Source organism: Finegoldia sp. P3-F-LR (genome assembly GCF_052932165.1).
The window spans coordinates 1-50,897 of the sequence record NZ_JBRFJE010000015.1; the positions used below are offsets into that span (position 1 = coordinate 1).

Consider the following 50,897-nt stretch of genomic DNA (forward strand, 5'->3'; position numbering starts at 1 on the left):
ATTACACTAAAAAAACCGATTGATTACACTCGGTTTGTTTGCCATGCACTAATTTAATTACTCAAATAATCAAATAACCTGAAATTAATTTCAGGTTATGCTTGACTTTTGTTAGCAGGTTTTTGTGCCCATTTTGTGTGAGATGTGTAGTTAAACCCGTGTCTTGCAACTGTAATTCTCACGAAACCTTCAAGCAAACAATCGAGCTGTATATTGTGAAATAATGTAAACAGTCAAGCCTTTTTGCTAAGAATATCATACGGAAGAAATTTAATTGATTTCAAATCGAAAAAATCCGTCAGAAATCGCACCGCTTGAGCGTTAGCGAGCTTGCGATTTCAGGATTTTGAGGTTCGGGTCATTATTCTAGTTTTTTTGTTCACCTTAAGTTAACCATTTTTTCCTCTTTTAAAACCTAAAAGATATTTAAATGGCACTGAAACTTTACTTTTTGCAAAACTTTTTCTTTTTTTCCAAGTTATATTTTTTGAAATAGATCTAGATTCTTCTTGAGCATGTACATTTGTAAATGATGTAACGCAAAAAATTATTAAAAAAAATATATTGACATTTTAAATTCATTTATTGTACACTTAATAGGCAACAATATTTTTAAAGGAGGAAAATTCGTTGAATGCTTTGATTACAAGAAACGAAGGTTTACTTTTCATCATATTATTGATGGTTTCATTATCATTATGGGTTCAAAAATATAAAGTTTTTAAATCTTTAGGACCTGTTCTTACAGTTGTAGTAATGGGGATTATTTTATCAAATACCCATGTTGTTCCTATTTCTCATGATTTATATGGACAAATTTCTACTTATTTAGTACCAGTTGCAATTTCAGTTTGTATGCTTAGTATGAATTTTAAAGAGCTAAAAAAGCTTACTAAAGAGCCTCTATTGGCTTTGATTTCTGCTATCTTTTCTGTCTGTATAGTTGCTATAGGATTGGGGATTTTTTTCGCACCGAAAATAACTGAAGGTTGGAAATGCGCAGGTATGTTTGTAGGAACTTATACAGGAGGAACTCCTAACTTAACAGCTATAGCTACAGGGCTTGATTGTTCAAGAGAAACTCTTGCTGCGGCAAATGCAGCAGATTATGTTGTTTCAACACCACTTATGGTATTTTTATTTGCATCTCCTATGATTCTTAAAGCATCAAAAAGATGGAATAAATTTTGGCCATATCAACTTAGTGATGAAGAATTAGAAGATGGTGAACAAGAAACACTTATGTCCGATAAAAAATGGTCAATAAAAGATATAACTTGGTTACTTACTATAGGTTTTGCTGTAACATTTATAACTACAATTATTGCTCAAAAAATATTTCCTGCAGATTTTTGGAAATCAGGAAGATTATTGATGCTTACAACTGTTTCTATAATCATTTCTCAATTGAAACCTGTAAAAAAATTAAGAGGAAATTTAGATTTAGGATTGTTTTTATCTTTAATTTTCCTTTCAACAATCGGATTTGCAGTTGATTTAAAACAATTTATCGGTTCAGCATTTATTATGACTTTATATGTATTACTAATGTTGATATTCTGTATATTAGTACATTTGATAATATGTAGATTATTAAAAATTAAATATGAATATGTAATTTTATCAATGGTAGGATGCATTGTAGATGGACCAACATCTGCTCTTACAGCGGGAGGAGCTAATTGGAAATCTCTTATAAATGTAGGATTGATAATGGGTATAATAGCAGGTGCTTTAGGAAATTATGTCGGAATATTTGTAGCCTATACAGTTAAATTTATATGTGGTCTATAGGTTATTGATTATGTAATATTAAAAAATTTAGGAAGTGATAAAGTAAAATTCACTTCCTTTTTTAATACAAATATTTATTTAAACAAATAAATACTTTAATGTACATTTGTAAATGATGTGAGACCAAAAATTATAAAAAATATAACCTGTATGATAGAATTAGAAACATATTTAACATCAAGTCGCATTTTAACACCAATTTTAGTAGGAGTATGATAAGGTTTGGGAACATAGGGTTTGGAAGGTTGTTTAATATCTTTAAAAAAGCCAAGTTTTCTAAGAAATCTAAAGAGAGAGCAGGGGTGTCTAATTCTTTTAATTTCATCTGGAAATCTCATTATGCATCTCATTGCGTAAATGTTTCAATAATATAGCGTTACTATACCATGTAATCATAATTTTTTCTATCTCCCAAGGCTACATAGTAGTGCGGACTGCAACCATCCCTGTGTCTGTTAAAGCAAACAATCGAGCTGTATATTGTGAAATTATGTAAACAGATCAAGCCTTTTTGCTAAGAATATCATACGGAAAAAATTTCGTTGATTTCAAATCGAAAAAATCCGTCAGAAATCACACCGCTTGAGCGTTAGCGAGCTTGCGAATTCAGGATTTTGAGATTTAGAAATCACAAATTTTTGTAGTCTAGATATTCGCGCAAAATGCTTGATCTGTGTTGTTTTGCGAATAAGATTATTAAATTTTCACCTAGATTATAGACTTGATAAAAATTTTTTAGAAAGCATTAAGTTCTTATTAAATAATATAATTCAGAAATTGTATTGCCCTATGGCAACAAGTATGTTAAATTATATAATGTAAAAATACTTTCAGGAGGCAAAAATGAAAAAATTAAAATTACTTGCATTTTTAATGGCTTTTGCATTCATATTAACTGCATGTGGAAAGCCTGCAGACAACAAAGGAACCGATGCTCCTAACGCACCGGCTGTTGAAGGAACTGAAAAAGGTTCTTCTAAAAAAGGTGGACTTATGATCCTAGGTGTTGGATCTGATCCTACATCTGTTAACCCTCTATTTGCAAACGACAGAGTTTCATTAACTATTACAAATGTATTGTATGACAAGTTATACAATGTTAAGTCAGGGAAAGTTGTTTATGACGGCTTAGCAGAATCAATGACTCCATCTGAAGACCACTTAACTTATACTTTAAAGTTAAAAAATGGTATAAAGTGGCATGATGGTAAGGACATAACAGCAGATGATATTATCTTTACCTATGACAGCATATTAGATGATAAGCAAAATGCTAAGGGACAAAATGTTCTAAAGTCAGAAGCTGGTGTTGTTGAGTACAAAAAAGTTGATGACAAGACAATTGAATACAAATTACCTAAAGTAGATATGACTTTCTTAAATGGTATAGCTGGTATCTCCCCTATTCCGAAACATGTATTCGAAGGAGAAGCAGAAATTGCTAAGAGTCCAAAGAATGCAGAACCAATAGGAAGTGGTCCATTTAAATTCAAAGAACATAAGACTGGTGAACTATACCAAGTTGAAAGATTTGAAGACTACCATGGTGATGTTGCTAAACTTGATGGTATAGCTTACAAAGTTATTCCTGATGCAAACGCATCAATGGTTGCACTTGAAAATGGAGAAATTTCTGTTTCATATATTAAACCTAAAGACGTAGCTAAGTATAAAAAGAATGACAACTTTGAAATTGTTACATTCTCTGAAGGAATGGTTGACAACCTATTTTTCAGAGTAAACTCTGAAAAATTAAATGACGTAAAAGTTCGTCAAGCTATTTCATATGCAATTGACAAAACTAAACTAATTCAAGGAACTTATTTAAGTGAAGACTATGCAGACCCTGCATATTCAGCATTCTCAACAAACACAGGTTTCTTTAGTGATGACGTTGAAAAGTATGATCACAATGTAGAAAAGGCAAAAAAACTTTTAAAAGAAGCTGGTAAGGAAAACTTAGAACTTAAGTTAATGTACACTTCAGGAAGTCCTGCTCAAGAAAAAGAGAGTCTATTAATTCAAGAAATGCTTAAGGAAGTTGGAATAAATGTAGAACTTCTTCCAATGGAAAGAGCAACTTTCATTGAAAAATTATTAGACCCATCAAACCACGACTTTGACATGGCTATAAACGGATATGTAATGGGAGACAACCCTGACTCATATTCGTCAATCTTTAAGAGTAATTCATCAGAAAACTTCAGTAACTACAAAAACCCAAAAATAGATGAGCTATTCGAACAAGCTAAGACAGAAACTGACGAAGCTAAGCGTGGAGAAATATATAAAGAAATCCAACAAATACTTGCTGATGACGCAGTAGAATATCCTGTTGCAAATGTAAAATCAATTCTTGCAGTTCGTAAAGAGTTTAAAAACTTAGATGCAGCAAACCCTGCACCTATTCACATGTTTGATTACTTCAACAAGATTGAATCAAAATAATTAACTAATGAACAGTCCCTTTTTAGGGATTGTTCATTTATTTTAGGAGATATTATGACAAGACTTATACTTAGACGACTTTTACAAACGATACCTATGATAATAACTATTTCCATCGTTTCCTTTTTGCTTGTAAGAATCGCACCATCTGACCCAGTTAGGGCAATGATAACACCTGAGTCTACAGTGGAAGACATAGAAAGAGTCAGAGAGAACATGGGCCTTAATGACAGTTACTTTGTTCAGTATAAAAGATGGGCAGGAGATATTTTAAAAGGCGACTTTGGCTACTCATTTTCAAATCACAGACCTGTGCTGGATCAGGTTACCGAAAGACTACCGGCAACTTTAGGACTTATGGGAAGTGCGTTTTTAATTTCAATTATAGTCGGTACAATTATTGGTATTATTTCAGGAATGAACAAAGGAGGTATAGTAGATAAGATTTTTACACTGCTTTCCTACATAGGAATATCCATACCTTCATTCTGGTTTGCAATGATGCTTGTGCATCTTTTTTCATTAAAATTAGGGCTTCTTCCATCAATTGGAATGAGAACTCTTGGTGTTGAAACAACAGCAGACCTAATAAAGCACTCTATCCTACCAGTACTTACTTTAAGCATTGGTGATACAGCTGTAATTAGTAGATATGTAAGAGCAAGGGTGATGGATCAACTAAAAGAGGATTATGTAATGACAGAAATTGCCCAAGGTAGTTCAAAGAAAGAGCTTTTCTTTAAAAGTATTCTTAAAAACTCTCTCCTTCCACTTATCACGCTAGTTGGAATGAGCTTACCGAGACTTGTTTCAGGTGCCTTTATAACTGAAAGCATCTTTGGATGGCCAGGCCTTGGACAACTCGGTATGAATGCCATCTTTACAGCAGACTACCCTCTAATAATGGCAACTACTATGTTTGCATCTGTATTATTAATCCTTGGAAACTTAATCTCAGATATCCTTTACGGAATTGTAGACCCTAGAATAAAGGAGATGAACTAATGAAAAATCTTTTTAAAAAATTAAAACAGAGTCCCCTTAGGGTCAAACTTTCCGTAGTAGTGTTACTAATCTTTATTTTGTCGGCAATCCTTGCTGACTTGTATCCTAAAAATGGCATTGATACGGAAATAACCAATGCACTGGTTCCACCAAATAGCGAAAATCTTTTTGGAACTGACGACTTAGGTAGAGATTACTTTGCTAGGGCATTACATGGCGCAAGGGCCTCCCTTACAGTTGGTGTGCTATCGGTTGTTATTTCAACCATATTAGGATCATTCGTTGGAATCATTTCAGGATATTTCGGCGGTAAAGTAGATATGATAATTATGAGAATTGTTGACATACTAATGAGTATTCCATCATTCTTTTTAATACTAATCTTAAACGCTGCACTTAAACCAGGAATTCAAAATATTATTATTATCATAGGACTATTTAGCTGGATGGGCATTGCAAGACTAGTTCGTGCAGAAACTTTAACAGTTAAAGAAAGAGACTATGTAACATATTCAAAATTAATTGGAGTTAGCCACCAAAAGATAATGACAAAACACATTCTTAGAAACATAGTTCCTACTCTTACAGTTGCGGCTACAGTTAATGTAGCTTCTGCAATACTAACAGAGTCTTCCCTATCCTTCCTTGGACTTGGGGTAAGACAACCAAACTCCTCATGGGGTTCAATGTTAAAAGATGCCCAACAATATCTAGGAACTTCACCATACTTGGCGCTGTTCCCAGGGCTTTTAATCCTTTTAACAGTACTTTGCTTTAACGTAATCGGAGACTATTATAGACAGGAGATACAATGAAATTAGTAGAAATAAAGAACTTAAATGTAGAATTTCCAGGAAAGGAATACACAACCTATGCTGTTAACAATGTAAGTTTTGATATATATGAAAATGAAACCCTTGGAATTGTTGGAGAGTCGGGTTCAGGTAAATCTGTAACTGCAAAGTCCATATTAAATTTATTGAAGGACAAATCAAAATATAGCGGCGAAATAATTTATGATGGTGTAAACATGCTCGAGGCTGACGAAAAAACTCTAAGGCGCATAAGAGGCGACGAAATATCCATGGTGTTTCAAGATCCAATGACCTCTGTAAATCCACTTTTCACAATTGAAAAGCAAATGCATAGACTTATAAAGAGACATAGAAAAAACTTAAGCGCAAAGGAAATAAGAGATATTTCCATAAAATATTTAGACCTAGTTGGCATTCCCGACGCTAAAAATAGAATAAAATCATATCCCCATGAGTTTTCAGGCGGAATGAAACAAAGAGTTATGATAGCTATGAGCCTTTGCCTAGAACCAAAACTTATTATTGCAGACGAACCTACTACCGCCTTAGACGTTACAATTCAAGCACAAGTACTAACACTTTTAAACAATATAAACGAAAACTCTAAACAGTCAACTTTACTTATAACCCATGATCTAGGCGTTGTAGCAAATACATGTGATAGAGTTGTGGTGTTATATGGCGGAAAAATTATGGAAGAGGCAACAACAAAAGAACTATTTACAAAAGGACTTCACCCATATACGAAGGGACTTTTAGCATCGCTTCCAAGAATTGGCGAAAAAGAAAGACTGGTTCCAATACCAGGAAACCCACCTGTAATAACAGAAAAACCAAAGGGCTGTCCATTTTATGATAGATGTAGTTTAAGACAAGATATATGTAAAAATAAAGAGTTACCAAAAAAAGAGATATCCCCTACCCATAGGGTTTACTGTCATATGATTGAGGTGTAATATGGAAAAGATTTTTGAAATTAAAAACTTAAAAAAGTACTTTCCTGTAAAAAAAGAAAAGGTGTTTGAAGAACAAAAACATTTAAAGGCATTAGACGGAATAGACCTAGAAATATACAAAGGAGAGACCTTTGGCCTAGTTGGAGAATCTGGATCAGGTAAGTCAACATTAGGTAAGTGCATTACAGGTATTCACGATATAACCGAAGGCGATGTAAATTATAAAGGCAAAAACATAAAGGATAAAAGTACAAAAAAGATTATGCAAAATGAAATCCAGGCAATTTTTCAAGACCCATACTCTTCACTTAATCCAACCCTAACAGTTTATGAGATAATTGCAGAGCCAATAATGACAAGACTTCAACTAAGTAACGAAGAAACAAAAAATAAAGTTATAAAACTCTTAGAAAAAGTAGGACTATCAAAAGAGATTATGTATAAAAAGCCGGGACAATTTAGTGGTGGACAAAGACAGAGAATCGGAATAGCAAGAGCAATATCCACCGACCCGGAGTTTATACTATGCGATGAGCCAATATCGGCGCTGGACGTTTCAATTCAAGCGCAAATTGTAAACTTGCTAGAAGATTTACAAAAAGAACTAGGGCTAACATACCTTTTTATTGCCCACGACCTTGCAATGGTACAGCATATCTCCCATAGAATTGGAGTTTTGTATCTTGGTAATATGGTAGAAGTAGGAAGCGGAAAAGATATATATGAAAATCCTCTTCACCCATATACAAAAGAACTTTTAAATTCAGTTTTAATACCAGAAGTTACTGGAGAAAAAATATTAAGCCATGGCAATAGAGAAATTCCTAGTCCAATAAACCTTCCAGAAGGATGTGTATTCCAAGGACGATGCCCATATAAAACAGAAATCTGTTCAAAACAATGTCCTAAACTGGTTGAAATAAGCCCCGGCCATAAAGTGGCATGCCATAATATATAGTGAGAAGTTAAAAGTGAGATGCTAGAATTAGAATATGTAAAATAATTTACATGATGACCTTAACCCGTAAACACGGAATAATTTAATAATATCTTAAGCGGAATGTAATCTGTACATAACAGGGGACATTCCGTTTAATTTTGTTTTAAATTCTTTTGTGTGTTTTGGCATACAAAAACCCCTCCATCCGTATTCCGGATTTTGGGGTTCAGATCCCACGATACGCCTTTATTGTTGTCTATTATTTTTTGCTTTTTACTGCTTTTAATATTTCTCCTGCTGCGAATGGCAATAATGCGCATGGCAAGATTACTTTGTAGTGTTCAAGGTGAAGTGGTATTGTTTCGAATACATCATTTACTCCAGGAATGTAGATTACTGCTAGCATCAATAATAATGAAAGTGATGTTCCCATTACTAATGCTTTGTTAGTGAATAATCCGATTTGGAATACTGATTTGTGTTCACTTCTTACTGAATAACTTCTTAGTAATTCTGATAGAATCAATGTTGCAAATGCGACTGTTCTTGCAGATTCGATGTGGCCATCGAAGTGGTTCAATCCATAGTTATATGCAAACAATGTTGCCACTGTGATTGCCAATGATTGAACGATGATGCTTAGTCTCATGTTCTTGTCGATGATTGGTTCTTTTGGTGAACGAGGAGCTCTGTTCATGATGTCAGCTTCTCCTTTTTCAACTCCAAGCGCCATTGCTGGGAATGAGTCTGTCACTAAGTTTAACCATAATAATTGAATTGGGATAAATGGTGTGTCCCATTTGAACATTATCGCCAAGAATACGATAAGAATTTCTGCGATGTTACAGCTTAGTAGGAATGATACGAATTTTTTGATGTTGGAGTAAATTATTCTTCCTTCTTCTACTGCATGAACAATTGTCGCAAAGTTGTCGTCTGTAAGGATAACTTCTGATGTGTTCTTCGCAACGTCTGTTCCAGTGATTCCCATCGCAATTCCGATGTCTGCTTTTTTGATTGCAGGCGCATCGTTGACGCCGTCTCCAGTCATTGCTGCGATGTGTCCGTTTTCTTTTAATGCTTTAACGATTTGTACTTTGTTTTGTGGAGATACTCTCGCATAAACTCTCTTTTCTTTGACGATTTCACGGATTTGTTCGTCTGACATATTGTTAAGTTCAGCTCCCATGATTGCTTGTGAATCGTCCGTACAAATTCCCAAATCTTTTGCGATTGCAACAGCTGTTTCCAAGTAGTCTCCAGTAATCATAACTGGTGTGATTCCCGCAGTTTTACATTCTTTGATTGCATCTTTTACTTCTAGTCTTGGTGGATCTATCATTCCAGATAATCCTACAAATACCATGTTCTTTTCGATGTTTTCAGATGTAATTTCATTTGGTAATTCTTCGTGTTCACGAAGTGCATAAGCTAGTACACGAAGTGCTTGCTTAGCGTATTCGCTGTTTTTCTTCAATAATTTTTGTTTTAATTCTTCTGTTAGTGGTTTGATTTCGTTGTCGATTAAAATCTTGCTACATTTTTCGATAATTATATCTGGTGCACCTTTTGTGAAGGATACAACTTTGTCAGTTAAGAATTTGTCGTGGAATGTAGTCATCATTTTTCTTTCTGAATCGAATGGAATTTCTTCTATTCTAGGATAGTTTTGATTGGATTCATCTTTTGTGATGTCTTGTTTTCCAGCTGCTGTGTGAAGCGCTCCTTCTGTAGGGTCTCCCACGATTTTGTAAGTTCCGTCTTCTTCGATTAATTTTGAATCGTTAGTAAGACTCATTATGTGAAGCAAAGTGTTAAGAGATTTGATGTCATCTTCTTGCATTTTACGGTCTTGAATCAAATAATCGCCTTCAGGTTTGTAGCCTGTTCCTGTGACATCGACATCTGTTCCATCGACGTAGATTTTCTTCACAGTCATTTCGTTTTGAGTCAACGTACCAGTTTTGTCGGAGCAAATTACAGTAGTTGTTCCCAATGTTTCAACAGCCAAAAGTTTCTTAACGATGGCGTTTTTCTCTGCCATTCTTCCCATTCCTAAGCTAAGCACGATTGTAACTATAGCTGGAAGTCCTTCTGGAATCGCCGCAACTGCAAGTGATACCGCAGTCATAAGCATATTCAATGCATCAAAATCATACAAGAAATATCCAACTGCAAACACAATTGCGCATACAACAACAGTTACGATACCCAATTGCTTAGACAATTGTGCTAATTTTCTTTGAAGAGGAGTTTCTTCGTCCTCAACTTGTGCCAAGCTTGTAGCGATTTTACCGATTTCTGTGTTTTGTGCAGTTTCCACAACGACACCCTTCGCCCTACCGTAGCTTACGATAGAAGAGCTGTATGCCATGTTTGTTCTGTCGCCAATTCCTGCATCTGTCGTAATCTCATCCTTAGCGTTCTTTTCTACAGCAACCGATTCACCAGTCAACGATGATTCGTCGATTTTCAAGTTAGTAGATTCCAATAATTTCAAATCGGCAGGAATAATATCCCCTGTTTCCAATTCTACGATATCTCCTGGAACCAAATTTTGTGAATCCACTTCCATAATCTTGCCGTTTCTTATAACCTTGGCTTTAGGACTTGCCATTTTTTGCAAAGCTTCTATTGCTTGTTCTGCTTTACCTTCTTGATAAATCGAAAGCACCGCATTCACAATAACGATAGCGATGATAATAATACTATCTGTAATTTCTCCAATAGCCATGGATAAAATAGATGCCAATAGCAAAATAATTATCATCGGATCCAAAAATTGATCCTTTAATTTGGCTGCCATGGACTTTTTCTTCTTTTCTTTTAATACGTTCTTGCCGTATTTTTCTAACAAACTCGTTACCTTACTGTCGGATAGACCATTGTTTTCGTCCGTGTCCAAACTTTTGATAACACTCTCATTAGATTCCTTGTACCAATCCAATCTCTTACCTCCTGTTAATTTCATAATAAAAAAAACTTTCACCATTTCTGGCAAAAGTCTTGCTAACCAAAGTGGCTTTGTGCCGGGTTTCAACCGTAATGACGACACAATATTTTTAAGCTACTCCCTCTTGTATATTAATTTTACCAAAAATATTATATTAAATCAATTATTTTATTATAACTTGAAACGTATCGTGTTCCTTTTTCATATTCACAACCTTGCAGCCCTCATAATCGTGCGTGTCGATGAATGTGTCCACAATCGTTGGATCTTTTGTAAAATGCATTGGGAACAAAACTTTCGGATTGCATTTGTCGACAAATTCATTCACACCCAAATCGTATCTCTCCTTAAGTCTTGGATCCACCGGGAAAAATCCTATGTCAACATTCCCTATCTTGTCGATTTCCTTGGAGAAATCCTGTTGCATCTTTTCTTTTTCTTCTTCGGTGTCTTCTTCCCACACCCAATTGTTCAAATCTCCAGCGAAGAAAAATTTCAAATGATTTGCCTCAAAATACACGCTAATTCCCATATCAGTAGAACCAAGCGCTGTAAAATCTGCACCGTACACAGAAGTCGATTCACCAACTTCAAGTTTTATAACTTTTTTACCGAAATGCTTCTTCAAATCTTCGATATTATCTTCTCCCAAAAATACAACATTATCCTTCGTATCGTAATCAAAAACCTCTTCGTACACATCTTCTGAGACAATGTATGTAATGTCACTAGCATTTTCATAATCGAAAATACTCTCGTTATAGTGATCTGCGTGTGAATGAGTCACCACGAAAATCACCTTCTTATCGTTCACATTTTTTGGCAAAGTTCCTTGAAAATAATCGAAAATAATTATCTTGTCTTCAAACTCCAAAGAAAATGAACTGTGATATATATATCTAATGTTTAAACTTTGTTCCATTAAAATTCCTCCTCGTATATATTTACCCATAAACAGACATTTTACGCAAGTAAACGCATCAAATATTTTATAAATCCACATAATTTTTACTTGTAGTATAATATTAATAATGAAAGGATGTTTTTATGAAAAAAACTAACGCAATGAGAATGCTCGACAAAGAAAAAATTGGGTATAAATATATAGAATACTCTGTAGGAGACGATGTGAGCGGCGAAAATGTCGCAAACAAATTAAATGAAGACGAAGCGTACGTGTTCAAAACTCTTGTCACAGTTTCCAATACGAACGAAAATTTCGTGTTCGTTGTGGCTGTAAAAGATGAGCTTGATCTCAAAAAGTGTGCGAAAATAGCCGGAGTGAAAAAGCTTGAAATGATTCACGTAAAGGATTTGTTGAAAACTACGGGCTACATAAGAGGCGGTTGCTCTCCTATCGGAATGAAAACAAAATTTAAAACTTTTATCGACGAAAGTTGTGAAAATAAAGAATATATTTACGTGTCTGGAGGTAAAATCGGAGCACAAATCAAAATCGCTCCCGAAGATTTGATAAAAATTTGTGATATTACTGTAGCAGACATTAAAAAGGAGTAAAAATGGATTACGAAAAACAGCTTGAAGCTGTAATTAACTACATTAAAAACGGAGAAAAATTAAAGGAAGATTTCACTGTCGGAATGGAGATGGAACATTTCATAATCGACAAAGATACGTTGAAGACTGTGTCGTATTTCGGTGAAGACGGAGTCGGAGAAACTCTCAGAGAACTTCACGAAGGAGGATGTGTCGCTTACAAAGAAGGAGACTACATTCTTGGACTTGAAAATGATGATTTGGCAGTGTCGACAGAACCAGGAAGCCAATTCGAAGTTGCTTTGTCATCGAAGTGGAACATCGACGATTTGAAGGATATTTACATCAAAAATATGAGAAAACTTGTTGAAGTTTTCGATAAGAAAAACCAAGCGATGGTGACTTTGGGCTATCATCCTGTGACTAAAATCGACGAGATTAAAATCTTGCCTAAAAAAAGATACGATTTTATGTACAAATATTTCAACGAAAGAGGAGATATGGCTCACAATATGATGAAGGGCACTTGCTCTTTACAATGCAGCATCGACTACTCTTCTGAAGAAGATTTCGCTAAGAAATACAAAATTGCAAACTGTTTGTCTCCAGTATTCTACACATTATTCGACAACGCATACATTTTCGAAGGAGAGCCTGCAAAAAGTCGTAACATGAGAGAAATTATCTGGGAAAACACAGACACTGACAGATCCGGAATGTATCCTTTTAGTTTTGACGATGATTTGAGCTACAAGAAATATGCCGAAAATATTTTGAACACGCCGTTGATTTTCTCAATTGATGAAAACCACGAACAATACTATGTAGGCGGAAAAACTTTCAAGGAAGTATTTGAAGATGTTAGGGATACTGATTTGATTTTCCACGCATTATCCATAGTATTTCCCGATGTAAGAGCAAAACGATACATCGAAATCAGAATGATGGATGAAATCAAATATCCACTTAATTTCTCAGCAGTCGCTCTAATCAAAGGCTTGTTCTACGACGATACTAACTTGGACAAATTATCTGAGCTATTCAAAAATATGACATATGAATCTTGCATGAAAGCAAAACTAGATGCACGTGAAAAAGGACTGGATGCTACATTTATGAATGTAAACATGTTAGAGTTTTGCAAAATGCTTGTGGATATGGCAAAGGCAGGACTTCCTGCAAATGAAATCGGCTATCTTATTCCACTAGAAGAAATGTTGGAAAAAGGAATGAATCCTAGGGATGTATTTGAACAAATTTACAAAGAAAAAGGACTTCGTGAAGCTGTGATTGAAAATGAAATTAAATTGGAGGATTTAGATGTTTAATGACGAATATTCATTAGAATTATATAAAATAGTACGAGAAGACGAAGATATGTATTATAGGGATTTCGTGGATTTTATCGCCAAAACAAAAGTATCAAAGGCGATTTATCACGGAGAACCAATCCCTATGACCTACCAAGGTCTTTTCTACAACAAAAAGAACCGCTCAGATTTTGTATACATTTCAAATATTTTGATGAGCATGACTGACAAAATCACCAAAGAATTCGTAGAAAATCCTGAATATCGTAAAATATTCCAATTGGATCCAGCAATTGAAGAACTTGTACTTCACGATCCAGGCTACGATGTTCCCGTTCCAATCTGTCGCTACGACGTGTTCTACGACGGAGTAAACTACATGCTTTGCGAACTTAACACAGACGGATCATCTGCGATGAACGAAGACAACACACTAGGACAACTTCTTCTTCAAACAAAAGCTATGCAAAAATTCATGGAAAAACACGACGTTGAAAATGTCGATATGTTCACTCCATGGGTTTGGGAAACAGCTGATATGTACAAAAAATACGTATTCGATAAGAAACCAAATGTAGCAATCGTGGATAATTTGGAAGTGGGAACTCCAAACGAATTTGAAGAATTCAAAAGAGTATACGAAGAAAATGGATTCAACTGCGAAATCATCGACATCAGAGATTTGGAATACAAAAATGGCAAATTGTGCCACGGCGATTACCTAATAGATTTGGTTTATAGAAGAATAGTAACATTGGAATTATTGAAAATAAAAGACGAAATCAAACCTTTCTTGGATGCATACATGGACAATGCGTTCTTCATGGTAGGATCGTTCAGGTCACAATTGATGCACTCCAAGCTTATTTTCGAAATCTTCAGAGACGAACAAACACAAGCGTTGTTAAATACTGAAGAAAAAAAATTCATCGACGAACACGTTCCATTCACGAAAAAAATCGAAGAACGTGATGCCTACGAAATCATAATGAACAAAGACAAATACATCTTCAAACCAATTGACGGTTACGCTTCGCTTGGAATATACGTTGGCCGTGAAATGACAGAAGAAGAATTACAAGAAAAACTTCCGGAATTTATCAAAACAGGTTACGTCTTCCAAGAATATTACGACATGAATAAGTGCGAATTCTTGGAATTTGAAGAAAAACGACCAGTACTTAACAAATTCACACAAGTTGTGGGACTGTTCATCTACAACAAACACTTCGTCGCCCCTTATACACGAATTGGAAAAGATAACGTCGTAAGCGGCGCCAGAAAATATTATACAGCACCAAACTTGTTCATAAATGAGTAATTAAAAGCCACATTGTGTGGCTTTTTTTGTGTGGAAGAAAACTTCTTTAATTTTTAAAAATAAAAAAGTTATTTGTAGAATTAAAGCTCGTACTACAAATAACTTTTTTCAACATTTATATATATTTTTCCTATGATCGACTTCTACAACGCAGATTATTAATTTATCGTCATCAATCTCGCAAATAATTCTGTAGTTCGACACTCTGTATCGCCAAAATCCTCTCAAATTGGCTGACAACGCCTTACCTCTTGCACGTGGCTCTTCTAATTGACCTACTTTCTCCATATAATGAATAATCATTTTTTGAATAGGCTTATCGAGTTTTTTCAAGGATTTTAGTGATTTTTCTGAATAAATAACTCTCATATACCCAACTCTTTTTTTACCTCATCATTACTGTAAAATTTCATTTGGTCTTTGTTTAGAAGATACTCATTAATTATCTTTTCATCATACTCTTGTTCGATTTTTTCCAATAATGATTCTCTTGCCCAGTCGGATAAAGTTTTGTTTTTTTCTTTTGAAACATTTGTGAAAAGTTCCTTATCCGATTCGCTCAATCTAATCGTTATAGTAGCCATAAAATCTCTCCTTTTCTTGTGTTACATCGTAACACAATTGTAATATAAATTCTTTACTTAGTCAAGTCTACAGATTATGACACCATCATTTTGTTGTGGCTTTTTAGTGAAAGATTATAAATTATTCCGATTAATTTCATCCTCAAGTACACAATCATCTATTGTTGTATGTAATCCTTCTAATAGTTTTTCTTTTTCTTGTGAATTTGAATATATTCTTAAAGTTTCCATTATCCCGTTGTAATGGGACTCACTAAGCACGACAACATTTCCAGTTTCTGTGGTAACTTTTAGCTGCTCATTTAATTTTATTAATTCATCAATCATTTCGGATAAATTATCTCTGAAATTTTCTGCAGTTGTACTTTTCATTACCTCAACTCCTTCTATTTTTATTATATCCTATATTATTCTAATACAATGCTGGACTTTTATGCGCATTATGCGTATTATTAAATCATAAGGAGGTTAGACGATGTTAAAATCATATCCTGCTATTTTTCATAAAGAAGAAGATTCATATTGGGTGGAATTTCCAGAATTTGGTGGTGGAACTGAAGGAGATAATATCGAAGAAGCAATGGTGAATGCTCATCAAATGTTAGAAAGCGTGTTGGCTACTTTCATTGATGAAGATATTCCACTTCCTAAACCAAGTGATATTACGAAAATAAAAGTCGAAGACGGATTTACGTCTATGATTCAAGTTAATCCCACACCATTTATAAAAAACAACAAAACCATCAGAAAAAATGTTACAGTCCCTGAATGGCTGGTTAGACTTTGTGATCGCCAAAATATAAATTATTCCGAAGTTTTGACCACAGCTCTTGAAAAGAAAATCAACGCATAATTTTGTAAATATTTTTATTTCTCTAAGCCACATTGTGTGGCTTTTTTTGTGTGTATTTTTGTCGTTTTTCAGTTTTTCTTTTTTTGCTTTTATGATAATATTAAAGGTAAAGAAATTTTTTAATGATGATGAGAGGTCAATATGAGAAAATCTTGGAATGAATATTTTATGGATTTGGCATTGAATGTTGCGACACGAAGCACTTGTGACAGGGCGTTTGTTGGTTGTGTGTTGGTGAATTCTGACAACAGGATTGTATCGACTGGCTACAATGGTGCTATCAGTGGCAACCCTCACTGCGACGAGGTTGGTCACACTTTGCGTGATGGACATTGTATTGCTACGATTCACGCGGAGATGAATGCTTTGTTGTATTGTGCGAAAGAAGGAATTGCTGTGAAGGGTTGTATTTGTTATGTGACTCATTTTCCTTGTTTGAACTGCACGAAATCTTTGATTCAAGCTGGAATTAGCAAGATTTATTATCACGAGGCTTATCGTGTGGATGAGTATGCGATTGAATTGTTAGACCGAAATAATATTGAATATATCCAAATTTAAAGAGGTGTAATATGGATAAAATAAAAAAACTTCTTGTGGCAAACCGTGGCGAGATTGCTATAAGAATTTTCAGAGCTTGTAGTGAGCTTGGAATAAGAAGCGTTGCGATTTATAGCGAAGAGGACAAGACTTCCCTTTTCAGAACTAAGGCTGACGAATCGTATTTGATAAAGGATGCGGCATCTCCGTTGTCGAGTTATTTAGATATCGAAAAAATCATTGCGATTGCCAAATCCAAACACTGCGATGCGATTCATCCTGGTTATGGATTTTTGAGTGAAAATGCAGAATTTGCGAGACGTTGCAAGGAAAACGGAATAATTTTCGTGGGTCCTGACGAATCAGTTCTACATAGTTTAGGTGACAAGGTCCAATCGAAGTTAGTTGCCAAGAAAGCTGGCGTACAAACTATCGAGGGCGTGGAAACTCCTATCAGAAACAAAAACGAAGCGTTGGAAATCGCAAACCAAATCGGCTATCCAGTTATGGTAAAAGCTTGTGCTGGTGGCGGCGGACGTGGAATGAGAATTGTCGAAAAAGAATCTGATTTGTTGAGTTCTTTTGTCAGCGCACAAAACGAATCCAAGAAGGCTTTCGGCTCAGACGATATGTTTATCGAAAAATACATCCGCAACCCAAAACACATTGAGGTTCAAATCATTGCCGACAATCATGGAAATATTCTTCATTTATATGAGAGGGATTGTTCCATTCAAAGACGTCACCAAAAAGTTGTGGAATTTGCTCCTGCATTTTCAATTTCTGAAAAGACGAAGAACGAACTTCACAACGACGCCATCAAAATCTGCAAAGAAGTTGGCTACACAAACGCCGGTACTGTGGAGTTCTTGGTGGACGAAGACGAAAACCATTATTTTATCGAAGTAAACCCAAGAGTTCAAGTAGAACACACAGTTAGTGAACTTATCACAGGAATTGATATCGTTCAAACGCAAATTTTAATTGCAGACGGCAAGAGTTTTGACTCAGATGAGATAGGAATTTATTCACAAGATGATGTTCACTGCAATGGTTACGCGATCCAATGCCGTATCACGACAGAAGATCCTGCGAATAATTTCATGCCTGACACTGGTAAGATTGATTTGTATCGTACAAGTTCCGGATTCGGAGTGCGACTTGACGGTGGAAATGGATTCACAGGCTCAGTTATCACACCATATTACGATTCGCTTTTGGTTAAAATCACTGCGTTCTCCAGAACTTTCAACGACACAATCAACAAAGCAATCCGTGCTTTGAGAGAAACTAAAATCAGCGGCGTGAAGACAAACATCGGCTTCATCATCAACGTTTTGAATACTGAAGAATTCCACAAGGGAACTTGTGACACGGGATTCATCTCCAAAAATCCTGAACTTTTCGACATCAAACCATCGACTGATAAAGAGCTTAAAGTGTTGAATTTCATCAGCGAACGCTCTATCAGAGGTGAGAAAAAAGAATACAATACTCCACAAATTCCAGAATTTACCAAGACAAATTCTACAGGAACCAAAGATATTTTCGAAGAAAAAGGCGCCAAGGGACTTAGCGATTGGATTTTGAACCAAGATAAACTTCTAATCACAGACACAACCCTAAGAGATGCGCACCAATCATTGATGGCGACACGAATGAGAACAAGAGATATGCTTCCTATCGCAGAAGCTACCAATGAATTGATGAAGGACTTGTTCAGTTTGGAAATGTGGGGCGGCGCAACATTTGACGTAAGCTATAGATTTTTGAAGGAAGATCCTTGGATTAGACTACAAGAACTTCGCAAAAGAATTCCGAACATTTTATTCCAAATGTTACTTCGTGGAAACAACACCGTAGGATACAAAAATTATCCAGATAATGTCGTGGTAAAATTTGTACAAAAAGCTGCGCAAAATGGAATCGACGTGTTCAGAGTGTTCGATTCACTCAACTACATCGACGGAATGAGACTTGCGTGCGATAGCGTACTTGACGAAGGAAAAATCTTGGAAGCAACACTTTGCTACACAGGTGACATTTTGGACGAAACAAGAGACAAATACACACTAGAATATTACGTGAAAAAAGCAAAAGAACTAGAATCCATCGGCGCAAATATTATAGCCATCAAAGACATGAGCGCATTGTTAAAACCATACGCCGCAACGAAGCTAATTTCAGCATTGAAAAACGAAATTTCTGTTCCGATTCATTTGCACACACACGACACCACAGGAAACGGAGTCGCTACGATAATCAACGCTTGTGAATCTGGAGTTGACATAGTGGACACTTGCTTTAACTCAATGAGTTCACTCACAAGCCAACCTGCACTCAACTCAGTAGTAGCCGCTCTTGAAAACACTCCACGTCAAACTGGAATCAGCCTTTCAAACTGTGACAAAATCAGCAACTACTACAAAGACGTTCGCTCCTACTACTCACAATTTGAGAGCGATTTAAAAAGCGGTACAACAGAAATTTATCGCTACGAAATTCCTGGTGGACAATATTCCAACCTCAAACCACAAGTAGAATCGTTCGGACTTGGAGAAAAATTCGACGAAGTAAAATTAATGTACAAAAAAGTCAACGACATGCTTGGTGACATCATCAAAGTTACACCATCATCTAAAATGGTCGGAGACATGGCTATATTCATGGTGGCAAATGGACTCACTCCAGAAAACATCTACGAAAAAGGCAAAAACCTCGACTACCCAGACTCTGTAATATCATTCTTCAAAGGAATGATGGGACAACCTGAAGGTGGATTCAACGAAAAATTACAAAAAATCGTATTAAAAGATGAAAAGCCAATCACAAAAAGAGCTGGACTTTACATCGACCCATTTGATTTTGAAAAAGACAAAAAAGATTTAGAAGACAAATACAAAATGGAATTCGACGAAAAAGACATCGTATCACACGCACTTTATCCAAAAGTATTCGAAGAATACATCGACTACAGAAAAACAAAAGGCAACTTCACTTACATGGACACTCCGACATTCTTCGAAGGAATAAATGAGAAGGAAACAGTCGAAGTCCCAATAGAAGAAGGCAAAATCCTCATCATCAAACTTATCGAAAAAGGAAGATTGGAAAAAGACGGCTACAGAAACTTCACTTATGAAGTCAACGGAAACAGACGTGAAGTCAGAGTGTTCGATGAATCTGCAAAAATCACAGAACGTGAAGAAGACAACCTATCAGTAGCAGATCCTAACAACGACAAAGAAATCGGAGCATCAATTCCAGGAAGAGTCGTAAAAGTATTAGTCAAAGAAAACGACAAAGTATCAGTAAACGACCCATTGGTAGTAGTGGAAGCCATGAAAATGGAAACAAACATACTATCCAAATCAGAAGGAATTGTAAAATCAATCCTAATCAAAGAAAATGACACCATCGACACAGACCAACTTCTTATAGTTTTGGAATAAAATAACGGATTGTAGAGTAAAATCTACAATCCATTTTTATTTTACGATGTTTATAATTGTAGTTGAAAAAATCGCAAAAATCCGTATACTATATATTAATAATTTAACGTTTAGGGGGAATTATGAAAACCAAATTATCTAAGTGTGGAGATTCTCATGTGTTGCAAATTCCAATGTCGATTTTGTATGTTTTAAATTGGAAAGACGATGATATTTTGGATTTAAAAATTATGGGTAACAAACTAATAATCGAAAATTCATCTGATGATGAAATGAATATTGAAGATTTGTTTGAAGATTTTAATGGCAAATATTAAAAAGAAGATATTGATTGGGGAAGAATGATTGGAAAAGAAGTATGGTAAGCTAACAATTCTAATAAATACAACAAGCCATAACTAACGTTATGGCTTGTCCTTATTTCTTATCAAAAAACTTTTGTAGTTCTTCTGATGTAGTCCCCACTTTGTCGTCGATGTTGATTCTGTCGGTGATTTTCCCGTCTTTAACTCTGAACACTGCTGGGACTGTTTTGAGGTTGTTGTCGGTTCTGAATTTCTTCAAATCTTCTGGAGATTTTTTGATTCCAGCTACGCTATCTATGTAGTAGATTTCATATTTGGATACGAATGGTTTGAATACTTTTGAAAATTTTTGACAATCTGGGCAAGTTTTTCTTCCAAGATACACTGTGATTTCCTTGCCGGCGCTCACTTCATCAAGCTCTGCTACTTTGATTTCCTTGACGCCTTTGATGTTTTGTTCGTACTCTTCGATTTTCTTTTGTTTGTCTTCTTCTGTGGTTACGTTTTTGGATTCAACTCCTGTGGGTTTTTTTGCTTGTTGGTCTTGCTTTTGGTTGCAACTTGCAAATAATACCAACATAAAGCTCACGCAAACGATTAATTTGAATTTGTTTTTCATATATTCCCTCCTGTTTTTATTTTATTTTATAATATTTACAGGTAATAATCAATCTGTATAATTGTAGACGGAAAAACCACCAACAATTGTTGGTGGCCGTTGTTTTAGTAATTCAATTTTGTTTGTTTTTTGCGTTGTTTTAAGATATTTCTAATGGTTATTATTACGCTAATACCCATCAATACTAATGCCAATAACCATCCGTATAAGCAGAAATTCACAAGCATTGTGTCATCTCCACCCATTCCATCGTGTAGCAAAGTTATTGTGAAGTTCATGCTCAGCATTGCAAATGATATTGCTATTTGAAATACACTTGTTACGATTCCTAGCAAATGATCGTCTTTGCGTTTTAATGATAAGTAGATACCGATAACGCTGAGGATTAGAAATACCGCTGTGACTACAGCATAATTTCTCGTAATTTCGTAAATTTCTGTTTCTGACATGATATATGCTCCTTTCTTATTTGATAGTTACATTATATCATTATTATTATTATACAAACAAACTAAATTATCTCTGTTTTTGTGATTTTTTCTTCTTATATATGGATTTTCTTAATCTCAATATAACATAGCTTGCAAAAATAATCGTATATATTATAACTCCAGAGATGTGTGCTTTCCAATCATTTGAATAAAGCACCATTACATGCACATAAATTCCAATGAAAAAAGGATACGCCATTCTTTGAAGTTTCTTCCAATTCTTTGCGTTCATCTTTCTTCGAACTGATTTGAATGATGTCACAAAAAGTGGAATCAGCATCAACAATAAAAATATTGTTATTATTGATGCGATTAGTTCTCTTTTTGGCAAGGATGAAGGATTTGTGAATAGCACTGGAAAATAGTGTATTCCAAATATTATGTTGTGGCTTATAACCAGCAAACTTCCTATGATAGACATTTCTCCACGAATGCTCATCAGTTTTTTCGTAAAATCATTGTGTTTTGTAACAGTCCCTAAGAACATTACTATCATGAATGTTGCCGTTGCAAATATTCCTCTAGCGAATATTTTCATGAAATAATCGTTGAACCAAGTTGGCAAATATCTGTAGTAATCCATGTTGTAATAACACACAACTAGTCCCGTCCACGCATACATTCCTACATAATATGCCCCCGGATGTTTTTTTATCGATTGGGCTGTTAAGCTATAAAAAATTATAGTGAAAAGTATTCCTACTATTAAAGTCATCTAATCTCCTCCTTCAAGTTTTTTACATTTGCTATTGATTCATCATGTATTTTTGTGTCGTCATCTTTTTTCTTGTTTGATTTCAAATATAAATGCTGTGACTGTGTGGAGTTTTGTGATTTTATTACACTTTCTTCGTTTTGTAGTTGAGACTTTTCTGACTTTTTATCCGAATAATCTTCTACAGGTTCTTTTTCATTGTCTTTTTCTTCTACAACAGGTTTCTCGATTTTGATAAACACATAAGATTTTGATATTTCTTGTGTTTTTCTAAGTTTAAATATTATGTTAACTCTAAATTGTCCTACTTTTGTGTAATCAGGCTCTTTTTCAAGTGTTACTTCTACCGATCCATCTTGTGGAATGTTGGAGAATTTCTTTTTGAAATCTTCTATTGTAGGCCTTGTTCCGTTGACTATTATTGGTGACGCTCCATTTCTTTGCGGTGTGAATTTTTCTCCGTTATCTACATCGTCGTCATCTGATATTCCGTCACGGTCTTTGTCACGATACAACCAATATGTCAATGTTCTCACTAATATTTTGCCATTTTTTTCGGCTTTTAATTTTAGTGTGAATGTTTTGAATCCACTTCCATCTTCCGGCCAGCCTTCTGCACTTATTTGTGGTGTTCCTGTTATTGTCGTTCCGTCAAATGATAATCCTTGTGGCAATCCATCTATTTTTGCGATTATTTTCGCATCTTTGTCCAAACTTGTAACTGTCGCCGGTCTGATTGGTTTCCCTTCGATCCATTTTTGTCCGTTGGAATCCATCAAGCTAGTGTCAATTACTTTTTGATCAACAGGGATTTCTTCTTTTGATTCTTGTTCAGCTTTTTTGTCGACTGGTTTTTTCACTATTACCATTATATAGCTTTTTCCAACTTCTTTTGTCCCTTTGACTCTGAATAGCAGATTAACTCTTTGTGGAAGTTCACTTACTTTTGTATAATCAGGTTCTTTTTCAAGTGTTACTTCTACCGATCCATCTTGTGGGATGTTGGAGAATTTCGCTTTGTAATCTTCTAGGGTTGGTTTTGTTCCGTTGACTATTATTGGTGACGCTCCATTTCTTTGTGGTGTGAATTTTTCTCCGTTATCTACATCGTCGTCATCTGATATTCCGTCACGATCTTTGTCTCGATACAACCAGTATGTCAATGTTCTCACTAATATTTTGCCATTTTTTTCGGCTTTTAATTTTAGTGTTATTGTTTTAAATCCACTTCCATCTTCCGGCCATCCTTCTGTGCTTACTTGTGGTGTTCCTGTTATCGTCGTTCCGTCAAATGATAATCCTTGTGGCAATCCGTCTATTTGAGCTATTATCTTCGCATCTTTGTCCAAGCTTGTCACTGTCGCTGGTCTGATTGGTTTTCCTTCGATCCATTTTTGTCCGTTGGAATCCATCAAGCTTGTGTCGATTACTTTTTGATCCACTTCAATTTCTTCTTTTGTTTCTGATTCTTTCTCTTGTGGTTTTTCTTTTTCTTTGTCTTCGACAAGTTTCTTGTCCGATTCATTTCCCGACAATTTGAATGTTACAAATATTACGCTTGGCAAGTTCGGATTGTCTTTCGATACGAGATGATAGTTCGCTTGAGTGTTGTTGATTGCAGCGTTCGATGTTGTATATTCGTATCTTTTGTTGTTTTTCGATACTGCGCGAAGTTTTACTTTTGAAAATTCAAATGAGATTGGCGCATCAATTGTCTGTCTGTCTGCGATGTTGTTTGTGTTTTCAAAATCTTTTGATGCGTTTTCCAATCTATACCATTTGATTCCGTCAACGCTGTATTCCAATCCTACGATATAATCCTTGCTGTAGTTTCCGATTAGAATTCTGAACTCATCGTATGACAATGATTTTTCGTGAACAACTTTTGCTTTGATTACGTTCGTATCGGAATATTTTGACAAATCATTCGTAATTGCGTTGCCCTTGTCATCTGTAATTGAAATTCCATTTGCTTGAAAATCTGTCCAGCCGATTTTTTCAGATGAACCGTCTTTTTTGATTACAATAATCTTCATTTCAGAAAAATCTGCTGCATCGTTTTTGTTCACTTCAATTGTTTTGTTTTTAGGTGATATAATCTTGATTTCTTTGACATCTGAATTATTCTTGTAATCATTTGACGATTTTGCTGTCGCTTCTCTTGTCGATTGTGCGATTCCACTTGCGCTCACAGTCGCACCCGATATACTGTCAAACATTTCTTTTGAGTTGTATTTGTCTGACATGTATGCTTTTACAGTTCTCGAAAGTAATGTCAAATCAGATTCTGTCTTAATGTTGTTTCCAGAAAGTCCATTCAAAAGCACGCTGTATTGTTTTCCAAATAATTCTTCTACTTTTGATTTCGGATCTTTGCTGTTTCTAATTTGTTCGAAATACTCGCGGTATAATCCCATTTTTGCAAGATTGAGTCGTCCTTCTTTTCCTTTTAAGAACGACAAAACTTTCTCAGCTTTTTTTCTAAATGGCCCCATATCGTCTCCGTATTCAGAATCTTGACCTACTTTGATGTCAGATATTTCGCCATTTTCAACTTTGATGTAGGTCTTAGTTTTCCTTGTGTTGATGTAACCGATGCCCCATCCGCTATACTCTCCATCTCTCAATGGATTATTGTTGTAGTATTTTTTCAACGCGTCGTCAATTTTTTGTGGGTCATTCTTGTCATTATCTTTCTTGTTATTATTCGGATTTTCTTTTTCCGGTTGTTTATTGTCTGGTTGTTCGTTGTTTTCTTTTTCTGGTTTTTCTGGTTTTTGATTAGATTCGTTTGGAGCGACTCCTGCTTTGGATAACGCATTGTTGACTGCACCTATAATTCCTCTGCTTGAATATGTCGCTGTGGATACTGTGTCCACCGTTTTTCCAGGTTTTCCAAGAATTCTCGAAATAACAGCCATTGCTTTTGCAAAATACGGCGCATCATCACTGTGAGATATTATTTCCACACCAGAGATTAATCCGTTAGTTATTGTAACTTTAACTGTTATTGGTCCATTGAATCCTTGTGCGATTCCTGTAAATTGACCATCTTTTAGTTTGGCATCATTTATTTTTCCGCTGCTGTTTGTGTTATTATTTTCTGGTTTTTCTGGAATGTCTTGTGGTTTTTCTTCGTTTTTGTTACCCGAATTTCCTTGAGAATTTTCTTTAGAATTTCCTGCTGAATTTTCCTTGGATATATTTGGCGCTACTCCTGCTTTGGACAATGCGTTGTTGACTGCATTTATAATTCCTCTACTTGAATATGTCGCCTGTGATACCGTGTCCACCGTTTTTCCAGGTTTTCCAAGAATTCTTGAAACTACAGCCATTGCTTTTGCAAAATATGGTGCATCATCACTATGAGATAATATTTCTACATTTGTAATTGATCCATTGGCTATTGTAACTCTAACTGTTATTGGCCCACTGAATCCTTGTGCAACTCCTGTGAATTGACCGTCTTTTAGTTTTGCGTAATTTATTTTACTGCTGTTATTCGTTTTTGAATTATTTTCTGGGTTGTTTTGTTTTTTGTTATTTTCTTTTTCTTGGTTTTTATTTCCTGAAGATTTTTCTTTAGAATTTTTTGATTTTTCCTTTGATATGTTTGGCGCTACTCCTGCTTTTGACAGAGCATTATTCACCGCGTTGATAATTCCTCTGCTTGAATATGTCGCTTGTGATACTGTATCCACTGATTTCCCTGGTTTTCCAAGAATTTTCGAAATTATACGAGAAGCTCTTTGGAAATATGGATTATCATCGTGATGAGATAATATTTCTATTTTCGCAATGGATCCTTCTTTTACTGTAACTCTTACTTTGATTGGCCCGTTGAAACCTTGTGCGGTTCCTATGTACTGACCATCTTTTATTTGTTTGCTTCCTACGGAAATTTTTCCGACAAGATTTCTGATGCTTTTCTTACCTGATTTTGCGTTTGGATTTACTTTTGAAATCTTCGCTTTTTCTTTGGAACCTGCTTGTGCTAACGCTTTGGATACTGCTTGTTTGATTGCGTTTGAAGATATCGTCGCTCCTGCAACAGAATCCACATTCACACTTCCTGTGCTTAGAATTCTGTCGATCACAGAAGATGCTCTGTTAAAATACGACGGCGTTTCGTTATTTGAAATCACATCAATATTTGTCAATTTTCCATTTGTTACTGTGACTCTTACCGATAATCTTCCACCATAACCATTGGAACTTGCTTCGTACACTCCATCTTTTAGTCCTTTTGTGACTACATTTGGTGTGTTTGATTTTTGTGTTTTTTGTGCTAGTTTTGGTGTTTCTTTTTTTGAACCAGCTTTATGTAGTCCATCTCTTACAGCATTTTTGATCGCTTCAGATGAAATCGTCGCTCCCGAAATCGAGTCCACATCGGTGTTTCCTTTTTCCAAAATCTGCGCAATAATTACAGATGCTTTTTCGTAATATTCAGGTGTTTCATTGTTTGTTACGACATTAATCGCCGACAATTCTCCATTTTTTATTTTAATTTTGACCTTGAAATCTCCACCGTATCCCTGGCTATTTCCTTCGTATTCTCCGTCCTTTAATCCCTCTACATTACTACCAGATGCTATTTGTGTTTTGTTGTTTGTAGCGTAATTTATCTTGTGTTTTTTATTATAAGAAATAATAGAAAACGCCATCGCAACTGTTACTAATGTAGCAAGAGTAAAAGATAAATATTTTTTTAATTTATCTCTATCCATATTTTTCCTTTCTATAAGAAATTTATACTAATATTTTCCAACTTATGAACTATTCATCAGCTCATAAATGGTTTTGATTATCAGTATCGCTTTTTATTATAAAAAAATTTCTTAAAAAACGCAATACTTTTGTAAAATAAATTTAATGTCCTTTTATTTGCTTTTTTATTTTAGCAAACAAAAACCACCAATAAAATTGGATAAATTCCAAAATTATTGGTGGCAATAATTGTCGTATTTTATTTTACAAACTAAACATATTTTCGTAGTTGTTCATTTGAACCATTGCTAATCTGTAGATTGTTTCATTAACTGGTGCTTCAAGTCCAAGTTTTTTCGCTTGTCTTACGATTGCTCCGTTCAAGAATTCTGCTTCTGTTTTTCTGTGTTTTTGTGTATCTTGTGCTGCAGATGGCAATATGTCTCCGTATTCTTCAAACGCATCTGTGACGTATTTTCTGAAAAGTTTGTCGCCATCGAAGTCGTAGCCCAATTTGTCAGTAACTGCTATGAATTCGTCTGAGATAGCTTTTAAAATTGCTACGGAATTTTCGTCAGTTCTAGTGTATTTTGTGGACAAATGCATTACTGCGCAAGGTAGGTTGTAGATTGCGTTGATGTATAATTTTCTCCACATAATTCTGTCTACATCTGGGTTTAGTTCTGTTTTGATGTCGTTCATGCTGAATGTTTTTTCGATTTCGTGGAACAATTTATCGTCGTGGTTTTCATTGATAGCGCCAAATATTACGTTGGTTTTGTCGCTGTCGTATCCTGCACTGATAACTCCTGGTTCTTCGATAGATGCAGAGATGAACATAATTCCTTGTGCGATGTTTTCTTCTTTGATGTACTTTTTCAATATGTCGACGTTGCCGATACCATTTTGAAGTGTCATTACGACTGTTTTGTCGCCTACGATGTTCATATTTTCAGTCAAAATCTTTTCTGTGTCGTATCCTTTTACAAGAATTACAACGACATCTTGAACTTCCAACTCTTTTGAAGATGTGTTTGCAGATGTTACTTTTACTGTGCTTTCGCCGCCAGTTCTGTCGATAATTCTGATTCCATCTTTTCTAATTTTTTCCATGTGAGCTTCGTATGGATCTACTAAATTGACTTCGTTACCAGGAGATTCGATTGCTTTTGCAAGCATACAACCCATTGCTCCTGCCCCTAAAATTGTAATTTTCAATTTATCTCTCCCTTTCAAATTAATTCTCTTGGATATATTTTAACACAGCTTGGTTAAGTTTTGGGATCATTTGTTTTTTTCTTGAAAGAAGTCCCTTTGCCAAGAATGAATTGTTGTCGATTTTAGTATCGAAGGCCCCTGCTAATTGTTCTTGGAACATTCCAGAAACCAAAACTTCGCTTTCTTCTCTAAAGATATCTGTAAGAATTAGTACAAATGTAGCTTCTTTCTTGTCGTTTCTAATTTTGTTCATTTCTTCAAGTAAACTGTCTTTGATTTTGCCAAGATTATCCAAATCCATTGAGAAGATTTGTGCGACTCTACAAGTGTATGATTCGATGTTGAATGTCTTCACATCAGTGTTTAACAAATCTGCTGGTGATTTTCCTTCTAAAGATGTTCCAGCTTTGAACATTTCCATCGCAAATTCTTCTGGGTTGATGTTGGCAATTTTTGCCATTCTATCCAAAATCATTCTATCTGTTTCAGTTGCAGTTGGTGATCTGAACAATAATGTGTCGGAAATTATCGCTGAACACAACAATCCCGCAGTTTGTCTTGTAGGAACAATTCCTTTTTCCAAGAACATTTTGGAAAGAATTGTACAAGTTGATCCAACAGGTTCGTTTCTGAAATAAACTGGGTTTTGTGTAGCTACATTTGCAACTCTGTGGTGGTCGATGATTTCTGTGATGTCGCAGCATTCCATATCATCAACTGATTGGTTTCTTTCGTTGTGATCCACCAAGATTAGCTTCTTCTTTTCTTCATTGATAACGTGATATCTGGAAATATTTCCCACAACTTTGTTTTGATTGTCAACTACTGGATATGATCTGTATCTTGTCTTGGACATTGTGTTTTTCACATCTTCAACAGTGTCTGTCAATGTGAAATTAACCACATCATCTCTTGTCATGACGTAATTTACAGGCACAGATTGTGGAAGAAGACGTGCTGCCATGTATGTTTGGAATTCCGTAGATATAACGATAATGTCCTTTTGTTTTGCTTTTTCTATCAATTCATCTGATAATTTATTGCCACCAGTAAGTATAATCATGGACACATTCTTATCTATCGCATCTATTTGTGAGTCTTCTCTGTTACCTAAAATCACGATGTCGTTTTCTTCCAAATACTTCGCCATTTGTTTCGGATCCATCGCTCCTACGACCATTTTCCCGGATAACGCTCTGTCTTCTGCTGGAATATTCAAAATATTTGCGCTCAAAACATCGATGATATTTTCCACAGGAGTTTCTGAGTGGTGAAGGATTTGATCGTCCCACACTTCCATGTAACATTTTGTGATGTCAGAAATTGACACAACCCCAAGAAGTCTTTCTTCGATGTCGATTACTGGCAAACTTGCGACATTTTTTTCTTGCATAATATTAGTCGCTTTGTAAAGGCTCGCGTTTTGGGACACGCATGTTGCCACATCAATGCTCAAATCTTTGACTTGTGGCTTCATTGAGTCCTTGAAAGTAGGTGCATCCACTCCAAAATAATCCAACACGAATTGAGTTTCTCTGTTGACATCGCCAAGTCTTATCGCTTCGACGTTCTCTTCTCCAGTTCTTTTCTTCAATTCTTGATAAGATAACGCCGCACAGATAGAATCTGTATCAGGGTTTTTGTGACCAGTTATATATATTTTATCCATATTTTCTCCTTCATAAAAATCAACCAAACATTATTTTTCTGCCGATTGATTGTTTAATTTTATTTTCCTAACCTTTATGATTATATACCAATCTTTTGATAATTTAAACACTTATTGTAAAAAATTTTGTATTTGAGATATAATAACTTAAAGGAGTGACATAAATGGATAAACTTTTAATCGTAGTAGACTTTCAAAATGATTTCGTAGACGGAGCTTTGGGATTTGACGATGCAAACAAACTTGAAGACAAAATCTCTGACAGAATCAAAAAAGCAAGAGAAGACAATGAACAAATCATCTTCACATTCGATACTCACGAAGAAAATTATTTGAACACACAAGAAGGCAAATTCCTTCCAGTAGAACACTGTCTAAAAGGAAGTAACGGACACAAATTGTACGGAAAAGTAGCAGAATTAGTAGAAAAAGAAGACATATTAATCGAAAAACCAACATTTGGTAGCATTGAACTTTGTGATTACTTAAAAGAACACCAATTCTCAGAAATAGAATTGTGTGGACTTGTATCCAACATCTGCATACTTTCCAACGCAATATTGGCGAAAACATTCAACCCAGAAGCAACAGTAATAGTCGATAAAAACTTGACTGATAGCTTCGATGAAAAACTAAACAAAGAAACATTCGACATACTCAAAGGAGTACAAGTCGTAGTAAAGTAAAATAGCAGCCGTGGCTGCTATTTTTGTTTGTTATTTTATATTGTCATCTGAATAACCGATTGATATGTTTTCATTGAGGACGTATTCTTTTGCTGCTTTGTAGTCTTGGTTTTTGTTGAATTCCAACAGCTTATCTTCGTGTTTTTTGGTTACGTCTTTGCCATCTTGAGTCAATACCAAATGTTCTTCGTCCTTGGCAAACTTTTCTAATGTAGCTTTAATTAAAGTATCGTCTTCTTTTTCGGGATTTTCCTTGACGTATCTTTCAATTATTCTATGAGTGTCAGCATCGTCAGCCTTTGTCATGTTAGTTAAAAAATACGCATTGCACACAAGTGATATTGCAAAAAGTATTGCCACAATTGTAAATTTCTTATCATTTTTCATGATACTCCTCCTTTTTTTGAAAACCTTTTTATTAAACTTAAACACCTATTCCAAAATATTTTTACAATTTATTGTATTCTTTTGTTAAGTTATCTCTCAACATTTCAATATTTTCCAAGTATTCATACGTTGAATCGTACACTTGGTTGATTTCTTTTCTTATTCTCCAATCTGTAAATGGATTGTCGAACACAATGTCTAACATAAAATCTCTCATTGAATACAAATCACCGAAATCTTCCAATTCCACGTGAATGTCCGACAATTCTTTTTTTAATCTAAGTGAAAGATTTTCGATTAAGTGAAGTTTGCTTTGAGCTTTTTCCATTTTGCTTCTCTTGAAAAAGCCAATCATACCATCGCCAAATATAAAATCTGCCATCGCCCAGTTTTTCGCCGATTTCAAATCGTTAAGTACATCTTCAAGTTTTATCACCAAATCATCGCACACATCAATAGCTTCTTTTATTTCTTCTTTTTGCATAGTCTACTCTCCTTCTTATACAATATTTACCACAAAAATCGTCAATTTATTCACTATTTGACATATTGTAATAATTGGAGGTTATTTGTTGTTTACCTCATGAATAGTCCCGCCTGTTTTTTCCATTTGTTCTATAGATTTTTTTAATCTTTCTATGTTTTCAGCGCTGTAAAACGGATCTTTTTCTGTAGATATTTCAAAAGGAATTTTTCTTTGTCTGACAACTGTTCTTGCGAAGATATTAAAAGCTGTGGACATACTCATTCCAACTTCTGAACAAAATGAATCAAATTGTTTTTTTAGATTTTCATCCATTCTTATATTAATATTTGTTTGTGCCATAATACCATCTCCTTCAACATTATTTTATCATAAATAACATACAAATAACATACATTTTAAATATTTTCGTTCAAAAAAATCCACCAGATTTTACAACCTAGTGGACTGTTTTAAACCATTAATTTTTATTTTCAATTTAATTTGAATTTGTTTTTATTCTATATAGAACTATTAACGAAATGATGAACATACTTACGCCGATAAATGACGTGATAGAACTTAATTGAAACTTTTCAGTCACTATTCCTGCACTAAGCAAACCCAAAGGCACAGCTATATTTGAAACCAACATAATAGTAGACATGCTTCGTCCTAAAACTTCCAGTGAAACAACTCTTTGAATATATGTCTGAAGATTAATTCCAATGACACCCATGCTAAAGCCTAGAAGTATAATACATATCAAGTTATATACATAATTTGAAAATTTTGCAAACATAAACATAGTTATAGCTTCTCCGAAAAACCCTAAGACTATAATCTTTTTTTCATCTACTTCCTTCTTAAAATTACTTAAAAACAAAGAAGAAAGTAGTGTTCCTAGTGCGATTGCCGATGTTAGCATACCAAATAATATACCTTGACTAATATTTTGATTTAATATATATTTTGATATATATATTGTTGTAGGTGATATAAAAAAATTAATTATTCCTCCTCCAAAAATACAAAAAGTTCTTAAATTTGAATCTCTAAATATTTCTTTAAATCCTTGTAAATAATCAGACTTTTGTTTAGATAATCCTTCCACTCCCAAACTTTCGTTTTTTTTGTTAATAAAAGTATACTTTATCATCTTCATAAAAATGCAAGCAACAAAAAAAGAAACTCCATTAAACAAAAATAAATATTTAGCACCCATTAGTGCGTATAATAACCCTGCTAATCCAGGTCCAACTATAGATACCATACTTTCAGTACCATTCATGAATGAATTAGCTCTTAGAAGATTATCTTCATTAATCAATTCAGGCAAGAAAGACATTTCAGAAGTTTGAGTGATAATATCCAAGCTACTCATTATAAAAGTAATTATGAGTATATATGGTATCGCTAAGTTTTCTATTACACTAATCATCAATAATATACAAAAGATCCCATTTAGTATATCTGCTTTAATTATAATATTCTTTTTGTTTTTGCTATCTGCTAATACTCCAGCATATGTACCAAAAATTATCTTAGGCAAAAAATTCAAAACTAAACTCAATGATGCCCAAATTGTGCTATTTGTTCTGTTTAATACATACCACATTATCGCAAAATCTTGAAACACATCTCCTGCACTTGATATTATATTTGCTATAAATAGATTTTTAAAATTTTTATCCTTTATCATATTTCTCTCCAGCACTGACTATCTCTCATGTTAACTGCATTACATGTCGCACAACAACCTCTACATATTAAAAACAACTTGCATGATTTACACCCTTCGTAATATTCTCTTTTTAATACCCCACTATCTTCTTGATTAATAAGAATATCATGCAAGCTATCTCTGTAAATATTCCCCAATAAAATATTTCTGACTTTTGCACATTTATATACATTAGCATCGTAATTAATAACAAAGCAGTATGGATTCAGCATGCTACAACCAGAAATCGTATGAATATCATTTATTATCCCCATTTCGTAGAATAAAAGATTCCACAAGTGATCTCTAAATAATAATCTCATTTTACTACCTGTTTTTAATAATTGTATGTAATAACTTAAAATATTTGATAGTAGGTTTTTATATTCTGTTGGCGATATATAAAATTCACTACTTTGATCTAATGGAGCAAGTCTAGCAAAATCAAAATATTCAACACCCTTTTCACTCATTAATTTCATAGAATTAAATATATCTACATAATTTTTTTTACTGAGTGTATATTTAATTAAGACTGGAATATTTTCCTGATGTAATGTATCTATTGCATTTAGTGTTGTCTTGAAACTTCCGTTACTTCTTATTGAGTCATGTATATTTTCCAATCCATCTAGGCTTAAATGGTATTTAGCAATATTTAATTTTTTTAGATTTTTTACTAGATTACCGTTAATTAATGTTGGATTTCCTTTAATCGAAACATTTATACCTTTCGCTGAATATTCACTAATAATTGACTCAAATTTAGGATAAAGTAATGGGTCCCCGCCTGTAAACGAAATATATAGTTTCCTATTATTTTTTTGTGATATTTTCACAAATTGATTAATAAAATTTGAAATTTCTGTATATTTAATATCTAGGTTTCTATATTTATCCTTTAAGTAACAATGCTCGCATGATTCTTCACATCTAGATGTTAAATGAACTTGCAAGTACGATATTGTTTTAAATGCTTCTGATTGGTTAATAAACTGATTTTTTATTTCGTCAATTAATTTCATATATTAATACCCCTTTGTAAAACAAATAGAATAATAAACATACCATACTATCATTAATATGTTTGTTTTGATTTATCCTATGTATAAGTTCTAATATACTAATTTTAAAATGAGCAATTAATCCATCTTCATTATCAAAAATTTTATATGTACCATTTACTTTCTCTTCTTTTATACCTTCATTCAATTTTATTGTGCCGTGTTTCAATTTTATATTGAAATTATTTTGCCAACTGCTAAGTAGCTCATAACAATCATTTATATCTTCATATGATGAATCTTCTAATGGACACTTTTTGCACCTATTAGAGAAGATACAAGATGAACAGTAGCAATTCTTGTAATTTTTTATTGGTTTACTTTCTAATAATTTAAGTCTATATTTATCTAAACTCTCACTTAAAATTTCCATATTTTTCTCTTTAAATAATTTATCTAGTTTCTCCCAATCAGTACACAAAAATGACTTCCCATCATTTCTAATATAGAGTATGTCTCTGTTTTCATATATAGGACAAATAGAAACGTATTTATTCATATTGATATTATATTTATTGTTTAAATAGTCTATTATTAATGGGGTAGTATTTATTTGAATATTAATGTGTTCATATTTTAATGATTCTTCGGAAATTTTGTAAATACTTTCTATCCATTGCTTATTACTTAATGAATAATCTTTATCATTTCCGCTTACTCTATTAAACGTAACTGACGTTAACTTAAGTTTATTGTAGGTACTGAATAGCGACCTAATCTCATTATAATTATAATTTGATATAACTGTATTCACTATTATTTTTGTTCCATAACAATAAGTGTTCAACTTCTTAATATTTTCATAATATTTATCTGTATTTCTTATGTTTCTTAGTAAACGATTAGAAGTAGAATCAAAACCATCAATACTTACAATTACGTAGTTAACATTATTTCCTTTTAATAATTCTAATAACTTGTCATTAATATTTGTTGCATTAGTTACCAAAGAAATCTCGTTTCTGTTTTGATTCAACTTAGTTAATATGTAATCAAAATTGTTAGCAAGAGTGGGCTCTCCACCTAAAAGATGTACATGTGAATTAGGTTTTATATTTTCTATTATTTTATTAATACTATCGATAGAGTCTGACGCATTTTTAAAATGCTTTATTTTAATGTTATAACAATATTTACAGTTTAAATTGCATTTATTTGTTAAATCCCAGAAATAAATCATTTTCACACCTCAAAAAGTCAGTGGAAAGTTTTAACACTATCCACTGACTATCTTCTTTAACACAAAACATTTATAATAGTTCCACCTGGTCCATTTACCTCATTAGATACTTGAGGATCAATAGATTCATTCATTATTTCTCCAAAAATATCTTCATAATCAAGTTCTGAAAAATTCAAAATATTTTTTTCGTTTACAGTAACTTCCATAATTGCCTCCTTGTTAATTTGTAATTAAATTATAACACACTAAAACGTTTTTGTAAATTTTTTCTTCTGAATTAAAATTGAAATTAAACTGTCTTCAATTTTTTAATATAATTTCCCTTCAAAATTTTATAAATCTTGAACTATTAAATAAAATTTTCTCATAAAAAATCCACCAGATTTTACAACCTAGTGGACTATTTTACACCATTAATTTTTTATCTCCATTGTACACTTCGTCTATTATCGCAGATCCTATGCACACTTCGCCGTCGTAGAACACTGCTGCTTGTCCTGGTGTTACAGCTTTCGTGTCGTCATAAGTGACTTCCACATGCGTGTCGTCGATGAATTTGACGTGCGCTTTGATGTCTTTTTGTCTGTATCTGAATTTGGCTGTGCAATCAAACTCATTTCTATCCAAATGATTAAGCGATGTTTCAAATTGACTTGCGTATAATTTGTTGGAGTACAAAAGTGGATTGTCTTCTCCTTGGCATACGATTAGTTCATTTGTCTCCAAATTTTTCCCGCACACAAACCACGCTGCACCGTCTCCGCCAATTCCAAGCCCTCTTCGTTGACCGATTGTGTGATACATAAGCCCATTGTGTTTGCCCATGATGTTGCCATCGACATCTACTATGTTTCCTTGTTTTGCTGGTAAATAATGTGACAAAAATTCATTGAAGTTTCTCTCTCCGATGAAACAAATTCCCGTAGAATCTTTCTTGTCAGCCGTAGCCAAGTTATATTTCTTCGCTATCTCACGCACTTCTTTTTTTTGAAGTTCTCCAACTGGAAACATTACGTTTTTGATTTGGTCTTGCGTAAGTTGGCTTAGAAAATACGTCTGATCCTTATTATTATCAAGCCCACGAAGTAGCTTCACTCCGTCATCTCCTCGTTCGATTCTCGCATAGTGACCCGTCGCCACATAATCTGCGCCTAGTTTCATCGCAAAATCCAAGAACGCTTTGAATTTGATTTCCTTGTTGCACATTATGTCGGGATTGGGAGTTCTGCCTTTTTTGTATTCGTCCAAGAAATAAGTGAACACTCTGTCGTAGTATTCCTTCTCAAAATTAATCGAATAATAATCTATGCCGATTTCATTCGCAACAGCCACCGCATCCTTGTAATCTTCTTCTGCCGTGCAGACGCCATCATCATCTGTCTCGTCCCAATTTTTCATGAAAATTCCCACGACATCATAGCCTTGTTGTTTCAACAAAAGTGCCGCCACTGACGAATCCACGCCCCCACTTATTCCTACTACTACTTTTATTTTCGAATTATCCATTGTATTTTCCTTTTTCGTACAAATCATTTAACACATTTACTGCTTTCAATATTTCTTCTTCTGTATTTTTAAAACCAAAGCTAAACCTCACCGAATGCTCTGCCCTTTGTCCGTCGTACATATTTTCAATCACATGTGAATTCGTGATACTACCCGCAGAACAAGCAGACCCTGCTGACACGCACACCCCGTGCATATCCAAATAAGTCAACAAGAAATCATTCTTCTCAAAAGGAATGTACAAGTTCAAAATATGAGATGCAGAATTATCCACGTTACCATTAATTTTGTAATCAAAATGGATATTATCCAAGAAAGTCTTCTTCAAATTTGCAATATACTCACGTTCTTCGACAGATTTCTCCAAAGATTTCTCCAAAGTAAATGCCCCCATCACAAAAGAAGTGCCACCTCTTCTGTAATTTTCTTGCTCACCTGCATAAATCAGATTATTCAAATCCTTCCTTATATATAACACGCCGAATCCGTTGAGTCCACCTAGTTTGTGTCCCGAAAACGACAACGAATCGCAGTGCAAATCCTCAACGTCGACATCCACATGGCCCACCGACTGAGTCGCGTCGATATGATACCAAATGTCCGTATCTTTCAAATATTCGCCAAGTTTTTTCACAGGTTGAATGGCTCCCGTTTCATTGTTTACATGTTGAAGAATAATTAGCTTTGTATTAGGTGTGATGTTTCGTATAATTTCGTCGCAATCAACCACACCATTTTGTTGTGCATCTATCAAAATTACATTAGATTTGTTGTGATCTAGTGGATTCAAAATAGATGGATGCTCTATTTGTGATGTGATAATATCGTAATTCTCATCAGAAAAATTATTGATAATATAATTGTTGGATTCACTCGCACCACTTGTGAACACAATCCTTTCATCTGTAGTATTCAAAAACTTCGCAATCGCGTGACGGGAATTCTCCAAAGTCTTCTTCGCTAACCTTCCCATTTTGTGAATACTATCAGCATTCGCATCAAAATCCATCATATTATTCAAAATATATTCAATAAGCTCCACCCTCTTCAAAGATGTCGCCGCATAATCCAAATAAATCATAATCTAACCTCACTTACATGCTATTATACTATAGTTTTTCCGAAAAAAAATCAACACTAATTCCCACAATAAAAAACCCCAATGCAAATTTCTGCACTGAGGTTTGTCAATAATTTCAAATTTATTCTAATTTTTCTGAGTAATTCGAATGTCTGAGTTCTCTCTTCTTTTTAAAATCTTTCAAAATAACAAACATCAAAATCATACACACAAGCATTACAATTCCGAAAATCGAAGAAAAACTTTGCACCACAGCTTCATTCGAAGAAATAATCACGCTAAATGTGTTGTTAATCATGTGAAGAAGAATGGATGCATAGATGGATTCTGTGTAGTAATACACTGCACAAATCACAATTCCTCCGATTAATGCATACGCTCCTTGGAACAAATTAAAATGGAACACTCCAAACACAATTCCATTCAGAATAATCGCCCATTTGTATGGAAGAAGTCGTTCGTTTTCTGTAAACAAAGTCCCACGCAACATCAACTCCTCAGAAATCGGAGCGAAAATCGTAATCGCAAGAACCGACAACATCATATTGCCATTCATCAATTCTTCTGAAGCCTTATTGTACACTTCAAGGCTGGACACGATTTGTGGGAAAAATTTGCCCAAATACATCATCAAAGCTACCGTAATATTGATAAGTCCCATAAGACCAATCCCCACAATAAAAAGCTTCACGATTTCAGAAAAAGTAATCTTTCTTGTCTTCAAGTAATCTCTGTTGTATTTCGTTTGAAAAATCTTAGTTCTAAATTTAATGATTAAAAGGAAAATAATCACCCTCAGGATTTGTCCACAAAGAAGAAAAGCCGCGCCGTTTTTCGCGTAGAATTCTTGGAAATTACCATCAAATCCTACAAGCTTCGCAACAATTCCCCCAATCACTCCAACAACAAGCTCTGGAATTACGAACAAAAGCAAAAGTATAACCCCTTGTAAAATCGCAATCAAAAGATTAGAAAATTTTAGTTTTTTTGTATTCTCCATAAAAACCTCCAGTTAATTATATATACCCAAATTTTCTTGCAATTAAAAATCAAGCACAAGGCTTGATTTAAAATTATTCTTCATTTTTGTGAAACTTTCCATCTATCAATTCATATTCCACAAAATCTTGTTTTTTCAAATTATCAGTCAAATACTTGTCGTGACTGACAACTACGATAGTTTTTGATTTTCTTCTCAAAACTTCGATATATTCTATCAATTTGTCCTTCATTCTCAGATTAAGCGTGTTCGATGGCTCATCCATTAGAATAACAGACGGCTCATTCACGAAAGCTCTTGCAATGGTCACTTTTTGTCTTTCTCCTCCTGATAGATACTTTACTTTTTTGTTCAAAATCTCCGTTATTTCAAATTCTTCGCTAATCTCTTGAATTCTTTGTTTCCTGTCAGCTCTCTTGTATTTAGATGAGTAAATTAATGGTATGAGGATATTATCGTAGGTAGTCTCTGATTCTATCAAATTGTATTCCTGGAAAATAAACCCAAACACTTCATTCCTATATTTAGACATATCTTTTTCGGTAAAATCTCCAACTGATTTAGAATCCAGAATATAATCTCCTGAATATTTCCTATCCAACAAACCCACAATCTTCAAAAAAGTAGTCTTACCTGCTCCGTTTTCTCCTGAAATAATGATATTGTCCCCATCGTTTATATTCATTTCAGCATTATCCAAAACAAGAAGTTCTTCACCATTTGTGCTGAATTTTTTGGTCAAATTTTTTATTTCTATCATAATCAATCACCTATCAAATCAATCAGATCGCTTTTTTTCAAAATCAAATACATAACTATTTCTAATATCAATATACATAAAATCATGTAAATAAACGCCACTACCGAAAAAGTATTAATTGCAAATCCATTTAATACGAAAATTAAACAGAATGCTGCAACATTTACTAAAACTACGAAAACGGAGTTTCGTGCCATAATATCCTTGGTTCTAGCTCCTGATAAAATGTGGATTTTATATTCTTTTTGTAAGCTTTTTAGCATATATTTGAAGAAAATCACAAAACCCAATATTGTTATCACAGTCATAATCAGACAATACGGAACAATGTATTTGAGGATGAATGTATTTTCATCGTCGTCGTCGTATTTTTTATTTGTATTATTAATGACCATTAGCTTGTTCCCATCGAAAATCTTCTCAAATTCTCTGTCAACGCCTTTATTTATCTCATCTTCTGAAAACTTTGCATTCTCAATTAAATCAAGTATATCTGCATCACGAAACTTGTAGCCACTAACATTATTATATTTATCGGATTTTATTTCCAATAATACTCTTTTATCGTAATCAATATAGCTTTTGATTTCTTGATTCATCATATCATAGTCCATCGCATCATGAGAAACCACTTCAAATTCCGCCTCATTCTTCAAGTCAGTCACATTTTTATTACCAACTAACCAAAAAACTCTGCTATTAGTGTTTTTGTTGAATTTTCCATACAACACAATTATATCTGTATCGCAATTTCTACAAAGTGATGAATTCGTGGTATAAGTGTGCCCGTTTTTTGAAAATATATCGTCCAGTTTTTTTCCATAAGTATTCGAATAATCGTATCCCTTGTCATCAGTTGTCTGTAACACAACAGCGCTATATGAAGGCTGTTCACTTAATTGAAACTTCTTAAACTTATTTCTCAAATAAGAATCTGTTGCAGATTCCACAATTGTTCCCAATGAGAAAATTAAAAGCAACATCAAACAAAACACAACTTTATTTCTGAAAACATCCATTAGCCCTAGTTTAATATTATCTTTTATCATACAAGACCTCTTTTTCAAACTCATCGTAGCTGAGTTTAACTCTTAAAGCACTCAAAATCACAGTCAATATTATTAAAATAATCTGCAATTGCAATATAAGAAAAATCGTGATTTTGTTTTCATTAATAATTGCAAGATATCCATACGTCAACACTGTTGATATTGCACATGTTATAAAACTATATCCCAAGGCTTTTTCAATGAACATCTTCATGATGTCTTTTCGTTTTGCACCAAAATTCGCGCTAATAATTACGAATTTCTTGTATTTGTTCAAAAACATCCACAATGCAATTGCATACATTGCCACAGCCATGACCGTGCTATTAGTAATAAACTGAGCATACACCTTGTATTCTGGATATGATTTTATTAAATCCCTTAGAGTAAGCTTGTCGTACATTTTGATTTCTTTTCTCTTGTATCCGATTTTTTCAAGAGATTCTGCAACCGATTTCAATGACTTATCATCACTAGAGTCTATGTAAAGTGTTGAAATGTTTTCTGGTTTAATTGTGAATAGATTTCTCACTACATCGACTTTTCCATCATTAGCAATGAAAGATTGAACATCAAACATATTAATTATCTCAGTATGATAATTATCTTCTACTTCTTTTTTATCGTAATATGATATTTTCCCTTCTACAAAATAAGTCACTGGATATATCAAAATAGACACGTTGTTTTTGTTTTTGTAATCTTCTTTTGAAAAATACCTAAATGTAGTTGCATCAATTATTTTTGTAGAACCCATATAGTATTTCATCACTGGGTCATATATTGCAACATCTTTGGAGTTTTTTATTTCAGCTACAACTGATATACTTTCATTCATATTAAGAAAGTCAAGGCTATGATTATTATTGTTTGATTCAAAAGCTATAAATTTGTCACTCATAAAATAAGGAGAAGGTTTTCTGTTGTTCCCATATAAATAATTAAATCCAAATATCAGTATCGAACTAGTCAGAAACATCAATAGGATTATTATTTTATTGTCTTTAAGTCTCATAAACCCCTCCTTTGATTTTGCACATCGTTTTCTTAACCCAATTATATAACTTATTATTGTATTTGTAAATCATTTGATATATTATATTAAAATTTTGGGTAATAATCTATTAACAGAAAAATAAATTGAGGAGATTATTATGAAACAAAAATACGAATACAAATACGTTGAAGTGAGAACTTGTGGATTAGCATCAGATGATTATAAAAAAATCATAGATGATTATGCCAAGGAAGGTTTTAGGTTTGTGACTACTATCAATAAAACTAAAATCGGTATTGGAAACAATCCTAAAATTGATTTGGTGTTTGAAAGAGAATGTGAGCAATAAAAAAATCAAGCACAAGGCTTGATTTATTTAAGCTTTTGATACGGCTTGATTTGCCATTTTGATTTCTGAATTTGGAAGTTCTACTTCGAATTGTCCTATCAAAAATGATGATATTACAGTTGTCAAAAGTGAGAACATAATTCTGTCGACTGGAATATAGATAAGTGACAGTGCCAACACTGTTATATCTGAGAACAAATACGCTAATGATATTTTGAGTCCCGATTTAGTGGATATCGTCATTGCTAAGGCGTCGTCTCCACCTGCTGCTCCACCTTCACTTACTACAAGTCCGCATCCCAATCCGATGCAAATCCCTCCGATAATACTTGCTAACAATGGCACATCGTACATATTTGGTAACACTGGCCCTATAATATTGAAAAATTTCGCAAATACGGCAAATGATATTGTGGCTACGAAAGCTTTCTTCACAAAATCAAATCCCATTATCGAAAATCCAAGAACGTAGCAGCTCACATCCAAAATTACTGATGTTATTGATTGGTCAAATCCGAAGATTTTATTCAAGAACAACATCATTCCAAGTACTCCGCCCTCAGTTACGCCTGATTGTTTATGTACGTTCACTACTGCGAACGCCATTATTGCACATCCTAAGATTATTTTTAATAATCCTTTTTTACTTAATCCGAAAAATTTTAGCATTCTACTAAGCATATTATCTTCCCCCGTTTAGAAATTAGGAAGTTAAATTTGACCACGAAAAAAAGACTGCGGTTCAAGTTTAACTTGCCTTTGCAATCTCTGGTTTTGATGCTTTTTTGTTTGCTGATTTTTTCTTGTAAAAACTCTGAACCTTATTGTTCTTTTTAGCCTATAAGAGTATCACATCAGATCCTTTCCAGGCTCTTTATCGAGCAATAGTCATCAGATAAAAACTACCAAATAATTGTATTTGGTACCCATAGATAAATAATTACAATGAAATTATATACTATTTTTCTCCAATTGTCAACTTTTTTAGTTAAATGTTGGAAAATTTTGCGTAAAATTTTGGTATGATTTGTGTGTTGTTTACACTTTCGCTTTAATATTTGAAATTTAAAGCGAGAATGATTTTTCTGAAAAATAAAAAAACCTCAAAAGCTATAAAACTTTTGAGGCTTGATTGTCTAATCTTAATAAGTTTCTTTGAAGATTTCGAAGTGAGCTTGTGGATGATCACATGCTGGGCATTTCTTAGGAGCTGATTTTCCTTCGTGAATGTAGCCACAGTTGTTGCATTTCCATAAGTATACTTCTTCTCTTTCGAATACTCTATCTTTTTCGATGTTTTCTAATAATTTTCTGTATCTTTTTTCGTGAGCTTCTTCAACTTCTCCGATTTCAGTAAATACGTGTGCGATTTCCTTGAATCCTTCTTCTTCAGCGATTTTGGAGAATTCTGGATACATTTCAGAATTTTCGAAGTGTTCTCCTTCTGCTGCTGATTTAAGGTTACTCTTAGTGTCTCCTAAATGAACTGGGAATCCTGCTTCGATTTCTATTTCAGCGTCTTGTAAATCTTCACTCAAAAATTTCATGAATCTTTTTGCGTGAGCCATTTCGTTTCTTGCTGTTTCTTCAAATATCATAGAAATTTGAACGTATCCTTCTTTTTTTGCAGTCTTTGCAAAGTATGTATAACGCATATTTGCTTGGCTTTCTCCTGCGAATGCAGCCATCAAATTAGTAGCTGTTTTTGTACCTTTTAAGCTTGCCATAAATTTTCCCCCTTGTAAATTTGAATGAATTTAACAATTCATTTCTATTAATACTATACCACAAACGTAGAATTTTATCACATTACATGTCAGATTTGTTCAAGTTCAAATCGTTAATAATCCCCTTTGTTCCAACTTTTATAACCGTTGGAGAGCCTTCTTCGATTATTTCTTCCTTTTTAATTGTCGGTTGTCCATTGATATCTTCGTAGTACAATTTCTTAATAGTAGGTGTTCCTTTTTTTATTATGATTTCTTCACCTTGACGCATATTATTATCGTAAATTTTCGTAGGTTTAGGATTTTCTTCTACAATTGCCACGTCTTCTCCGTATTTTTTCACACTAATCACCTCTTTTATTATTATACCTTAGATTTCATTTATTTATTCAGCTTATAAGTAGTGTGTTATTTATTAGATTTTACAATAAATGAACACTTAAAACTATGATAAAATATAGCTATAGTATTAATGAGGAAACAAATAACTATAAAAAATTTTAAGAAAAGAGATGACTTTAATGAAGAAATTCAAAATTTTGGCATTATTATTAATGGCAAGTTTAATGTTCGCAGGATGTTCTAAGGAAGAAAACAAGGAAACTTCTTCTACAGAACAAAAAACAGAAGAAAAAACTGAAGAAAAGAAAGAAGAAAAGACTGAGGAAAAAACTGAAGAAAAAACTGAAGAAGCACAAGAACCTACAGCTGATAATCCTATGATTGTTGACGAAGCTAACAAACAAATCAAAGTTTATGCTGAAGTTAACGATAAGTTCAAAAACGAAAGCACAATGCATGCTATCGTAGCAAAATCAGGTAAAAATAACGAACAATCAATGTTTGTTTCTTATGCTAACCAAAATGATTTGTACGATGCATTAGAAAAAATCGGTGCAAAACCAGGTAACAATGTTACAATGGACAACATGGGAAAAGAAGCCGTTAAAGGTGATAAGATTGATCTTACATTCAAATTCCAAGGATCAGATAATGAACAAGGAATTAATGATGTCATCAAAGATTCTTCAGGAAAAGAAATAGACATCAGATTTGGTGGTAACCAAAAACCAGCAAAAGATATGAACACAGGTTGTATGACATGTTTGCAAAGTTGTCCTTTGGGAATAACTTCAAACGCATCACAATTAATTGGCGCTGACGAAAAAGACGGAGTTAAATATACTTTGGCTGATTCAGTTCCAGCTGATAAAACACCTGTTGTTATCACTTATAAATTAGCTAACTAACCATTTCATTTAAAATTCTCTATTTAAAAAGGTAGGCTTTTATTAGCTTACCTTTTTAATTTTTGTATGTATTTGCATTCAAAAAACGCCCACAGTTGTGAGCGCTTGTGTTATAAGAAAACAATGTTTGTCGTTTCTATCCAATTTATCACTATGTTGTAAATGAAAAGTCTAACAAATCTCAACCCAATGTACAAAGACATGAATGTGATGATGACGTAAGGTATTTTCTCAAATTTGAAGTTTTTGATGTTAAGTCCCAAGAAAAACAACAATATAACGAAAGCTTCTGCAATAACAATGTAAACTCCCAGTGGATAAAGTGCCATTGACATTGCTGCTTGAAACATAACTAATAGCAATATGCTGTAGTTTTCGTCTTCTCGCCAATCATCTTTTACGAAAAACTTGTTAGCTACTCTGTAAATTATTTTGAATTTAAGAATAGCAAACGCAAATATGAACACGCATCTTATCGCAAAATAAATGTATCCTGTAATGTAGTTTCTTCTGATAAATGCAATTGTGTCAAAGCTTGAATAATATTCCAAAATAGCTGTGATGATAAAAGCTAATAATCCCATTTTAAACAAGCCGTGTTTTTTATTTTTGAATCGATTTTTCGGAAGTTCCAGTGTTTCTCCCATAAACTCGAAAATCTCATATACATTATCGTAAAGCTCAGATTGTTTGCTATTCATTTCACCTATTTTTTTTAATTTTTTCATAAGCAAACCCTCCCCTTTTCGCTTATCATATATATATTATACATCATTTCAAAGTAGAGTTTCAATCATTCCATCGATTATTTGTAATAACTACCCGCAAACTCGTATTTTTTACTCGTGTATTTTGTTTTGTCTTCTGTAAATTTTATGTCGATCTCTTTCGTTGATAAATATTCTCCATTTACTTTATAACTATCTGCGTTGGGATTTTTGAGTATCAATATCCCATTAACCGTAATTTCAGGAGTTTTTTGGACTTTTTCATTTTCCACATAATACACGTTGCCCTTATCGATGAACACTCCATCTATTGTAACATCGTTAAGTATCGTGATATCTTCTGAATCAATTACAATGTTCTTCTCTTTTGTGGAAAATTCTACTAATTTAGTTAGGAATTCATCATCTATTTCTGTTTCTTTATCTCCGTCATTTTCTTCATAGCCATTTCCCTTTTCATCTTCCGAAACTTCTTCATTGTTTTGATTTGTTTTTTCGGCTACGAATTCATTGTATTTTTCATCAGCTACCTTTTTATCCACAAAATACGTTTCATCATTCAATGAAAATATTAAACAATCTTTTATTCCGATGCTTTTCTTTCCTTCAATAATTTCCGGCAACAGTTCATCGATCTTTTCTTCTGATATAATTCTTTTTTCAAAAGGATTCTTCCTTTTGTATACCATTCTAGTCGTTACCCTTGAACCGTTAGCTTCTGGATAATCACTGGTGTTTTCTGCAAATCTATCTCTTGGATACTCACTTGTAAACGAAAAAACTTTAGTATCTCCTTCTTTTTCTGTAAAAAAGTTGACCTTTGTTGGAGCCCTGAATTCGGGCATGTCTGTAGTCTGAATATCAAATGTTCCATTATCAGAATTTTCACTCAATTTTTTATCAAAAAGCTTTCTCTTATTAATTATTTTGACTTTGGAATAAGCAATCGCTTTGGCTTGAATGTAGTCGTATTTGTAAGCGTTGACAGTTCTGATATTTTTCACTTGAACTATCAAAAACGCAATGACAATCATCAACACGAATATCATGTAGAGAGCATAAATTGTGATGTAGGCTTTGGATTTTCGTTTCATTTTACCTTATCTCCGATGTAGACTACCAGTTTCTTCCCATTTTCTTTTAAATAAATGTAGTTGTCGTCATGACTAAATGTAAAATCATCGACGTTGTCCTTGAGTTTGTTCTGAGTTATTCTACTGTTAGGCCCATGTTCTTTTAAATCATCAAAACTACTAGGATCTGTAAAAGCGTATCGTATGATTTTGCCGTTTTCTTTTGTAAAATACACATAGTTTTGCTTATTATCAATATATTTTACTAGGACAAATCCCATTGATTGGTCGAAATGAGTCCAATTAGGCTTTTCTGTAATTACAGACCTCGATCTTTCGATTTCGTTTTTTATGTAATATACGCAGTGGTCGACATCGTCCACCTCATTTTTCAGATTTGCACTTGATTGCATAATAGTAAAGTTTGTCTTAAACGATAGGAAAATCACACCCAACACTACGGAGAATATGAACAAACTCACCATAACTTCAAGCAGTGTAAATCCCCTACTTTTCTTTGTAAAATGACACATCTTTCGCAATATCTCCATTAGTTACACTGACATTTACCTTAACCAAATCTCCCACATCATCCTTTGTTACAACGACTTTTGAATTCTCATCAACAATTGAATCATCCACATCATCGTGCGCTTTCAAATATTCCACAGAATTGTCCAAATCACGTAGCACAACATTTTCAGTGTAGGATTTATCCTGCATCGTAATCACATTTTTAAGCTGTGGATAGTACACTACGACACAAAGACTCACCAAAAACAATGCAAACAAAACCTCAAGCAGTGTAAATCCCTTATTTTTTCGTCTCATCCACATCCACTCTCCCTGTCGCTATGTAACAATTTATCCTGTATGTTTTGTTTTTCGTTTCGTAATAAATAGTCGGAAAATGTGTTGCTGCAGATGACTTGGATATATTTGCCCCGATATTTCCAAGGTCTATAGTATTTGCTTCACCTTTATTTAATCGAAATGTTCCATTTTTCAAATCTCTTTCGAAAAGATTCTTCATTTTATTAGAATCGTAAAAATAATAGTAATTTGTGTCGAATCGAAACTCAATACTCCTTCCTGCATTCATCGCCACACTTCTTGCACTTTTCAAATCACTTACCAAAGTGTTGACCTCTTTTCTACTTGCAATGTCTGATTTGAAGTCGTATTTCAAAACACAAGTCATAATCACAACAGAAATAATGAATAGACTCACCATCACCTCTATTAAACTGAATGCCTTAGCTTTCATTTTAAATCTAGAAAACATTTCCCATCACCACATACAATAAAAAAGAAGACCAAATCACAGGAATGAATGCAATCTCCTCATTATCTTCTTTTCTTAGAATATAAATTAAAGCCCTGATTCCACTAATAATTCCAAGATAAAATACAAAACTCACCAAATCAGTGAGGCTTTTGCTCATACCAAGTCCTAGAATAATCAAACAATCCACATTACCCATAAACTTTTCCTTAGTGAAAAAATTAAGCATCAAAATAACCAATAATAGCAGAAAACTCGTCAGGAAAAATCTCGAAAACACAGAAACAATAATACTACAAATGATGAAAAACAAAGCATTAATCCAGTACACCTCATTAGTTTTGAAATCATCAACCATCATGTCGCTACAGCCAAGTAATAAAGCAAAGTCGTAGTTTGATGTAGTATTCGTAATGCGGAAAATCGCATACAAAAACACCGAAATCAACGCAAACACTCCAACGTTTTTGATGGACAATCTCTTCAAATATAAATCCATCAAACACTTAGCTATCAACATCAAAACTATTATGGTTTCCATATTTTCCTCCATAACAATATTATATTATATTTTTAGCTAAAATAAACATTTTTTGTATTGGTTGATTTCGGTCGATAAAGCTAGTCAATTATTTAAAAATTACCACAGAAAAATTCCATGGTAATTCATTTATTATTTTAAATTAATTTTAAGAGTGCCTATTTCTCCAGTTGAACCTGTAAATTTCAAAGTTATATAGTCTTCATTATTTTTCAATAAAAAATATAAACTTCCTTCAATTTTAGAACCTTTTTTTACTTTAATCTCACCAGATTCAGAATTCTTTAAATCAGATGATTGATAATAATCTAATGGTATTTGAGTTTTCTCATTTTCTTGAAATGCCTCTATTTGTTGATCAAATACTAAGTCTTGAGCAGAGACTGGATCATCTGCACTAACATTCTCGAATTCATAATCAATTTTTATTAAATTCTCATTAGTATATTGTTCTTTCATTATTTTGCTATCTTTTATTTTAAATTTTACAGTTCTAAAATGAACTACATTATTTTCTTTATCAAAATAATTTATCTTATCATTACCACTATCTTCACTATTAGTACTAATTTCAGCACTTTCAGTTTGATCGGTTTTCGCAGTTATTTCTTTTGGTTCATTTTTAGAACAAGAGGCTAGCATTAATGATGCTAACAAAAATATAGCTATTTTTTTATTCATTTTTCTCTCCAATATAATTTATTAGTCTGTAAAATACTTCTTATATAATATAACAATTTTTTTATGTTTTCAACTACTAATTTATTAGTCGATCATTTTAAGTAAATAATCACGGTCTAATACGCGAATTTTTAGCGTACTTCTTCAATTAATTTCAAAAATTTCTTTTCATTCTGTTGATCATTGGTAATCCATTTTCCATCATAAAACAACGCATAAGTAGTGCATGGAGTGGGAGCTTGTTGTGCTTGTTGTTTGGAATGTATATGAACTGTTTTGAAATCAATGTTGTTTTCTTGTGCGATTTTTTCTAGAATAGGAACGTATTTTGCATTGAATGGGCATTGATTGGTATAATACAACACAAATCCTTTTTCTTCAATGTGAGGATTTTTGGCTTGTGTTTTAAATTTCGGGATAGGATTATTTTCACCAAATGGCAAATACATTAGATTTATTCCACAGTCAGACTCTTCGGCTACACGAAATCCTTTTTTTGACAAATATTTTGGATCAGATAGGAATGGCTTTTTCTTTTTAGAAGAAAGTATACACAGGCCAATTTTACCTTGTGATTTTGCATCTTGGATACATTGATTGAGCAAATCATTTGAATATCCGTGGCCTTTTAACGCTCCTGAAACCCAAAAACAATCAATATACATATAATCATCTGCTTCAATTGGTATCCACGCATTTTCAGCTGGTATGTATTCAATGAAACATTTGCCCCTTTTTTCTGATTTGATGACTACAAGTCCATCATCAAAGCAGCTTTTCATCCATTCTTTTTTCGAACAAACTTGGATATCATTGTTGTTTGATAATGCACAACATATATGTTCAGTTTCTATATTGTCTTTTGTTACGCGTATATATTCCATGAATTTTCACCCCATTTTTATTTTATTATATACTATTTTAAAGGTTATATGCTCTTTGTTGTGTATGTATAATTTATCGCTTTAGTTATTCTCTTAATTTCTGTAAATGAAAATATTGCAAATTTGTTCAAATTATTGTATCATACAGTATACTCAAAATTTAAGACCAGCTATCAAATGTCAAGAGAAAATAAAAAATAATTTATCTTGAAATTTAAGGCATGTCAAACAAGCCTAAAAATTTAGGCTTATCAAAATTGAATAACAACTAAATATTAGGTATGT

Annotated in this window: 51 protein-coding genes and 1 pseudogene; 16 read left to right on the forward strand and 36 right to left on the reverse strand. The window is 33.6% G+C overall.

Translation table 11 applies throughout. The features are described from left to right. Positions 1 to 630 precede the first annotated feature (630 nt). Complete coding sequence (locus ACU68U_RS06535; RefSeq protein ID WP_446762984.1) at positions 631 to 1,794, forward strand: DUF819 family protein; 1,164 nt, start codon at positions 631 to 633, stop codon at positions 1,792 to 1,794. A 164-nt stretch (positions 1,795 to 1,958) separates the two neighbouring features. Here ACU68U_RS06535 and ACU68U_RS06540 read toward each other — a convergent pair. After that, a pseudogene (locus ACU68U_RS06540) lies at positions 1,959 to 2,102 on the reverse strand (IS481 family transposase); the annotation flags it as partial. 535 nt (positions 2,103 to 2,637) lie between these two features. Here ACU68U_RS06540 and ACU68U_RS06545 point away from each other — a divergent pair. The 5 genes from ACU68U_RS06545 to ACU68U_RS06565 are packed head-to-tail and all read left to right on the forward strand — an operon-like array spanning position 2,638 to position 7,976. Further along, a complete protein-coding gene (locus ACU68U_RS06545) occupies positions 2,638 to 4,242 on the forward strand; it encodes an ABC transporter substrate-binding protein (protein WP_094209118.1) in 1,605 nt (534 codons plus the stop codon). Positions 4,243 to 4,296: 54 nt separating this feature from the next. Beyond that, positions 4,297 to 5,247, forward strand: a complete 951-nt coding sequence (locus ACU68U_RS06550; RefSeq protein WP_094209119.1) for an ABC transporter permease — start codon at positions 4,297 to 4,299, stop codon at positions 5,245 to 5,247. Then, complete coding sequence (locus ACU68U_RS06555) at positions 5,247 to 6,062, forward strand: ABC transporter permease (protein ID WP_094209120.1); 816 nt, start codon at positions 5,247 to 5,249, stop codon at positions 6,060 to 6,062. Before ACU68U_RS06550 ends, ACU68U_RS06555 begins: the two co-directional genes overlap by 1 nt. Then, on the forward strand, positions 6,059 to 7,018 hold the full coding sequence (locus tag ACU68U_RS06560; protein WP_227904491.1) for an ABC transporter ATP-binding protein: 960 nt from the start codon (positions 6,059 to 6,061) through the stop codon (positions 7,016 to 7,018). Before ACU68U_RS06555 ends, ACU68U_RS06560 begins: the two co-directional genes overlap by 4 nt. A gap of 1 nt (position 7,019) precedes the next feature. Then, on the forward strand, positions 7,020 to 7,976 hold the full coding sequence (locus ACU68U_RS06565; protein ID WP_154271704.1) for an ABC transporter ATP-binding protein: 957 nt from the start codon (positions 7,020 to 7,022) through the stop codon (positions 7,974 to 7,976). A gap of 241 nt (positions 7,977 to 8,217) precedes the next feature. Here the strand turns inward: ACU68U_RS06565 and ACU68U_RS06570 are convergent, their stop codons facing one another. Beyond that, the gene (locus ACU68U_RS06570) at positions 8,218 to 10,905 is read right to left on the reverse strand and encodes a calcium-translocating P-type ATPase, SERCA-type (protein ID WP_446763008.1); all 2,688 of its coding nucleotides are present in this window, start codon (positions 10,903 to 10,905) and stop codon (positions 8,218 to 8,220) included. 169 nt (positions 10,906 to 11,074) lie between these two features. Then, on the reverse strand, positions 11,075 to 11,833 hold the full coding sequence (locus tag ACU68U_RS06575) for an MBL fold metallo-hydrolase (RefSeq protein WP_156849632.1): 759 nt from the start codon (positions 11,831 to 11,833) through the stop codon (positions 11,075 to 11,077). A gap of 125 nt (positions 11,834 to 11,958) precedes the next feature. Here ACU68U_RS06575 and ybaK point away from each other — a divergent pair, with 125 nt between their 5' ends. From ybaK to ACU68U_RS06590, 3 genes are read left to right on the forward strand one after another with little or no spacing between them, the layout of a single operon-like run. Beyond that, complete coding sequence (gene ybaK / locus ACU68U_RS06580; protein WP_094204481.1) at positions 11,959 to 12,429, forward strand: Cys-tRNA(Pro) deacylase; 471 nt, start codon at positions 11,959 to 11,961, stop codon at positions 12,427 to 12,429. 2 nt (positions 12,430 to 12,431) lie between these two features. Then, the gene (locus ACU68U_RS06585) at positions 12,432 to 13,736 is read left to right on the forward strand and encodes a glutamate--cysteine ligase (protein WP_446762985.1); all 1,305 of its coding nucleotides are present in this window, start codon (positions 12,432 to 12,434) and stop codon (positions 13,734 to 13,736) included. Continuing rightward, positions 13,729 to 15,039, forward strand: a complete 1,311-nt coding sequence (locus ACU68U_RS06590) for a glutathionylspermidine synthase (protein ID WP_446762986.1) — start codon at positions 13,729 to 13,731, stop codon at positions 15,037 to 15,039. The genes ACU68U_RS06585 and ACU68U_RS06590 overlap by 8 nt, the downstream gene beginning before the upstream one ends. A gap of 108 nt (positions 15,040 to 15,147) precedes the next feature. On the opposite strand, the gene ACU68U_RS06595 is transcribed toward ACU68U_RS06590, so the two are convergent. From ACU68U_RS06595 to ACU68U_RS06605, 3 genes are all read right to left on the reverse strand, one after another. Then, positions 15,148 to 15,408, reverse strand: coding sequence for a type II toxin-antitoxin system RelE family toxin (locus ACU68U_RS06595; protein WP_002838725.1), 261 nt, complete (start codon positions 15,406 to 15,408; stop codon positions 15,148 to 15,150). Next, entirely contained in the window at positions 15,405 to 15,623 is a 219-nt protein-coding gene (gene relB / locus ACU68U_RS06600) for a type II toxin-antitoxin system RelB family antitoxin (RefSeq protein ID WP_002838701.1), read from the reverse strand. Before relB ends, ACU68U_RS06595 begins: the two co-directional genes overlap by 4 nt. A 114-nt stretch (positions 15,624 to 15,737) precedes the next feature. After that, a complete protein-coding gene (locus ACU68U_RS06605; RefSeq protein ID WP_446762987.1) occupies positions 15,738 to 15,995 on the reverse strand; it encodes a type II toxin-antitoxin system Phd/YefM family antitoxin in 258 nt (85 codons plus the stop codon). A gap of 103 nt (positions 15,996 to 16,098) precedes the next feature. Between ACU68U_RS06605 and ACU68U_RS06610 the strand changes: the two genes are divergently transcribed. From ACU68U_RS06610 to ACU68U_RS06625, 4 genes are all read left to right on the forward strand, one after another. Further along, entirely contained in the window at positions 16,099 to 16,476 is a 378-nt protein-coding gene (locus ACU68U_RS06610) for a type II toxin-antitoxin system HicB family antitoxin (RefSeq protein ID WP_446762988.1), read from the forward strand. A 141-nt stretch (positions 16,477 to 16,617) separates the two neighbouring features. Next, positions 16,618 to 17,037 carry a deoxycytidylate deaminase gene (locus ACU68U_RS06615; RefSeq protein WP_094206434.1) on the forward strand — a complete coding sequence of 140 codons (420 nt, stop codon included), beginning with the start codon at positions 16,618 to 16,620 and terminating at the stop codon, positions 17,035 to 17,037. An 11-nt stretch (positions 17,038 to 17,048) separates the two neighbouring features. Beyond that, positions 17,049 to 20,468: a pyruvate carboxylase gene (locus ACU68U_RS06620; RefSeq protein WP_446762989.1), complete on the forward strand. Its 3,420-nt coding sequence runs from the start codon at positions 17,049 to 17,051 to the stop codon at positions 20,466 to 20,468. Between the two features lie 122 nt (positions 20,469 to 20,590). Next, on the forward strand, positions 20,591 to 20,785 hold the full coding sequence (locus ACU68U_RS06625) for an AbrB/MazE/SpoVT family DNA-binding domain-containing protein (RefSeq protein WP_446762990.1): 195 nt from the start codon (positions 20,591 to 20,593) through the stop codon (positions 20,783 to 20,785). A 100-nt stretch (positions 20,786 to 20,885) separates the two neighbouring features. On the opposite strand, the gene ACU68U_RS06630 is transcribed toward ACU68U_RS06625, so the two are convergent. The 6 genes from ACU68U_RS06630 to ACU68U_RS06655 all read right to left on the reverse strand — a co-directional run bounded on the left by ACU68U_RS06630 (position 20,886) and on the right by ACU68U_RS06655 (position 30,195). After that, complete coding sequence (locus ACU68U_RS06630; RefSeq protein ID WP_446762991.1) at positions 20,886 to 21,392, reverse strand: thiol reductase thioredoxin; 507 nt, start codon at positions 21,390 to 21,392, stop codon at positions 20,886 to 20,888. 104 nt (positions 21,393 to 21,496) lie between these two features. Further along, entirely contained in the window at positions 21,497 to 21,841 is a 345-nt protein-coding gene (locus tag ACU68U_RS06635) for a hypothetical protein (protein ID WP_094206441.1), read from the reverse strand. A gap of 67 nt (positions 21,842 to 21,908) precedes the next feature. Continuing rightward, entirely contained in the window at positions 21,909 to 22,598 is a 690-nt protein-coding gene (locus ACU68U_RS06640; RefSeq protein WP_316516014.1) for a hypothetical protein, read from the reverse strand. Then, positions 22,595 to 27,328 carry an FMN-binding protein gene (locus tag ACU68U_RS06645; protein ID WP_446762992.1) on the reverse strand — a complete coding sequence of 1,578 codons (4,734 nt, stop codon included), beginning with the start codon at positions 27,326 to 27,328 and terminating at the stop codon, positions 22,595 to 22,597. The genes ACU68U_RS06640 and ACU68U_RS06645 overlap by 4 nt, the downstream gene beginning before the upstream one ends. Positions 27,329 to 27,572: 244 nt before the next feature. Next, positions 27,573 to 28,526 (reverse strand): ketopantoate reductase family protein, encoded by a 954-nt coding sequence (locus ACU68U_RS06650; RefSeq protein ID WP_446762993.1) that lies wholly within the window; start codon positions 28,524 to 28,526, stop codon positions 27,573 to 27,575. A gap of 19 nt (positions 28,527 to 28,545) precedes the next feature. Further along, positions 28,546 to 30,195: a putative manganese-dependent inorganic diphosphatase gene (locus ACU68U_RS06655; protein WP_094207789.1), complete on the reverse strand. Its 1,650-nt coding sequence runs from the start codon at positions 30,193 to 30,195 to the stop codon at positions 28,546 to 28,548. A 164-nt stretch (positions 30,196 to 30,359) separates the two neighbouring features. Here ACU68U_RS06655 and ACU68U_RS06660 point away from each other — a divergent pair, with 164 nt between their 5' ends. After that, entirely contained in the window at positions 30,360 to 30,881 is a 522-nt protein-coding gene (locus ACU68U_RS06660) for a cysteine hydrolase family protein (protein ID WP_316450319.1), read from the forward strand. Positions 30,882 to 30,911: 30 nt separating this feature from the next. On the opposite strand, the gene ACU68U_RS06665 is transcribed toward ACU68U_RS06660, so the two are convergent. The 13 genes from ACU68U_RS06665 to ACU68U_RS06725 all read right to left on the reverse strand — a co-directional run bounded on the left by ACU68U_RS06665 (position 30,912) and on the right by ACU68U_RS06725 (position 42,112). Beyond that, a complete protein-coding gene (locus ACU68U_RS06665; RefSeq protein WP_154272731.1) occupies positions 30,912 to 31,268 on the reverse strand; it encodes a hypothetical protein in 357 nt (118 codons plus the stop codon). Positions 31,269 to 31,329: 61 nt separating this feature from the next. After that, on the reverse strand, positions 31,330 to 31,752 hold the full coding sequence (locus ACU68U_RS06670; protein ID WP_446762994.1) for a hypothetical protein: 423 nt from the start codon (positions 31,750 to 31,752) through the stop codon (positions 31,330 to 31,332). A gap of 81 nt (positions 31,753 to 31,833) precedes the next feature. Next, positions 31,834 to 32,094, reverse strand: a complete 261-nt coding sequence (locus ACU68U_RS06675; RefSeq protein ID WP_012291209.1) for a type II toxin-antitoxin system RelB/DinJ family antitoxin — start codon at positions 32,092 to 32,094, stop codon at positions 31,834 to 31,836. A gap of 136 nt (positions 32,095 to 32,230) precedes the next feature. Continuing rightward, entirely contained in the window at positions 32,231 to 33,433 is a 1,203-nt protein-coding gene (locus ACU68U_RS06680) for an MFS transporter (RefSeq protein ID WP_154272733.1), read from the reverse strand. Further along, positions 33,430 to 34,479, reverse strand: a complete 1,050-nt coding sequence (locus tag ACU68U_RS06685) for a radical SAM/SPASM domain-containing protein (protein ID WP_154272734.1) — start codon at positions 34,477 to 34,479, stop codon at positions 33,430 to 33,432. The genes ACU68U_RS06680 and ACU68U_RS06685 overlap by 4 nt, the downstream gene beginning before the upstream one ends. Further along, positions 34,466 to 35,698 (reverse strand): radical SAM protein, encoded by a 1,233-nt coding sequence (locus ACU68U_RS06690; RefSeq protein WP_154272735.1) that lies wholly within the window; start codon positions 35,696 to 35,698, stop codon positions 34,466 to 34,468. Before ACU68U_RS06690 ends, ACU68U_RS06685 begins: the two co-directional genes overlap by 14 nt. Positions 35,699 to 35,754: 56 nt before the next feature. Next, positions 35,755 to 35,907, reverse strand: a complete 153-nt coding sequence (locus tag ACU68U_RS06695) for a hypothetical protein (RefSeq protein ID WP_154272736.1) — start codon at positions 35,905 to 35,907, stop codon at positions 35,755 to 35,757. A gap of 199 nt (positions 35,908 to 36,106) precedes the next feature. Further along, complete coding sequence (gene mnmA, locus ACU68U_RS06700; protein WP_060790743.1) at positions 36,107 to 37,207, reverse strand: tRNA 2-thiouridine(34) synthase MnmA; 1,101 nt, start codon at positions 37,205 to 37,207, stop codon at positions 36,107 to 36,109. After that, entirely contained in the window at positions 37,200 to 38,288 is a 1,089-nt protein-coding gene (locus ACU68U_RS06705) for a cysteine desulfurase family protein (RefSeq protein WP_446762995.1), read from the reverse strand. Before ACU68U_RS06705 ends, mnmA begins: the two co-directional genes overlap by 8 nt. 121 nt (positions 38,289 to 38,409) lie before the next feature. Then, positions 38,410 to 39,288: a CPBP family intramembrane glutamic endopeptidase gene (locus ACU68U_RS06710; RefSeq protein ID WP_440275770.1), complete on the reverse strand. Its 879-nt coding sequence runs from the start codon at positions 39,286 to 39,288 to the stop codon at positions 38,410 to 38,412. Between the two features lie 73 nt (positions 39,289 to 39,361). Then, positions 39,362 to 40,048 carry an ABC transporter ATP-binding protein gene (locus tag ACU68U_RS06715; RefSeq protein ID WP_446762996.1) on the reverse strand — a complete coding sequence of 229 codons (687 nt, stop codon included), beginning with the start codon at positions 40,046 to 40,048 and terminating at the stop codon, positions 39,362 to 39,364. Between the two features lie 2 nt (positions 40,049 to 40,050). After that, on the reverse strand, positions 40,051 to 41,097 hold the full coding sequence (locus ACU68U_RS06720) for a hypothetical protein (RefSeq protein WP_446762997.1): 1,047 nt from the start codon (positions 41,095 to 41,097) through the stop codon (positions 40,051 to 40,053). After that, on the reverse strand, positions 41,084 to 42,112 hold the full coding sequence (locus tag ACU68U_RS06725; RefSeq protein ID WP_446762998.1) for an ABC transporter permease: 1,029 nt from the start codon (positions 42,110 to 42,112) through the stop codon (positions 41,084 to 41,086). The genes ACU68U_RS06720 and ACU68U_RS06725 overlap by 14 nt, the downstream gene beginning before the upstream one ends. A gap of 139 nt (positions 42,113 to 42,251) precedes the next feature. Here ACU68U_RS06725 and ACU68U_RS06730 point away from each other — a divergent pair, with 139 nt between their 5' ends. Continuing rightward, on the forward strand, positions 42,252 to 42,443 hold the full coding sequence (locus tag ACU68U_RS06730; RefSeq protein WP_094207800.1) for a DUF4177 domain-containing protein: 192 nt from the start codon (positions 42,252 to 42,254) through the stop codon (positions 42,441 to 42,443). Between the two features lie 27 nt (positions 42,444 to 42,470). On the opposite strand, the gene ACU68U_RS06735 is transcribed toward ACU68U_RS06730, so the two are convergent. The 3 genes from ACU68U_RS06735 to ACU68U_RS06745 all read right to left on the reverse strand — a co-directional run bounded on the left by ACU68U_RS06735 (position 42,471) and on the right by ACU68U_RS06745 (position 44,513). Beyond that, positions 42,471 to 43,124 (reverse strand): YitT family protein, encoded by a 654-nt coding sequence (locus ACU68U_RS06735; protein ID WP_446762999.1) that lies wholly within the window; start codon positions 43,122 to 43,124, stop codon positions 42,471 to 42,473. Positions 43,125 to 43,585: 461 nt separating this feature from the next. Next, positions 43,586 to 44,170 carry a rubrerythrin gene (gene rbr / locus ACU68U_RS06740; protein ID WP_353316691.1) on the reverse strand — a complete coding sequence of 195 codons (585 nt, stop codon included), beginning with the start codon at positions 44,168 to 44,170 and terminating at the stop codon, positions 43,586 to 43,588. 82 nt (positions 44,171 to 44,252) lie between these two features. Next, entirely contained in the window at positions 44,253 to 44,513 is a 261-nt protein-coding gene (locus ACU68U_RS06745; protein ID WP_446763000.1) for a G5 domain-containing protein, read from the reverse strand. A gap of 178 nt (positions 44,514 to 44,691) precedes the next feature. Here ACU68U_RS06745 and ACU68U_RS06750 point away from each other — a divergent pair, with 178 nt between their 5' ends. Beyond that, a complete protein-coding gene (locus ACU68U_RS06750; protein ID WP_227904433.1) occupies positions 44,692 to 45,420 on the forward strand; it encodes a YdjY domain-containing protein in 729 nt (242 codons plus the stop codon). A 110-nt stretch (positions 45,421 to 45,530) separates the two neighbouring features. On the opposite strand, the gene ACU68U_RS06755 is transcribed toward ACU68U_RS06750, so the two are convergent. The 8 genes from ACU68U_RS06755 to ACU68U_RS06790 all read right to left on the reverse strand — a co-directional run bounded on the left by ACU68U_RS06755 (position 45,531) and on the right by ACU68U_RS06790 (position 50,612). Further along, positions 45,531 to 46,148 (reverse strand): hypothetical protein, encoded by a 618-nt coding sequence (locus ACU68U_RS06755; RefSeq protein WP_446763001.1) that lies wholly within the window; start codon positions 46,146 to 46,148, stop codon positions 45,531 to 45,533. A gap of 77 nt (positions 46,149 to 46,225) precedes the next feature. Beyond that, positions 46,226 to 47,242: a hypothetical protein gene (locus ACU68U_RS06760; protein WP_446763002.1), complete on the reverse strand. Its 1,017-nt coding sequence runs from the start codon at positions 47,240 to 47,242 to the stop codon at positions 46,226 to 46,228. Beyond that, positions 47,239 to 47,754 (reverse strand): pilus assembly FimT family protein, encoded by a 516-nt coding sequence (locus tag ACU68U_RS06765; protein WP_446763003.1) that lies wholly within the window; start codon positions 47,752 to 47,754, stop codon positions 47,239 to 47,241. Before ACU68U_RS06765 ends, ACU68U_RS06760 begins: the two co-directional genes overlap by 4 nt. Next, complete coding sequence (locus ACU68U_RS06770) at positions 47,729 to 48,052, reverse strand: prepilin-type N-terminal cleavage/methylation domain-containing protein (RefSeq protein ID WP_094225270.1); 324 nt, start codon at positions 48,050 to 48,052, stop codon at positions 47,729 to 47,731. Before ACU68U_RS06770 ends, ACU68U_RS06765 begins: the two co-directional genes overlap by 26 nt. Further along, a complete protein-coding gene (locus ACU68U_RS06775) occupies positions 48,036 to 48,506 on the reverse strand; it encodes a pilus assembly FimT family protein (protein ID WP_446763004.1) in 471 nt (156 codons plus the stop codon). The genes ACU68U_RS06770 and ACU68U_RS06775 overlap by 17 nt, the downstream gene beginning before the upstream one ends. Then, positions 48,496 to 49,047: a hypothetical protein gene (locus ACU68U_RS06780; protein WP_446763005.1), complete on the reverse strand. Its 552-nt coding sequence runs from the start codon at positions 49,045 to 49,047 to the stop codon at positions 48,496 to 48,498. The genes ACU68U_RS06775 and ACU68U_RS06780 overlap by 11 nt, the downstream gene beginning before the upstream one ends. A gap of 132 nt (positions 49,048 to 49,179) precedes the next feature. After that, positions 49,180 to 49,728, reverse strand: coding sequence for a DUF5067 domain-containing protein (locus ACU68U_RS06785; protein WP_446763006.1), 549 nt, complete (start codon positions 49,726 to 49,728; stop codon positions 49,180 to 49,182). A 131-nt stretch (positions 49,729 to 49,859) separates the two neighbouring features. Continuing rightward, a complete protein-coding gene (locus tag ACU68U_RS06790; protein WP_446763007.1) occupies positions 49,860 to 50,612 on the reverse strand; it encodes a YoaP domain-containing protein in 753 nt (250 codons plus the stop codon). Positions 50,613 to 50,897: the final 285 nt, after the last annotated feature.

Coding starts and splice junctions, on each gene's coding strand:
- ACU68U_RS06545 (WP_094209118.1), top strand. CDS start 2,638: ATGAAAAAATTAAAATTACTTGCATTTTTAATGGCTTTTGCATTCATA.
- ACU68U_RS06550 (WP_094209119.1), top strand. CDS start 4,297: ATGACAAGACTTATACTTAGACGACTTTTACAAACGATACCTATGATA.
- ACU68U_RS06555 (WP_094209120.1), top strand. CDS start 5,247: ATGAAAAATCTTTTTAAAAAATTAAAACAGAGTCCCCTTAGGGTCAAA.
- ACU68U_RS06560 (WP_227904491.1), top strand. CDS start 6,059: ATGAAATTAGTAGAAATAAAGAACTTAAATGTAGAATTTCCAGGAAAG.
- ACU68U_RS06565 (WP_154271704.1), top strand. CDS start 7,020: ATGGAAAAGATTTTTGAAATTAAAAACTTAAAAAAGTACTTTCCTGTA.
- ACU68U_RS06575 (WP_156849632.1), bottom strand. CDS start 11,833: ATGGAACAAAGTTTAAACATTAGATATATATATCACAGTTCATTTTCT.
- ybaK (WP_094204481.1), top strand. CDS start 11,959: ATGAAAAAAACTAACGCAATGAGAATGCTCGACAAAGAAAAAATTGGG.
- ACU68U_RS06585 (WP_446762985.1), top strand. CDS start 12,432: ATGGATTACGAAAAACAGCTTGAAGCTGTAATTAACTACATTAAAAAC.
- ACU68U_RS06590 (WP_446762986.1), top strand. CDS start 13,729: ATGTTTAATGACGAATATTCATTAGAATTATATAAAATAGTACGAGAA.
- ACU68U_RS06595 (WP_002838725.1), bottom strand. CDS start 15,408: ATGAGAGTTATTTATTCAGAAAAATCACTAAAATCCTTGAAAAAACTC.
- relB (WP_002838701.1), bottom strand. CDS start 15,623: ATGGCTACTATAACGATTAGATTGAGCGAATCGGATAAGGAACTTTTC.
- ACU68U_RS06605 (WP_446762987.1), bottom strand. CDS start 15,995: ATGAAAAGTACAACTGCAGAAAATTTCAGAGATAATTTATCCGAAATG.
- ACU68U_RS06610 (WP_446762988.1), top strand. CDS start 16,099: ATGTTAAAATCATATCCTGCTATTTTTCATAAAGAAGAAGATTCATAT.
- ACU68U_RS06615 (WP_094206434.1), top strand. CDS start 16,618: ATGAGAAAATCTTGGAATGAATATTTTATGGATTTGGCATTGAATGTT.
- ACU68U_RS06620 (WP_446762989.1), top strand. CDS start 17,049: ATGGATAAAATAAAAAAACTTCTTGTGGCAAACCGTGGCGAGATTGCT.
- ACU68U_RS06625 (WP_446762990.1), top strand. CDS start 20,591: ATGAAAACCAAATTATCTAAGTGTGGAGATTCTCATGTGTTGCAAATT.
- ACU68U_RS06630 (WP_446762991.1), bottom strand. CDS start 21,392: ATGAAAAACAAATTCAAATTAATCGTTTGCGTGAGCTTTATGTTGGTA.
- ACU68U_RS06635 (WP_094206441.1), bottom strand. CDS start 21,841: ATGTCAGAAACAGAAATTTACGAAATTACGAGAAATTATGCTGTAGTC.
- ACU68U_RS06640 (WP_316516014.1), bottom strand. CDS start 22,598: ATGACTTTAATAGTAGGAATACTTTTCACTATAATTTTTTATAGCTTA.
- ACU68U_RS06645 (WP_446762992.1), bottom strand. CDS start 27,328: ATGGATAGAGATAAATTAAAAAAATATTTATCTTTTACTCTTGCTACA.
- ACU68U_RS06655 (WP_094207789.1), bottom strand. CDS start 30,195: ATGGATAAAATATATATAACTGGTCACAAAAACCCTGATACAGATTCT.
- ACU68U_RS06660 (WP_316450319.1), top strand. CDS start 30,360: ATGGATAAACTTTTAATCGTAGTAGACTTTCAAAATGATTTCGTAGAC.
- ACU68U_RS06665 (WP_154272731.1), bottom strand. CDS start 31,268: ATGAAAAATGATAAGAAATTTACAATTGTGGCAATACTTTTTGCAATA.
- ACU68U_RS06670 (WP_446762994.1), bottom strand. CDS start 31,752: ATGCAAAAAGAAGAAATAAAAGAAGCTATTGATGTGTGCGATGATTTG.
- ACU68U_RS06675 (WP_012291209.1), bottom strand. CDS start 32,094: ATGGCACAAACAAATATTAATATAAGAATGGATGAAAATCTAAAAAAA.
- ACU68U_RS06680 (WP_154272733.1), bottom strand. CDS start 33,433: ATGATAAAGGATAAAAATTTTAAAAATCTATTTATAGCAAATATAATA.
- ACU68U_RS06685 (WP_154272734.1), bottom strand. CDS start 34,479: ATGAAATTAATTGACGAAATAAAAAATCAGTTTATTAACCAATCAGAA.
- ACU68U_RS06690 (WP_154272735.1), bottom strand. CDS start 35,698: ATGATTTATTTCTGGGATTTAACAAATAAATGCAATTTAAACTGTAAA.
- ACU68U_RS06695 (WP_154272736.1), bottom strand. CDS start 35,907: ATGGAAGTTACTGTAAACGAAAAAAATATTTTGAATTTTTCAGAACTT.
- mnmA (WP_060790743.1), bottom strand. CDS start 37,207: ATGGATAATTCGAAAATAAAAGTAGTAGTAGGAATAAGTGGGGGCGTG.
- ACU68U_RS06705 (WP_446762995.1), bottom strand. CDS start 38,288: ATGATTTATTTGGATTATGCGGCGACATCTTTGAAGAGGGTGGAGCTT.
- ACU68U_RS06710 (WP_440275770.1), bottom strand. CDS start 39,288: ATGGAGAATACAAAAAAACTAAAATTTTCTAATCTTTTGATTGCGATT.
- ACU68U_RS06715 (WP_446762996.1), bottom strand. CDS start 40,048: ATGATAGAAATAAAAAATTTGACCAAAAAATTCAGCACAAATGGTGAA.
- ACU68U_RS06720 (WP_446762997.1), bottom strand. CDS start 41,097: ATGATAAAAGATAATATTAAACTAGGGCTAATGGATGTTTTCAGAAAT.
- ACU68U_RS06725 (WP_446762998.1), bottom strand. CDS start 42,112: ATGAGACTTAAAGACAATAAAATAATAATCCTATTGATGTTTCTGACT.
- ACU68U_RS06730 (WP_094207800.1), top strand. CDS start 42,252: ATGAAACAAAAATACGAATACAAATACGTTGAAGTGAGAACTTGTGGA.
- ACU68U_RS06735 (WP_446762999.1), bottom strand. CDS start 43,124: ATGCTTAGTAGAATGCTAAAATTTTTCGGATTAAGTAAAAAAGGATTA.
- rbr (WP_353316691.1), bottom strand. CDS start 44,170: ATGGCAAGCTTAAAAGGTACAAAAACAGCTACTAATTTGATGGCTGCA.
- ACU68U_RS06750 (WP_227904433.1), top strand. CDS start 44,692: ATGAAGAAATTCAAAATTTTGGCATTATTATTAATGGCAAGTTTAATG.
- ACU68U_RS06755 (WP_446763001.1), bottom strand. CDS start 46,148: ATGAAAAAATTAAAAAAAATAGGTGAAATGAATAGCAAACAATCTGAG.
- ACU68U_RS06760 (WP_446763002.1), bottom strand. CDS start 47,242: ATGAAACGAAAATCCAAAGCCTACATCACAATTTATGCTCTCTACATG.
- ACU68U_RS06765 (WP_446763003.1), bottom strand. CDS start 47,754: ATGTGTCATTTTACAAAGAAAAGTAGGGGATTTACACTGCTTGAAGTT.
- ACU68U_RS06770 (WP_094225270.1), bottom strand. CDS start 48,052: ATGAGACGAAAAAATAAGGGATTTACACTGCTTGAGGTTTTGTTTGCA.
- ACU68U_RS06775 (WP_446763004.1), bottom strand. CDS start 48,506: ATGTTTTCTAGATTTAAAATGAAAGCTAAGGCATTCAGTTTAATAGAG.
- ACU68U_RS06780 (WP_446763005.1), bottom strand. CDS start 49,047: ATGGAAACCATAATAGTTTTGATGTTGATAGCTAAGTGTTTGATGGAT.
- ACU68U_RS06785 (WP_446763006.1), bottom strand. CDS start 49,728: ATGAATAAAAAAATAGCTATATTTTTGTTAGCATCATTAATGCTAGCC.
- ACU68U_RS06790 (WP_446763007.1), bottom strand. CDS start 50,612: ATGGAATATATACGCGTAACAAAAGACAATATAGAAACTGAACATATA.